Source organism: Xanthomonas sp. LMG 12462 (assembly GCF_009192885.1).
Classification (GTDB): Bacteria; Pseudomonadota; Gammaproteobacteria; order Xanthomonadales; family Xanthomonadaceae; genus Xanthomonas_A; species Xanthomonas_A sontii.
Map to the genome: position 1 here is coordinate 1 of NZ_NMPP01000019.1, position 46906 is coordinate 46906.

Genomic DNA, 46906 nt, shown 5'->3' on the forward strand with positions numbered 1-46906 from the left:
TCCGTACCCTCACCCCAACCCCTCTCCCGATGGGAGAGGGGCAATAACGCCTTAGCTCGCTGCAGCTGGCGCCGTAGACAACCCTTCTCCCACCGAGACCATGGATCCCCTTCTCCCGTCGGGAGAAGGTGCCCCGAAGGGGCGGATGAGGGGACGGGCGAAGCCTCGTGCAGCGTCTGGTCGCGCAAGTTGGATCGCGAGGGCTTCGCTCCGTACCCTCACCCCAACCCCTCTCCCGATGGGAGAGGGGCTTAGCGCGTCAGACCCGCGAGTAGCGCCAGGACTGCATGCGTCCGTCGCGGTATGGCATGACCCCGTGGAAGGGGCGCGGGTCGCCGTCGAACACCAGCGGCAGGAAATGGCGATCGCCCTCCCACAGCGGCAGCGTGTCCATCTGCGCGATCGGCACCCAGGCCAGCGTGCCCTCGGCGTTCTCGGCGAACGGCTCGCCGGCGTAGGCCTCGATCAGGAACACGAAGCCCAGCCAGTCCTCGCCGTGCTTGCCGAACCCCGGCCAGCTGATGGTGCCGCGCAACTGCAGCGCCTCGCAGGTGATGCCGGCCTCTTCCAGGATCTCGCGGCGCATGCCGGCCAGGACGTCCTCGTCCGCCTCCACCTTGCCGCCCAGGCCGTTGTACTTGCCCAGGTGATGGTCGCCGGGCCGGGCATTGCGATGGACCAGCAGCACCTGGCTGCGATCGGGCGAGAGTACGTAGCCCAAGGTGGCGACGATGGGGGTGTAAGGCATGCGACGAAGGCAGAGGACGACGGGCGCGCAGTATGCCGTAACCGCGCCGTCGCCTGGTCCAGCCTGTGGCTAGACGGCGGGCGTCGCGGCGTCCTGCGCCGCGCGCGGCAACGGCGGCGCCGACCGCAACGTGGCCACGCCGTGGCCGCGCTCGGCCAGGTATTCCAGCCATTTGCCGAGGAAGGTGTTCATGCGCATGCGGTGGCTGATCAGTTCCGCCGGCGGCGGGTACAGCCCCATCACGTCCTGCCAGCGGCGGCCGACATAGCAATGCGTGGTCTCGGCCTGGCGCGCGTCCAGGTACAGGCGCACGTAGGCCGACGGGTCCGGCTCGCCGGTCAGCGGGTCGCACAGATCGTAGGTCAGGCGCAGTTCGACGGTGTAGCGATGACGCTCGATCACGTCCAGGCGCAGGTCCAGGCCGTCGCCGATGCTGGACACGTAGCTGCCGGCGGCCAGGTCGGCCGGCACGAACAGGCGGTTCAGGTGCAGATAGTTCTCGGCGTACAACCCCATCAGCCAGCCGAAGCGGCTGAGCCGGGGGATGCGTTCGCTGCGGGTCATGGCGTGCTGCATGGACCGATCCTACACGCTGGATCGCGCCGGCGGCAGCATTGACGGATCGGCGCCAGCGGCCTACCGTGGAAATCCCTGCGAGGACGTGCGGAAATGCCGTCGCCGCCAGGAACGGCCCCGCCCGACCGGCGCGCGCTGGCCAGTCACAGCCTCTCTCAGAACATCTCGCGCTGTAGTCCCAGCGTCGCCAGCACCTTGCTGGAAATCTCCTCGATCGAGGTATGCGTGGTGCTCAGGGTCGGAATCCGCTCCATGCGGAACATGGTTTCGGCCGCCGCCACTTCGCGCCGGCAAGTCTCGGCGTTGGAGTAACGCGAATTCGGCCGCCGCTCCTGGCGGATCTGCTGCAGCCGCTCCGGATCGATGGTCAGCCCGAACAGCTTGTTGCGATAGGCGCGCAGCCGCGGTGGCAGCCGATCGCTCTCCAGGTCCTCGTCGGTCAGCGGATAGTTCGCCGCACGCACGCCGTAATGCAACGCCAGGTAGATGCAGGTCGGGGTCTTGCCCGCGCGCGACACCGCCACCAGGATCACGTCGGCTTCGTCGTAGGTGAGCGCGATGCCGTCGTCGTGCGCGAGCGCGAAGTTCATCGCGTTGATGCGGCGGTGGTAGGTCTCGAAGTCGACCAGACCGTGCGCCTGTCCCACACGCGAGTGCCGCGGCGCGTTCAATTCGCGCTCCAACGGCTCGATGAAGGGCGCGAACACGTCGAGCATCAGCGCCCCGCTCTCGGCCAGCAGCATGCTCAGTTGCGGATCGACGCAGGAGTTGACCACGATCGGCCGAACCTGATAGCGCTCCCCTGCGGCATGGATCCGCTGCGCGGCGTCGCGGGCTTTTTCCGGATCGTCGACGAACGACATGCGGTCGGTGACGAAGCTGAAACCGCTGAACTGGGTGAGCAGGCTATGCCCAATGGTTTCAGCGGTGATACCGGTTCCATCGGACACGTAGAACACCGGTCTGATCGTCGACATTGCCTGCATTCTCCTGGCTGAAACCCAACGGATGCGCCCGCTTCGCTTGTGCCGGCTCGGGTGCGCACTGCATCATATCGGCTTCTTCCCTCACGGACGCGGCCATTCAGCCCGCCTCGGGCGATGGCCTAACGGAGCATCGCGCTTGAACGAGAACATCCTGTGGTTGCATGAGCTGCGCCTGGCCGACCTGGCTCGCGTCGGTGGCAAGAATTCCTCCCTTGGCGAAATGATCGGCAACCTGGCGGGGCTCGGCGTATCGGTGCCCGGCGGCTTCGCCACCACGGCCGAAGCGTTCAAGGCCTTCGTCGCCCACAACGATCTGTACCAGCGCATCTTCGACAAGCTGGCCACGCTGGACGTGGAAGACGTGGGCGCGCTGACCGCCGCCGGCAAGGAAATCCGCGGCTGGGTGATCGACGCGCCGCTGCAGCCGGAGCTGGACCAGGCGATCCGCGACGCCTACGCACAGCTGTGCAACGAGAACGGTGGCGGCGACATCGCGGTCGCGGTACGTTCCTCGGCCACCGCCGAAGACCTGCCCGACGCCAGCTTCGCCGGCCAGCAGGAGACCTTCCTCAACGTGACCGGCGCCGACGACGTGGTGCACAAGGTCAAGGAAGTCTTCGCCAGCCTCTACAACGACCGCGCCATCGCCTACCGCGTGCACCACGGCTTCAAGCACGAGGACGTGTTCCTGTCGGCCGGTGTGCAGCTGATGGTGCGCTCCGGCGTCGGCGCCTCCGGCGTACTGTTCACCCTGGACACCGAGTCCGGTTTCCGCGACGTGGTGTTCGTTACCTCGAGCTTCGGCCTGGGCGAAATGGTCGTGCAGGGCGCGGTCAATCCCGACGAGTTCTACGTCTACAAGCCCACCCTGAAGGCCGGCAAGCCGGCGATCCTGCGCCGCTCGCTGGGCAGCAAGCTGATCCGCATGGTGTATTCGGACGTGCCGGGCGAGCGCGTGCGCATCGAGGACACCCCGGCGCAGTTGCGCAACACCTTCTCGATCAACGACGAAGACGTGCAGGAACTGGCCAAGCAGGCGCTGGTGATCGAGCAGCACTACCAGCGGCCGATGGACATCGAGTGGGCGAAGGACGGCGTCAGCGGCAAGCTGTTCATCGTGCAGGCGCGCCCGGAGACGGTGAAGTCGCGCGGCCACGCCACCCAGATCGAACGCTTCGCGCTGCAGCAGCGCGGCGAGGTGATCGCCGAAGGCCGTGCCATCGGCCAGAAGATCGGCGCCGGCGTCGCCCGCGTGGTGCGCAGCCTGGAGGACATGAACCGGGTGCAGCCCGGCGACGTGCTGGTCGCGGACATGACCGATCCCGATTGGGAGCCGGTGATGAAGCGCGCTTCGGCGATCGTCACCAACCGCGGCGGCCGCACCTGCCACGCGGCGATCATCGCCCGCGAACTGGGCGTGCCGGCGGTGGTCGGCACCGGCAATGCGATGGAGCTGGTCGAGGACGGCAAGGAAGTCACGGTCAGCTGCGCCGAAGGCGATACCGGCTACATCTATGGCGAGCGTCTGCCGTTCGAGCGCACCACCACGGACCTGGGCAACATGCCGCCGGCGCCGCTGAAGATCATGATGAACGTGGCCAATCCGGAGCGCGCGTTCGACTTCGGCCAGTTGCCCAACGCCGGCATCGGCCTGGCGCGCCTGGAGATGATCATCGCCGCGCACATCGGCATCCATCCCAACGCGCTGCTGGAATACGCCAAGCAGGACGCGGCGACCAAGAAGAAGATCGACGAGAAGATCGCCGGCTACGCCGACCCGGTGAGCTTCTACGTCAATCGCCTGGCCGAAGGCATCGCCACGCTGACCGCGTCGGTGGCGCCGCACCCGGTGATCGTGCGCCTGTCGGACTTCAAGTCCAACGAGTACGCCAACCTGATCGGCGGCAGCAACTACGAACCGCACGAAGAAAACCCGATGATCGGCTTCCGCGGCGCCAGCCGCTACGTCGATCCGAGCTTCGCCGCCGCGTTCGCGCTGGAATGCAAGGCGGTGCTCAAGGTCCGCAACGAGATGGGCCTGGACAACATGTGGGTCATGATCCCGTTCGTGCGCACCCTCGAGGAAGGCCGCAAGGTCGTCGAGGTGTTGGCCAGCAACGGCCTGCGCCAGGGTGAGAACGGCCTGAAGATCATCATGATGTGCGAAGTGCCGTCGAACGCGCTGCTGGCCGAGGAATTCCTGGAGATCTTCGACGGCTTCTCGATCGGCTCCAACGATCTCACCCAGCTCACCCTGGGCCTGGACCGCGACTCCTCGATCGTGGCGCACCTGTTCGACGAGCGCAATCCGGCGGTCAAGAAGATGCTGTCGATGGCGATCAAGGCCGCGCGCGCCAAGGGCAAGTACGTGGGCATCTGCGGCCAGGGTCCGTCGGATCACCCGGACCTGGCCGAGTGGCTGATGCAGGAAGGCATCGAATCGGTCTCGTTGAACCCCGACACCGTGGTCGACACCTGGCTGCGCCTGGCCAAGCTGAAGAGCAAGGGGTGATGCCGATGCAGTCGTGGCTGACGGCACTGACGGCGGCCACGACCGCTGCGCCGGCGACGCGGGCGGCGCGCCCGTTCGACTGGCGGACGTTGGACTGGGCGCAATACGCGCTCAACTGGGGCGTGGCGATCCTGATCCTGGTGGTCGGGATGTGGATCGCCAAGCGCCTGAGCGAATGGCTGCGCAGCGCCCTGCTGCGCGCACGGGTGGAAGCCACGCTCAGCAATTTCCTGCGCAACGTCGCCTATGCGTTGATGCTGGTGCTGGTGCTGGTCACCGCGCTGCAGAAGATCGGCGTGCCGCCGACCTCGCTGTTCGCCGTGCTCGGCGCCGCCGGCCTGGCGGTGGGCCTGGCGCTGAAGGATTCGCTGTCCAACATCGCCTCCGGGGTCATGCTGATCGTGCTGCGGCCGATGCGCGACGGCGACCACGTGGTGGTGGCCGGCCAGGAAGGCGTGGTCGACGAGATCCGGATCTTCCAGACCCGCATCCGCACCTTCGACGAGCGCATGGTGACCCTGCCCAACAGCACCATTACCACTGCGCCGATCGTCAACTACAGCACCCTGCCCAACCGTCGCCTGGAGATCACCGTCGGCGTCGGCTACGGCGACGACCTGAAGAAGGCGCAGGAGCTGTTGCTGAAGATCGCCCAGGACAATCCAAACATCCTGAAGACGCCCGCCCCGTTCGTGCAGGTGACCAACCTGGGCGAGAGCACGGTGGACCTGATGCTGTTCGGCTACGCCAAGAACAGCGATTTCGGCGCGGCCAAGAGCAGCACGCTGGAGCAGATCCGCAACCAGTTGCTGGAGAACGGGCTGAGCATTCCGTATCCGCAGCGCGACCTGCACGTGTACCACCACGATGCCGACGGCCGCCCGATCGCCGAGCTGCTGACCAAGGGCGTCACCGACGACGGCGAAACCAAGCCGGGACCGCCGCTGGCGCGCTGAGCGGCGGCGTCAGCGCCTGCATTCCCTGCGCGACTGGTATCCGCCCGACGATCGTCTGGCGGTGCGCCGCATGCTCTCTAACAGCATCAGGATCGCGGATCAGCCCTCGCCCTGCCCGCCCAACGTGCCCATGAACGGACGGTAGTAACGCAGTTCGTCGATGGAATCGTGCACGTCGCTGAGCGCGGTGTGCGAGGAGGTCTTGGTCAGGCCGGCCGACACCGTCGGCGCCCAGCGCCGCGCCAGTTCCTTCAGCGTCGACACGTCCAGGTTGCGATAGTGGAAGAACCGCTCCAGCCGCGGCATCTGCCGGTGCAGGAAACGCCGGTCCTGGCAGATCGAGTTGCCGCACATCGGCGAAGTGCCGGGCTTGCACCACTGGGTCAGGAACGCCATGGTCTCGGCCTCGGCCTGGGCCAGCGTGACCTGGCTGTCGAGCACGCGCTGCCACAGGCCGGAGTGGCGGTGCTGGTTGCGGTTCCACTCGTCCATCGCCTCCAGCGTCTGCAGCGGATGGGCGATGGCGAACTCCGGGCCCTCGGCGAGCACGTTGAGTTGCGCGTCGGTCACCACCGTGGCGATTTCGATGATCGAATCGCGATCGGTATCCAAGCCGGTCATTTCCAGATCGATCCAGATCAGCCGATCGTTCGCCACGTGCGCTTGCGCCATATCACCGTCCTGTCGTTCGCGGCGGCGAGGCCGGCGCGGAAGTGTCGTATCAGGCTTCAATGATACCGCGCGGCCTGCGCGACCGGCAGGGGCTGGCCGCTCACGTGCCCAGCGGCGGCTTGCCGCGCTTGGCGCGGAAATAGTTGGTCAGGCGCGTGCTCGCCTCTCCCGCCAGGACCCCGCCGCGGACCTGCACGCGGTGGTTGTGGCGCGGATCGGCGAGCAGGTCGAACACGCTGCCGCAGGCCCCGGTCTTGGGATCGGTGGCGGCATAGACCAGTTCCGCCACCCGCGCATGCACCACCGCCATCGCGCACATCGCGCACGGCTCCAGGGTGACGTACAGGCGGCTGCCGACCAGGCGGTGATTGCCGAGCCGGCGGCCGGCCTGGCGCAGCGCGACGATCTCGGCATGCGCGCTGGGATCGTGTTCGGCGATGTTGAGGTTCCAGCCCTCGCCCAGCACCTCGTCCTCGGCCGAGACCAGCACCGCGCCGACCGGAATCTCGTCGAACTCGCGCTCGGCACGCTCGGCCAGGGCCAGCGCATGGCGCATCCAATGTACGTCGCGCGCCAGTTGCGCGTCGTCACCGACGCTCATCGCGACGCGCCGTGCTTGCGCACGAACTCGGCGAAGACCGCCAGCGTCGCTTCGCTGACGTGATGCTCGATGCCCTCGGCATCGCGGCGCGCGGTGTCGGCATCGATGCCCAGGGCCAGCAGGAATTGCTCCACGGTCTGGTGGCGCTGCCGGCTGGCCGCGGCCAGCGCCTCGCCCTCGGCGGTCAGGAACACGCCGCGATACGGACGCTGTACCACCCAGCCGCCCTTGACCAGGCGTTTGAGCATCTTGGCCACGGTGGGCTGGGCCACGCCCAGGCGCGCGGCGATATCCACCTGCCGCGCTTCGCCACCGTCGGCGAGCAGGTCGGAAATCAACTCCACGTAGTCCTCGATTAGCTCCAGGCGGTGTGCCTCGCGCACCTGGCGGAAGCTTTCGACCTGCACTTCGGCGTCGAGCAGCACCGCCGGCGGCGCCATCGACTTCCCGCTTTTCTGCATCGCAACGCCCTTGTCCTGTGCCGGCGCCCGCCGGCCACCCGCCTATTCTGGCCGAATCCGGGCTATCGCAGCGATCTGAATTGCCAATGCTAATCCATATAGCACCTGCTATATACTCGTTCGCACCCCGCCCCACGTGTCATTGCCATGGCCGCCCCCCTGCCCCTGCCGAGTTCCGCTGCCACGCACGCCAGCCGTGGCGAGGCGCGTCCCAGCCTGGGCGCGATGCATGCCAGCGTGGCCGTGCCGCGCAGCGGCCTGGGCTGGCGCCGCTTCCTGGCCTTCCTCGGGCCCGGCTACATGGTCTCGGTCGGCTACATGGATCCGGGCAACTGGGCGACCGACATCGCCGGTGGCTCGCACTTCGGCTACCTGCTGCTGTCGGTGATCCTGCTGTCCAACCTGATGGCGATCGTGCTGCAGGGCCTGGCCGCGCGCCTGGGCATCGCCACCGGTCTGGACCTCGCCCAGGCCTGCCGTGCGCACTACTCCAAGCCGGTGAACTTCCTGTTGTGGCTGGCCTGCGAAACGGCCATCGTCGCCTGCGACCTGGCCGAAGTGATCGGCACGGCGATCGCGCTGAAGCTGCTGTTCGGCATCCCGCTCACCGCTGGCGCGATCATCACCTCGATCGACGCGCTGCTGGTGCTGTTCCTGATGCGCCGCGGCTTCCGCGCGCTGGAGGCGTTCGTGATCGCCCTGCTGACGGTGATCTTCGCCTGCTTCCTGGTGCAGATCGTGCTGGCCGCGCCGCCGCTGCGCGAGGTGCTGTCAGGCTTCATCCCGCGTGCGCAGGTGGTGACCGATCCGGCCGCGCTGTACCTGGCGATCGGCATCATCGGCGCGACGGTGATGCCGCACAACCTGTACCTGCATTCCTCGATCGTGCAGACCCGCGCCTACGAGCGCACCGACCAGGGCCGCCGCTCGGCGCTGCGCTGGGCGCTGGCCGACAGCACCATCGCGCTGAGCCTGGCGCTGTTCGTCAACGCCGCGATCCTGATCCTGGCCGCCGCGGTGTTCCATGCGCACGGCCGCACCGACGTGCAGGAGATCGAACAGGCCCACGAATTGCTCGCGCCGATGCTCGGCGTCGGCCTGGCCTCGACCCTGTTCGCGGTCGCGCTTCTGGCCTCCGGCATCAATTCCACCGTCACCGCCACCCTGGCCGGGCAGATCGTGATGGAAGGCTTTTTGCACCTGCGGCTGCCGCCGTGGGCGCGGCGCCTGCTGACCCGTGGCCTGGCGATCGTGCCGGTGGTCGCGGTGACCTCGCTGTACGGCGAACAGGGCACCGCCAAGCTGCTGGTGCTGAGCCAGGTGGTGCTGTCGATGCAGTTGCCGTTTGCGGTGATCCCGCTGGTGCGCTTCGTCACCGACAAGCAGCGGATGGGACCACTGGTGGTGCGCCGCGGGCTGGCCTGGCTGGCCTGGACGATCGCCGCGCTGATCGTGGTGCTCAATCTGAAGCTGCTGGCAGATACGTTGTTGCACTGAGCGATCCCGCCGCCGACGCCGTGCGCAGACGCGGACAGGATGGCCGCGCTGCGAACGGACGTCCGAGCACATGCGCGTCGCTACCTGTCCTGGGCTGCTGCCAGCGGCACCACGTACGCCTCCAGTTCCGCCATCCGCCCATCGCGAAACCGCCAGACGTCGCAGTAGGAGAACCGCGACGTCCCGGCGTCGCCAGTCTCGAGCGTGATCTGGCCGAGGGCCACGACGTGGCCGTCGCCGATGATGTACTTGCGAACGTCGAACTGCGGCGGCTGCCGGTAGGCCTCGGCCATCCACTCCCTGACCGCCTGCTTGCCCCGCAATGTGCGCTCGCCGATGAAGTGCCAGGTCGTATCTTCGGTGCAATGGGCGAGGAAGCCTTCGTAATCGCCGGCGGCGATGGCGGCGTTCGCGGCCTGCAGGACGTGCTGGTTCGCCTCGGTCATCGGATGGCCTCCTCTGGCTGGGAACGGTCGAGATGGCGCCAACCTAGCGTCGCCTGTGTCACACCTGCGTACACGCCTCAGCGGCTCGCCGCGCGAGCGACCGGCGACGCACGCAAGCGTTGCAACGACCCGGCACAGAAGTCTCGTGCGTCGGCAGTGACGGCGAAACCGGGGTTCCTGCCGGCACGCACCGGCATGCACGGGCGCTGACGATCTCGCGCCCCCTCAGATTTTCGGTGCTTTCGCGAACAGCGCCGTATAACGCCGCTGCATCTCCTCCGGCGTCACCGACTCGATCGCATGGCCGATCAGCCAGCGGTGGCCGAAGGGATCGCGCACGGTGCCGGAGCGTTCGCCGTAGAAGTGGTCCTGCATGCCGCGCTCGAGCGTGCCGCCCGCCGCGACCGCGCGGGCGACCAACGCGTCGGCATCGTCCACATGCAGGTGCAGCGTGACCGGCGTGGCGTCAAGGTGTTCGGGGCTGCGTACGCCCATGTCCGGATACTCCTCCGACAGCATCAGGATGTGGCCATCGAGATCCACCTCGGCATGACCGATACGTCCATCGGGCTCGGTAAGGCGGAACAGTTCGCGCGCACCAAACGCGCGCGCGTAGAACGCCATCGCGGCGGCGGCGTCGCGCACGCACAGATAGGCATACAGTTCGTGGATCGCCATGGCATGTCCTCGTGTGGGCCAGGTGCCCATTGTGGAATCCTGGGTGCGCCGCGTCTTGCAGGAAATTGACCTGCGCCGCGATCAGCGCGGCACATGCCGGGGGGCGGCGGGATCGGCCGCCCGCCGCCAGGCGGACGGGGTGACACCGGCCACGCTGCGGAAGGTGTTGGCCAAGTGCGCCTGGTCGGCGAAGCCGCTGGCGGCGGCAATGTCGGCCCAGCCCAGCGAGCGGTCGCACGCCAGGTCCAGCGCGTGCGAGAAGCGTTGCAGCCGCAGCCAGGCGTTCGGTGCCAGACCGGTCGCCTGCCGGAACAGGGCGATGCAATGCCGATGGCTGAGTCCGCTGGCGCGCACCAGGGTCTCCACGCGCACGTCCGGGTGCCAGCCACCGGAACGCAGCACGCGCAGCGCCGGATGCCGCACGGGCGGGCGGCCGCCGGCGCGGTCGACCAGCCACCGTTCGAAGGCAGCCAGGCGCGCCGGCGCCTCGGCGCATGCGTGCAACCGCTCCAGCAGCGCATCGACCTCGCCGGCAGGCAGCAGCAGCTCCAGCGGCGTGTGGTGCCCGGCCAACGCGGATTCGGGCACGCCGAGCAGCACGCTGGTGGCGCCTGGACGCAACATCGCACCGACCGAGACCGCAGGCTGCGTGACATCGCGCACGTGATACGCCGTGCGTACCCCACCCACCACCGCGTGGCCGAGGCAATGGCCGCGCAGGTCGGCCGCGTGGTCGAACACCCGCAACGGTGCACCGCCGATCCGCACGGCGAGATGCGTGGCACCGGTCGGCAGCACGTGCTCGCGCGCAGGCAGCCGCACGGCCGCCGACACCGGTGCGGACTCGTGCGCCCATACCGCTGTCACCAGACCGCGCAATGCGGAAACGGGAGGTCGATGCATGGACGCCATGGCGCGATGCTACGCCTGTCACCGGCCCCGTCGGTAGTCCGCCCGACGACGCGCCTCCGCCGCCACTCCCGACGCGATGATCGAGCGCTGTCGCACAGGCTCGGTGCACGTCGCCGGCATCGCCCCGATTCGGTCACGCAGGAATATCGGACGCCCTCGGAATGCCTCCGCGACGCACCTGCAGTGATCATGCCGCATCCGTTTTGGCAGGTCGTTTCAGGTTTGCTGGCGCACATCCTTGCTCCGCTGTCGCAGTCACTTTCGAGGAGCACGTGGCCATGCATCATCGCACCTAGCCATGCTCGCGTGGCTCGACATCGAAGCGGTCGAAGACGTGCTGCCACCTGCACGAGCGACGCGCAGCATCACGCAGACGAAACAGCGGCACGACTGCAAGCGCCCCCTTGCCGGCTCGCGAATCCGGGCGAAAGAACACCCGACATTCGCCTGCATGCGCCGCGCACCTGCGACGCATCTCACACTGTCGTCGACACCGCCAACTGTCTACCCTCGCCGCCGATCCGGCTTATACAGTAGCCGCGACATACCACGGATGGCGGGAATGGCCGCGGCAAGAGATATCGCCAAAGGCGTTCTACTGAGCGCCACTTACTGCGCCGCCTTCCTGCTGGCCTGGCGGTGTTCCGTGGACCAGTGGTATCTGCCGGCCGGCGTGCGCGTCGCGAGCCTGCTGTTCCTACCCGCACGGCGCTGGCCGTGGTTGCTGGCCGGCGATGCCGCCGCGCTGCTGACATTGCGCATTCCCATGAGCGAGACCTGGGGCGCGAGTGCCACCTGGGCATACCTGAGTCCGTTCCTGCTGATGCCCGCCGTGTCGCTGCTGCCGGTCCTGGCGCGTCAGCGGGTGCCTGACCTGGCACGCAACGATCACTGGCTGCTGCCGCTGACGCTGGCGACCGCGCTGTGGAGCACGCTCTGCAACATCGCGATCAACACCGCGCTGGGCGGCCCCGCCGGGCCGGCGCCGCTCGATGTGCTGCTGCGCTACTGGCTTGGCGACTACCTGGGCACCTTGATGTTCGTGCTGCCGGCGTTGCTGTGGCTGCGCCGGGACGAACCCACGCGACTGCGGGCCTCGCTGTTGCGCGAGGGGCTGGCGTCGATCGCCGTGGTCGTCGTGCTGTCGGCGTCGATCGCCGTGGCCGGCGACGCGCTGCTGCGACAGTTGCTGATGGTCCTGCTGGTGGTCCCGGCGATCGTACTGACGCTGCGCCATGGCTGGCGGGGCGCGGCGCTCGGCGTGGTCATGGCGAACGTTGCGGTGGCCCTGTCCATGCCCAAGGTCGTCGCACCGGGCATGCACGATGCCGATGCGTTCGTGGTGCAGATCCTGCTCGCCGCCACCGCCACGGTGATGTTCGCGTTCGGATCACGGATTTCCGCCGCCTATCGGCACATGCGCGACGACGGACGCCTGCGCGAACAGGCGCTGGCCTTCGCACAGGCCGGCTACCTCTCCGCCGAACGCACGCTGCGCCGACGGGTGGTCGACTACACCGACCTCAGCACCCAGATCAACAAGCTGCGCCGCGATGTGGTGGAAGATCTGCGCGCACGCGGCCATTACGCCGCCGCCATGCAGATGACCCGCACCGGCGTGATCCAGGCGCAGTTGCTGGACGAGTACGTCACCGCGCTCTACCCCCTCGGTATCGAGACGCATGGGCTGTACCACACGCTGCACTCGCCGACCTTCGCCAACCTGTGCGCCACGGAGTTCCGCTGCCGCCTGCATGGCGATCCGCGGCGCCTCTCGCTGGGTCTGCAACTGGTGGCCTATCGCTGCATCCTCGACGCCATCGAGACGCTGCCCGTGGCCCACACGCATCTGCTGCAGGCAAGGGTATGGCGTGCGAAAGGACGACAGGGCATCGCCATCCGCATCACCGCCGATGCGGCGATGCTGAGTGCGTTGCGGCGCCGTCCGGAAGCGCCAGACCGGGAACTGGCGGTCCGCCTGCAGGCGCATGGCGGCACCTGCCGGCGCCGCCATGCGTTGAGCTTCAGCTTTCTGGTGTCCGAAAGCCCGACCTCCGGCAGCCTCACTCCACCGCCGTGACCTCCCACGCGTCACCGCGTGCATCCGAGCGCAGGCGAACCACCACATCGGCCGTCCGGTAGATCACGCGCGACGGCATCGCAGGCGATGCCGTCAGCGAGACCCGCGCCACGTCACTGCCCATCGGCAGCACCCACAGGGTCTTGCCGATGCGGCCGACCGCGGCACGCACCACACCGCTGGCGTCGTTGATCTGCAGGTAGTTCACGCCATCGCGCGAGAACGCGTAGACGCGCCAGGCCGAATCCGTGGCCAGATTCAGCGCCTTGGGCACGCTTTCGCCGAGTCCCTTGCCCACCACCCCGTGCCCGCCAGAGGGACAGCAGGACTGTGCCTGCGCCTGAAAGGACAACGCCAGCCCCGCCGCCGCCATGATCGCCAAGCCCTTCGCCTTCGTCTTCATTCCATGTTCCTTTCCCATCCGGGGAATTCCGCCTGCATCTCAGGCTGGATCAAGGTACGTGGTCCGGGGCGTGAAGCGGTCGACAAACAGCGCCGCGGCCATGGCGCCCGACCAGGTCGTTACCTGTCCACGATGAACAAGCGCCCTGCCACCGACCCCAGCGCACCCGCAATCGCGGCGGATCCGGTTGCACGCGATCGACCACGCCGGAACGCAGGTCGTGCTTGACCCGCCACGCATTTCGAAACATCATTAGTTACATGAAGCGCGACAGCCGCCTGTCCTCCGTCCTGCATGCCCTGCTGCACATGGCCGAGCACGAGGGCCCCATGACCTCCGACGCCCTGGCCCAGTGCCTGGGCACCAACCCCGTCGTGGTCCGGCGCACGATGGGTTACCTGCGCGAAGCCGGCATCGTGACCTCGGACCGCGGGCACGCCGGCGGGTGGCGCATCCATGCCGACCTGGCCACGGTCACCCTGCGCCAGTTGCACGAGGCACTGGGCGAACCGGCCCTGTTCGCCATCGGCAATCGCCACGAATCCCCGGAGTGCCTGGTTGAGCAAGCGGTGAATGCCGCACTCGAGGGAACGTTCGCAGAGGCAGAGGCGTTGCTGTTGAAGCGGCTTTCGGACATCACCCTTGCCGACCTGGCCGCCGACTTCGCGCGCCGGCATGCGGCGGCACGACGGACGAGGAGTTAGGCATGCACCACGACATCATCGTCATCGGCGGCAGCTATGCGGGCATGGCCGCCGCCCTGCAACTGCTGCGAGCGCGGCGTTCCGTGCTGGTGATCGATGCGGGCCAGCGCCGCAATCGCACGGCCCGCCATGCACATGGCTTCCTCGGCCAGGACGGCGTGCCGCCGGACGCCATCGCGGCGACCGCGCGCCAGCAGCTCGACGCCTATCCGACGCTGGCCTGGCTCGACGCCCATGCCCTGACCGCCACCGGCTCCCTGGACGCCTTCAGCGTGACCACCTCCGATGGCGGCACGCACCAAGGCAGTCGCATCCTGCTGGCCACCGGCGTCGCCGACCGGCTTCCGGCCGTCGACGGTCTTGCCGAACGCTGGGGCACTGCGGTCTTCCACTGCCCGTACTGCCACGGCTACGAGCTGGACCAGGGCCGCATCGGCATCGTCGGCGCCGGCCCGCTGTCCGCGCACCAGGCCGAACTGCTCACCGAATGGGGCAACGTGACCTTGCTCGTCAACGATGCGCTGCAACTGGACGACGCGGCCAGGGCCCGCCTGATCGACCGCAGCGTGGCGATCGAGGAGGCGCCCATCGACAGGATCGAGGGGCATGCCGACGTGGTCCTGGCCGACGGCCGGCGGCTGACCTTCGCCGGCCTGTTCACGGCCCCGCGCACCGTCCCGTCCGGCTCCCTCGCCGAAGCCATGGGCTGCCAGCTGGAAGAGACGCCGATGGGCCTCCAGGTCCGCATCGACGCCGAGCACAGGACCTCGGTGGCCGGCGTCTTCGCCTGCGGCGACCTGGCGAAAGCGCCGCATTCGCTGTCACTGGCCGTCGCCAGCGGCGCCATGGCAGGCTCGCAGGTTCACCGCTCGCTGGTATGGCCGGAGACCTTCGCCGCGCCGCCAGCATAAGCCTGCACGGGATGATGTCCTGCTCAGATCTGGTGGCCATGTCGGGCCACGCCAAGCGAACCACGTAGATACGGTCATGCCACGTGTAGCGGTTCAGCCGCGCTGCACATCACCCGTAGGCTCCACACACTGGACGCTGCAGACGCCGAACCTGACCAGGTCAGTCCAGCCCGGCAAACAGGCCATGCAACTCGGCAAATCCCACCGGTTTGACCAGGTGCGCGTCGAACCCGGCCCGCGCCGAATCCTGGCGATCGCCGTCCTGCCCCCAGCCGGTCAGCGCGACGATGGTGATGTCCCTGCCCCAATCGCAGTCGCGGATGCGGCGGCACGCTTCGTGCCCGTCCATGCCGGGCATGCCGATGTCCATCAGGATCACCTCGGGGCGCACGCGTGCGCCCAACGCCAGCGCTTCCTCTCCGCCTCCCGCGGTGCGCACGTCATGTCCGTCCAGTTCCAGCAGCGCGGCCAGCGCCAGCGCGATGTCCGCATTGTCGTCGACCACCAGGATCCGGCGCACGGTTGGTGCCGGCCTGACATCTCCCGTGCCCGACACTGCGGCAGGCGCGGCGTCGGAGGGGAGCCGCACGACGAACGTGCTGCCCTTCCCTGCCCCCTCGCTGCGTGCCTCGACAGTGCCACCATGCATCTCGACCAGTTGCCTGACCAGCATCAGGCCGATGCCAAGCCCGCCTTGCGCACGCTCCAGCGTGCGGTCCACCTGGGTGAACAGTTCGAAGATGGCGTCGATCTTGTCCGGTGGGATGCCGGAACCGTTGTCCTGCACCACGACTTCGGCGCTGCCCTCGATCGCGTCGACCCGAACCTCGATGTCTCCCCCGGGAGGCGTGTACTTGCACGCATTGGTGAGCAGGTTTCCGAACACCTGGGTCAGACGAATCGGATCGCCCTGCAGCGGCAGCGGCGCCTCCGGCAACACCACACGCAACCGATGCCGCTGCTGGTCCAGCGCAGGACGGCAGACCTCGACCGCCTGCTGGATCACCTCTGCCAGCAGCAGCGGCTCGCGCCGCAGCTCCAGCTTGCCCTGCTTGATGCGGTTGACGTCGAGCAGATCGTCCACCAGCCGCATCAGATGCCGCACCTGCCGCTCCATGACCTCCTGCGCCTTCCGCGACAGCGCTTCGTTGCCATGCGAGCGCTTGAGCACTTCCAGCATGTTGCGCAACGGCGCCAGCGGGTTGCGCAGTTCGTGCGCAAGCATGGCCAGGAACTCGTCCTTGCGTCGCCGCTCCTGCGCCAGCTCCGCCTCGATCTGATGGCGCTCCACCAGTTCGGCGGCCTGCCGGGCGAGCAGGTCGATGTAGCGCAGCGCGTCCGGGTCGGGGCCGCCCGGCCAGCGGTAATGGTTGTTGAGCATGCCCAGCAGCCGACCATCGCGGCTGAGCAATGGCGTGCACTGGATGGAACGGATCTGGTCCTCCATTACGATCTCCAGACCCAACGTCCCCTGCAGACCTTCCAGCTTCTCCACGTCGGCCACGACCAGGCGCTGCACCTGCTTTGCCGCTTTCCCGCAACTGGCGTCCCATCCATCCTCGCGGAAATGCTCGACCAGCCGCGCCCCCAGGCCCTGATGCACGACGATCCGCAGGGTTTTCTTGACCGGATCGAAGATCTGGATATTGCCCTTGTCGGTGCCCGAGATGTCGGCGGCCGCGGCAAGGATCTTCTGCAGCAGCGGCTCGAACTCCCCTGGCCCGACCAGTTCGGCACTCAATTCCTGCAGCCGGGCGAGCGCGGCCATTTCCTTGCGCAGATGCGCGGCTGCCCGTTCCCGCTCCACCACGATGCTGGTCGCCAGTGCGCCGAATTCGGCGACCTTGCGCTCCCACGCGTTGGCCTGCCGCGCCTCGGAAAGACACAGGAAGAACGATCCGACCGCCTTGCCGCCCTGCCCGATCGCCGGGTGCGAATAGCACGCCAGAATGCCGTTTTCCAGGCAAAGCGAGCGCCAGGGTGCGGCCCACTGCGACGCATGTTCCACGTCCTCGCACTCGACCGGATGCCCCTCGTGGATGGCGGTGCCGCAGGTGCCGATGAGCGCCTCCCCGATCGGCAGGCCGCGGATGGCCGCGGCGAATGCAGGAGGAAAGTGCGACGAGTAACCATCGCCCATCGTGCGGCGGTCCCGGCTCGCCAGCAGCACACAGGCGCGGGCGTCGGGAACAAGCCGGCCGACGGCATCGGTGAGCGCATCCAGGCACTCGGCCATGGGCGCCCCAGACGCGATCATCAGCAACGCCTTACGCTGCTCCGCATCCAGTTGCGCATCACGCTGGGCCTGAGCCAGTTCTCGGTACACGTGCACCTATCTACGATCGCCGCAGCGGTGTTAATGGATAACACTGGAGACGATTCGTCATGAATGACACCGAGATCCGCCGAAAGCACGGCCGCCACGGTCCGTCGGAAGGCCATGTTGGCATAGGTGCCGCGTGAAGCGTGTGCGACGTGCATCAAGGTCTGCAGCCGAAGCTGCGTTTGGAATGTCTTGGGACGCAGCCCTCGGCGCCAGCGCTCCGCGCCGGCACCGATCCCGATCCTACTCACGCGAGGTCCAGCCCCTGCACTATCCGGCGCCATGCGATCTGCAGATCTCAGGACACGCGGCGCACCTGCTCCACGTCAGCGCGAGCCGCCGCCTTGGACGGCACCCACGCAACACGGTCATGCGCAAGAGGATCGTGACGAGGCACGTCAACGAACAGAATCATCAGGCTGTCGGCTTCTACGAAAGGATGGGCTTCAGGCGCACAGGCCGGTCCCCGCGCGACCACCAGGGCAAGCCCTATCCACTCATCCACCTTGAATACGCGCCTTAGGCGCACTGTGGCATAGCGCTCGCGGCCTACGCACGGGGCGACAGATACGGAGAGCGTAGGTGCTCGCGCTACTCTCCAAAGATCCTGGCGCAGTACGCGCGCAGCCGTTGCGGCGCGTCTAGCGGGCCGCGGAAGGCGATATGACCGTCGGGCCGCACCAGCACCATCGCGGGATCGCCTTCGATGCCGTAGGCGCCATGTGCCACCCCATCCAGGTCGAACAGCGCCGTGGCGTCGCCGGCCTGCGGTACCGTCTTGCCGAGGATCAACCGGGGCCGGATCCACTCCCACGCCTGGAGCTGCGCCAACGCATCACGCATCGCCATCAAGGCGTCCTGCTGCCGGGCATCGAACAGCAGCAAGGCCCAGCCCCACGTCACGCCATCGGGGTTGTAGAGATGCGCGAACAGCGTCGTGGACGCACCGTCCTGGGCGATGACGGCCGCATCCGGTGCGCGGTCGCCAGGATGCGGAACGCGTCGGTGCACGATCTCCCGCAATCCCTTGAGGTGGTCTTCGTTCAAGGGGCTGTCGGGATAGGCGACGGACAGTTGCTGGAGATCGTCGGTGCCCTGAATCAGGGCACCGATGTTGGGCAGGAAACTGGCGGCGATCCCCATGGCCGTATCCTTGATAACGCCGCGATACACGCTGTTGCGGAAGCCCTTTTCCTGCTGCGCATCCAGCCGGCGGTGTTCGCCGCCGCGCTCCAGCCCGTAGGATTCCAGCAGCACCGGTGCGGCCTTGCCGTCGAGCGCCATCGCCAGCCGCCATGCCAGGCCGACCGCATCCTGCAGCCCGGCGTTCATGCCCTGGCCGCCCGCGGGCAAGGTGAGATGACCAGCATCGCCGACCAGGAACACGCGTCCATCGGCGTAGCGCGAGGTCACGCCATGCTGGAAGCGGCTGTGGGTGATCCAGATCGGATCGCTGAGCTCCAGCGTCTCGTCCTCGGTGACCTCGCGCGCGATGGCCTGCAGTTCTTCCAGGGTCGGATCGCGATCGGGGATGCCCGCGTCGTCGGACAGGAAGAACAGCCGGTGGTAGCCCTCCCACACCGGCAGCACGCCGCAGAAGCCCTTGGGGTAATAGAAGAACCAGAGGTGATCGAAATCGGTGGAGCGGCGCCAGCGCAGTTTCGCGTCGAGCTGGCGGTTCATGCAGTGGGGCAGCTTTTCCGTCGCGAAGTCCGCGCCGATCTGCTTGCGCACGAAGCCTTCGGCGCCGTCTGCGCCCACCAGGTAGCGGCAGCGCAGGCGCTCGACCGGGCGCCCTTCGACCGGCTCACCGTCGTCGTTCACCGTCGCGATCGTCACGCTGACCCCGTCCGCATCCTGCTCGAAGCCGACCACCTTGCGGCCTCGTTCGAGCGCTGCGCCGCCGGTCTCGATCCGCCGGGCAAGCACGTTCTCGATGACGTCCTGGCCGCTGTACAGCACCTCCGGATACGGACTGGCGACCTGCGCGATGTCGATCGGATCCACTGTCTTGCCGTTCAACAGGGTGTTGATCCGGGTGATCCGGTACGCCCGCTCGGCCAGGGCATCGCGGATGCCGATGCTCGCCAGCAGCTCCTGCGGGCGCGCCCAGAGATTGTTGGCGCGCGAATGCGGCTTGGGCTGCGTACGTTGCTCGAAGATGCGGAATCGCACCCCGTGGTGCGCCAACGCGCAGGCGGTGGTCAGGCCGACTGGCCCGCCACCGATGATGATGACGTCCGTATCGAAGCCGTCGGGATGCGGGGCAAGCGCCATGGTCTCTCCTTGGGTTGAATCCTGCCGCGCGCAGGCTTGCGCGCTTCATTCGGCCAGCGACTGGTCGAGGGCGTCGCGCATGTCCAGGAGCACCGCGATGGCGGTCCTGACGCGCTCGGCACCCAGTCGGTCGATCAGGTGCTGGTCGAGCGACGCGACAGCGGCTTCGGCGGCGCCCAGGGCTGCGCGTCCTGCCTGCGTCAACACCACCAGCTTGGCGCGCGCATGGTGCGGATTGGTCTCGAATACGACGCACCCGTGTTCGGCCAGCAACTCGACCACACGCTGCACCGCCTGCCGGGTCAGGCCCATGTTGCGGGCGATATGCGCGACCGGCAGCGGCACCGGCGAGTAGCCCAGCGCACCGAGCACCTGCCACCAGGCGGTGGTCAGCCCGATCGGGCGCACCAACCGGTTGCCCATGTCGACCAGGCGGCCGTTGGTGGCGAACACCGCCAGCACCAGCTCGCGAACCAGCAAGGGAAGGTTTTCCGCAGCCATGCATCATCCTGTCTATTTGACAGCATGTTGTCAAATAGCCCGCGCCACGTCGTGTCCCTCGACCTGCCCCCCAAGGCTCCGCACGACGTGACTGCTGAACTTCGGCATGTGCTGTCGCGGTGCCTTGGGCGGGTCGGCCGCCACCCAGCGACCGCCGGCGACGGATCGGCGGCGGCATTGCCACGTCCGTCGCTGGCGCTAGGAATCTGCTGGCGCAGCGGTGGGCTGCAGCAGGAGCCGCACCAACGGATTGGGAAACCGCCGCGCCATGGTCACGGCGTGGAAGGTCTCCACGATGTCCGGCAATTGATCGCCCTCCACCAGCACGCCGGCGGCGATCTCGTCCTTGACCACGATCGGCGGGAGCACGGCCAGGCCGATGTCCTCGCGCGCCAGCAGGCGCATCATCGCCATGTCCTCCACTTCCGCCACGATCTGCGGGCGCACGCCCAGGCGATCGGCCAGGGCGTCGAATCCCGCGCGCACGCTGTTGTCCACCGTCGGCAGGATGATGGGATGCTGGCGAAGCCGATCGGCGATGCTGGCGGCATGACCCAACCGGTCCGGCGTGCCCACCAAACTGACCGGGCGCTCGGCGAGCCGATGGGTCACGAACGGGGTCAGCGCGTCGGTGGCCGGCGCCTGGTTGAGCAGGACCACGTCGAGATTGAGCGCCTCCAGCGCCCGCAGCAGTTCGCCGGCGCTGCCCGAGCGCAGGATCAGGTCGATATCGGTTCGGCCGAGCAGCGGCCGCAGGAACTCCAGCTGGAAGTTGCGCGACAGCGTGGCCAGCGAGCCGACCCGCAGCGCCTGCCGCGCGGCGCCGGTCTGCCGCAGCGTGCCCAGCAGTTCGTCGCCGGTGGCGAAGATCGCATCGGCGTGGTCCAGCGCGATCTGCCCCGCCTCGGTCAGGTGCAATTGCCGCCCGCGCCGCTCGAACAGTGCATGGCCCAGACGCTCCTCCAGCTTGCGGATCTGCACCGACAAGGCGGACTGGGTGAGGTTGAGCCGCTCGGCGGTGCGGGTCAGGTTGCCGTCGTGGGCCACGGCCCAGAAGTAACGCAGGTGGTTGTAGTTCAAAGCGGCCATTGTTCGATAATAACGAACGATATCGTGAAAACAATGAATTTTTGTTCGACCCCGCCGATCGCTATCGTGGCGCCGCCCGCCACTGCGCTCGATCCAAGGGGATTGCCTTGTCGCTCTATCTGCTGCCGCTCTCTGCCCCACTCCTGTTGCTGGTCGCGGCCGTGTTCGGCTTTGTCCGCAGCGGCCGACGCCCCCGCTTCCTCCCCGCCTTCGCCGAACGTGCCGCGCTCGGCGCACTGCTCGTCGCCATCGCCTCGCTGGCGCTGCTGATCGCCCGCGGCGCCGGCGGCAGCGCATCGATCGGATGGAGCGGCATCGGCCTGTCGGTCCGGCTCGATGCGGTGAGCACCACGATGCTGCTGCTGGTCGCCTTCGTCGGCTGGATCGTGGTGCGCTATACCCGCACCTATCTGGATGGCGAAGCGCGGCAGGGCTATTTCACCGGCTGGCTGTGCGTCGCGCTCGCCGCGGTGCTGCTGCTCGTGCAGGCCGGCAACCTGGTCCAGGTCGTGGTGGCCTGGATCGCCACCAGCATCGCGCTCAATCGTTTGCTGCTGTTCTATCCCCAGCGTGTGGCCGCGCAACGCGCCGCGCGCAAGAAGCGCCTGTTCTCCAGCATCGGCGCCATCGCCCTGATCTGCGCGGCGCTGCTTGTCTGGAAGAGCCTGGGCACCACCGACATCGCCACCATCAACACGCTGGCGCGGAACGGCCAGCATGGCGGGGCCCTTACCGCGGCGGCCGCCTTGATGGCGCTGGCCGCGGTGCTGAAATCGGCGCAGTTCCCCACCCACGGCTGGCTCACCGAGATGATGGAGGCGCCTACGCCGGTGTCGGCGCTGCTGCATGCCGGCGTGGTCAACGGCGGCGGCTTCCTGCTGATCCGCTTCGCCGACCTGATGCTGGCGGCCCCCGGCGTGCTCGCCGTGCTGGCCATGCTGGGCGGGTTCACCGCGCTGTTCGGCGCGCTGGTGATGCTGACCCAGCCCGCGGTCAAGACCTCGCTGGCCTGGTCCACGGTCGCGCAGATGGGCTTCATGATTCTGCAGTGCGGGCTGGCGCTGTTCCCGCTGGCGCTGCTGCACATCGTCGCGCACTCCCTCTACAAGGCCCATGCCTTCCTGGCCTCCGGCGGCGCCGTCGAGCAGGTGGCGTCCATTCGCCGGCCCGGGCCGGTCGCCGTGCCCAATGGGGCGGCGGTGTGCCGCGCCTTCCTGATCGCGCTGGCGATCTATGTCGGGATCGGCGCCGCCTTCGGGTTCGCCTTCGGATTCGAGCACAAGTCGCCGCAGGCGCTGGCCCTGGGCGCCATCCTGATCTTCGGTGTCGCCTATCTGCTGGCCCAGGGTCTGGCCGATGCCGCGCCGCGTCCGCTCACTCGAAAGACCGCGCTCTACGCCAGCGCCGCCGCGGTCGGCTACTTCGCGCTGCAGACCGCCGCCGAATGGCTGACTGCGGGCGTGCTGCCGGCAACGCCGGCGCCGGGTCGGCTGGAGTGGACGCTGATGGCGCTGGCGGTGCTGAGCTTCGGCCTGGTGGCGGTGGCGCAGGCGCTGTTCCCGCTGTGGGCGACGCACCCGGCCGCCGCCGGACTGCGCGTGCATCTCGCCAATGGCCTGTATGCCAACGCCACGCTCGATCGCCTGCTCGGCGGCTGGTCCGTCCGCAAGACCTCGTGACCCTTCACCGCCAGGACACCCCCCATGCTGATGACCACCACCGACGCACCGTCCTTGTCTCACGAGCTGATCATCGCCGCCGCCGCGCGTGCGGCTCGGGCCATTCCCCCGCTTTGGCCGCTCGCCTCGAGCGTGGCGGTCAACCCCTTCCTCGGCCAGACCGGCGAACCGCTGCCGATCGCGGCGGCGCGGCTGCGGCGCGCCGCCGGCATCGCCGCGACCATGCCGCGCGCCTGGTATGCGCAGCGACTGCAGTCCGGCGAGATCGCCGAAGAGGATCTGCAGGCGGCCTGGCACAACGCGCCGGCGGCGCTGCGTCCGCCGAGCGTGTCCGCACTGAAGCTCGTCATCGAAGCCACGCGCCCTGCCCCGCAGGCGATCCCGACCGTCGCCGATCTGGCACGCGATGCGTCGCTGGTCGACTGGCCGGGTATCGTCGAAGAGCGCATCGGACACTGGGCCGCCAGCTACTTCGACCAGGGCCAGGCGCTGTGGGTCGCCGGGCAGTCCGGCGGCGCCTACAACGCGTGGCGGCTGGTCGCGACCCACGATCTGACGCCGGAAATCGCCGGACTCACCCGATTCGCCCAGCAGGTGGCAGACGCGCCAGCGACTGCCGAAGAGGCGATCGTCGAGGGCGTCGCCCGCCTCGGCCTCGCGCCCGACGCGCTGGACGGCTACTTCCACCGCCTGCTGACCACGCTGGGCGGCTGGAGCCAGGTCGCCCGCTATCGGCTCTGGCAAGCGGAGTTGAGCGGCGGAACCGATGCCTGCGTGACCGATCTGCTCGCCATCCGCATCAGCTGGGAAGCCGCCCTGCTGGGCAAATTCGGTGCGGAGATCGCGCCGCAGTGGCGGAGCGCCGTCGCCGCTTACGCCACGCCGGTGGCGGCGACTTCGGACGACGTCGTCGACAGCATCCTGCAGGAAGCGGCCGAACGAGCCGCACAGCGGCGGCTCGGCAGCGTGCTTGCAGCGCCCGCCTCGGCCCCGGTCGCCCCCGACCGGATGACGTTGCAGATGGCCTTCTGCATCGACGTACGCTCGGAAGTGTTCCGCCGCGCGCTGGAAAGCCTCGATGCGGGCATCCAGACCCTCGGATTCGCCGGCTTCTTCGGGCTGGGCATCGGCCATCGGCGCTTCGCTTCGGACGTGGTCGAAGCGCGCCTTCCGGTGCTGCTGACACCAGCGGTGCACACCTGCGCGGGAGCGGCGACGTCATCGATGTCCGAGGCGGACCTCGCCGCGCGGATCGCGGCCCGCGCGAAGCGTGCCTGGGGGCGCTTCAAGCTGGCCGCCATTTCCTCGTTCGCCTTCGTCGAGGCCACCGGCCCGATCTACGTCGCCAAGCTGCTGCGCGATGGCTTGGGACTGACGCGGCACTCGGCGCCGAACGATCCCGCGCCGCGCCCGGCCGAGGCGCTCGACCTCGACACGCGACTGGCCATGGCCACGCGCATCCTCACCGCGATGTCGCTCACCACTGGGTTCGCCCGACTTGTCGTGATCGCCGGCCACGGGGCAAACGTGGTCAACAATCCGCACGCCAGCGCCCTGCACTGCGGCGCCTGCGGCGGCTACTCGGGCGAAGTGAACGCGCGGCTGCTCGCCGCGCTGCTCAACGACCCCGAGGTGCGCGCCGGGCTTGCCGAGCGCGGCATCGCCATTCCCGCCGACACGCTGTTCGTCGGCGCCCTGCACGACACCACGACCGATGCGGTCACGCTCTACAGCTCCGACCATGCTTCGCCCGCGCATACCGCCGACCTCGACCAGGCGACGCGTTGGCTGCACGCCGCCGGCACGCTGGCGCGCGGCGAGCGGGCACTGCGCCTACCGCGCGCGCAGCGCAGCCAGGACATCGCGCATCGCGCCCGCGACTGGGCCGAGCTGCGCCCGGAATGGGCCCTGGCCAGCTGCCAGGCTTTCATCGCCGCGCCGCGTGCGCGCACGACCGGACGCGACCTGGCGGGACGCGCCTTCCTGCACGACTACGATTGGCGGCGCGACAAAGGTTTCGGCGTGCTGGAATTGATCCTGACCGCCCCGGTGGTGGTCGCCAGCTGGATCAGCCTGCAGTACTACGGCTCGACCGTCGCGCCCGAGGTCTTCGGCGCCGGCAACAAGCTGCTGCACAACGTCACCGGCGGCATCGGCGTGGTCGAGGGCAACGGCGGCCTGCTGCGCGGCGGACTCCCCTGGCAGTCGGTCCACGACGGCGAACGGCTGATCCACGAACCGCTGCGGCTGTCGGTGCTGATCGAAGCACCGACCGAGGCGATCACCGACATCCTCGAACGCCATCCGCAGGTTCGCGCGCTGTTCGACAATCGCTGGCTGCATCTGTTCGCGCTGGACGACGACGGGCACATGGCTTGGTGCTACACTGGCGAGTTGCGCTGGGAGGCGTGTCCTGGCGATGCGCGATTCAAGCGCAGCGCCGTGCCGGCACACGCGTGACCGGATGTCACCTGGTCACATCGACCCAGCTGTCGACGTTCCTGCACCTGATGCGGGTGGCTGCCTGGGGACGCGTCAGATCATGGATCGCATCGGCGACAAGTGGAGTCTATACATCGTCGCCACGCTGGCGAACGGCCCGCAGCGCTTCAACGCATTGAAGCGTGGCATCGACGGCATTTCCCAGCGCATGCTGACGCTGACCCTGCGCGGACTGGAACGCGACGGATTGGTCACGCCCACGCTGTATCCGACGATTCCTCCGCGCGTCGATTACGCACTGACCGACCTTGGACGCACGCTATTGAAGCCGGTCATGGCGCTGGTCCATTGGGCGAACGAGAATCAACGCGCCATTGCCGAAGCGCATCGACGTTTCGACGAGGCGCCGGAGCAAGATCAGGTCTTGGTTCAGGGCGACGTCTACCAGCGGCGTTAGTCAGACTCCGTTTTCGTGGGGCGCGACTGGAAGAAGCAACTGCCAGTAAGCGACATCCACCCAACGGCCGAGCTTGTAACCGACCTGCTCGAAGTGCGCGACCTTCTTGAACCCCAGCGCCTCGTGCAGCCGGGCACTTGCATCGTTCGGTTGAGCGACACCGCCGATGACTGCGTGCAACTCCAGCCGTCGCAGTGTTTCCAGCAGCGCGCCATACAGGACAGCGCCCAGCCCTCGCCCGCGATGCCCATCAGCCAGGTAGATCGTGGATTCCACCGAACGCTGGTACGCCTTTCTCGCTCTCCATTGTGTGGCGTAGGCATACCCGGCAACCTCGTCGCCCACCAGCGCCACCAGCCACGGAAGGCCGACGCTCTGGACGTCTTCAATGCGCCTGGCCATGTCGGCCGACGTCACGGCATCCAGTTCGAACGTGACGCACGTGTTGGCGATGTAGTGGTTGTAGATGTCCGCGATGCGCTGGGCATGCACGGGACTGGCCGAAACGATGGTCGCTGTCACGGTCACCGGCTTCCTTTGTTGATGAGAGGCAGCGCCTGGACCACAGGCGCTTCGACATGCAGACGGCGCTGGACGGACAGAGGCGTTCGAACTGGCTCGACGCCACGACCAGCGGCGGCACCTGCCGTCGGTCGCACTGTACGTAGCCCATGGCGGCGAACACATCCTGCGCTGTCGTGGTCAGCAGATACAAGGCAAGCACCTCACGCTGCACAGCCAGGCGCTCTGCCTCCCGAACCAGCCGACGCCCAAGGCCATCACCGCGATGCCCGTCCGCGACGCACAACGAACGCAGCACGCCATGTTCGCCATGGAATTCGACAGCCACCGTACCGACTAGCCCATCCCGACGCGCGGCAAGGAACTGTCGCGACGCGTGATCGGCGATCAGGTCGGAGGTCGGCAACCCCGAGGACTGCAGCAGTTCTTCCGTCTGCGGATCGAACTGCGACAGGCTGATCACGACGTCCATGACATCACCTCGATATGTGCAGAAGAACGACACGGCGGTTGGCGGCAGCCTGGCGATGCGCCGTCGGCGCCGCATGAGCCGTGCCCACGCTCATGTCGCAGCCATCCCGCATCGAATCGTCAAGCGTCAGCAAATCCGTCGCTCTCCACAACCTGCGTCGCCGCCGCAGCAGTTCTCGGTCAGGTAATCGAGCAGGCGCGTCATCGTGTCGAACTCGGCGCGATAGCAGACCGTCCTGCCCCGTTGCTCGGCGCGGATCATTCCGACAGCAGCCAACTCCTTCAGGTGGAAGGACAGGGTCGGCCCCGGCAGGGTCAGCGCGCTGGCGATCTCGCCCGCCAGCTTGCCCGCCGGTCCGGCCTGGACGAGCAGCCGGAAGATGGCCAGACGGGTCTCGTGGCCCAATGCCGACAAGGCCTTGGTTGCGGTCAAATGTTCCATTATTTTAGAATAATTGAATTAATCAACCCAGGCAATCGATCATGGACCTTCCCAATCTGGATGCAACGCTTGCGCCCGCAGCGGATCGCGCGCGCCTGGCCGCCGGCGATGCCGAGCACAAGCCGCGCATCCTGATCCTGTATGGATCACTGCGTCCAGAGTCCTACAGCCGAAAGCTGGCACTGGAAGCGCAACGGCTGCTCGACTACTTCGGCGCCGAGACCCGCGTCTTCGATCCGCACGACCTGCCCATGGTCGATGCCGTCGGCCCGGACCATCCGAAGGTGCAGGAACTGCGTGCCGCTTCGCTGTGGTCGGAAGGCCAGGTCTGGGTGAGCCCCGAACGTCATGGCGCGGTGTCGTCGGTCTTCAAGAACCAGATCGACTGGCTGCCCCTGCAGGAAGGCAGCGTCCGCCCGACGCAGGGACGCACGCTCGCGGTGATGCAGGTCTGCGGTGGTTCGCAATCCTTCAACGTGGTCAACGCGCTGCGCCTGCTTGGGCGCTGGATGCGGATGGTGACCATCCCGAATCAGTCGTCGGTGCCGAAGGCCTGGCAGGAGTTCGACGCCAATGGCCGCATGAAACCATCGGCGTACTACGACCGCGTGGTGGACGTCATGGAGGAACTGGTGAAGTTCACCTATCTGGTGCGCGGCCGCAGCGACTACCTGGTCGACCGCTACAGCGAGCGCAAGGATACGCAGGCCGCCGCTGCACTGGCGGCGGCCGCAGGCGCGGTCGAAGCCACCCAGGCGGCAAAGACCGCGCCATGATGGCCGTGATCTGCCACAACCCGGAATGCGGCACCTTTCGCAACACCTCGCTCTGATCCGCCACGCGGGAGCACACCCACAGGTCGTCGAATACCTCAAGACACCTCCAAGCCGGAAGCGACTTGTGGAGCCGATCGCCGCATCCGGGCTGACGGTGCGGGAGGTTCTTCGAAGAAAGACACGCCGTATCAGGCGCTGGAGCTACGCAGTACCGAGCTGACGGACAGCGCCCTGCTGGACGCGATGCTGGAAGGCGAGCGGGAACACTACCGAAATGCCAAGCCTGCTTCAGGGCGCGCCGATCAGCCAGCGGCGCCCACGAAGGAGGTCACCTCACTCCCACTCGATCATCAACGACGCTCGCAAGTCCGCGTGGTTAAAGAATTTTGCAGTGATCGACATAGGCCATTACCGTCGTGCTTACCGTCACCCAACAAGAGCTTTGACTGGTGCGGAAGAAGGAGGACCTCAGGGTGCGACGGCGCTGGAAACCAATAGTCAACCAACCTCTAGAATAGCGCAGACAATCGTACCTCGACCAGCGCTTGGCACTCGCCTCACAGGAGCTGAAGCCGCCAACAATGGTGACGACGCGCGGCACACCTGCACCAGATCGCCCTGGTCGGCATCGCCGTGAACGACTTCCAGTGCGGCGGCCTGCATCGCGAGATGCGCACTTAGGGCCGGCTGGCGAGCCGCCTCGCCACGACGGCACAGGTCCATGCACCGCCACCTGGATGTGCCCAGACCTGTCTGCATAAGCGCTGCTCGCTGACCAAGCCTACAACGCCAGCGCCCGGGTCACTGAACCGATGCAGCAGGGGACGGCTGCGAAAAACTCAAAGCGCTTCGTCTTGTTGAGTGCGAGTCAGGTTGCGGATCAGAAGCTCGCCACGCTCTTCATCTCATCATCGGGCTTTACTGGCACCAGCAGCCGCGTTAGCGGCAACCTGCTTTTCGGGCGGCGATGTACGGTACATGTATACAGATGTAAGCGATTCGACTTCATCGAGGAATCGCACTTCAAAACCGTTCATCGGTTCAGACGTACGATCAAGATAGTCGTGGACAGCATCAGAAAGTACCCGAAGCTTTGTCCAGATCACGGCCAACTCCTTCAGATCGTCAACCACACCAAGACTCTGGAATTCGATGTCGGCTTGACGTACATGGTTGTCCATTCGTGCCATCCAGGCCGTGCACACCATGTACGCCTCACCGGGTCGCGTGGCCATCGAGGCGCAATAGATAGCGTCCTGGACATCGCGGATGAAAAATGCACTTCGCGCACCGGCCGAGATCTCATCTTCAACCATTTCCTGAAGAATGTTGATCTGGACTGCGGCCTGCTGCAGATCTTCTCGCATTTCAGAAATATCTTGGCGTCTGACGGGCCGGTTATCCATGTAGACTTTGCGCACGGCAGCCCGTAAGTATCCCGGAATGTAAGGAAAATGCTCTCGACAGCGAGCGAACATGTGATATTCCGTCGACGAAATGGGCAATTTTTCTAACTGCCCAGCTGCCAAGGCGATCTGAGACTCATGTTTATCGTAAAAATCCTGCGCGGCATCGATATAGCCAGCACACTGCCGAACCAGTTCAAGCGGACTCATTTCCCCTTCCTGCAACACTTGCCCGCAAAGATGATCAATCTTCATGTAGGCGTTGCGAAACTTCACAATAGCCTGCTGAAAAATCTCCTCCGGCTTGATTGCCACGGGCTTGAATTTGATCACGATGGGCAATGTTCGGTGGGATGACATATATGCCACAACAGTTCCAAGGTATTCACCCAAACTGAAGCCAGCAGCTCTTGCCACGTCTTCAGCGACCTCTTTATCTGCATCTGCAATACGAATGTTTAGTTGTGCCACAAATCCTCCTAAAGCTTGCAGATAGCTTTATTGCTATCAATGTAGCAAAACTCTATCACAGCACTGTAAGGCTACGCAAGCGAGGATGGGGCTACAGGCGACGCACTCCAGCGATGCCTGGAGCAGGTAAGCGCCACCCTACGCAGCCGGACGCTTGCACAGTCCGACTGCGCGAGCGCATCCACGCCGTGGCCGTGCAGCGGCGGCGCTTCGGGTATCGCCGTGTGCATGACATGCTGCGCAGCGAGTTTCCAGGCACCAACCACAAGAAGGTGTATCGCCTCTACCGGGGGCGGGGCCTGGCGGTACGCCGGCGCAACAAGGCTAGGAACTACCGCGGTGAGCGGACACCGCTGGTTGCCGCCATGCGGGCCAACCAGACCTGGAGCCTGGACTTCGTCAGCGACGCACTGGCCAATGGCTGGCGAATCAAATGCCTGACCATCACCGATGGCTTCACCCGCGAGTGCATCGATATCGCAGTGGATCTGTCGATGCCCGGAGCCTACGTCGCGCGGGTGCTGGAGCGGGCGGCATGCTTCAGAGGGTTACCCGCAGGCCACCCGGACCGACAACGGCCCCGAATTCACCTGCCGGGCCTTCATGGCCTGGCTGCAGGCGCGAGGTATCGAGCACATCCTGATTCAGCCGGGAAAGCCCACCCAGAACGCCTATATCGAGAGCTTCAACGGCCGGTTCAGGGACGAATGCCTCAACGAGAACCGGTTCGAGACTTAGCCCAAGCCAGGAGGTCATTGCCTGTGGCGCCGGGATTACAACGAAGCGCGGCCGCACGGATGCAGGAACAGTTAACCTACAAAACCCTGAGCCTCGCAATGACTGGTATGGATACAGGGGGCCGCGCGCCAGGCGCATGAGCAATTCTGCCCGGACGTATTGGACGGACAGGTCGGCGGAGATGCCCAGCGCTGCCAAATCCTCCGAGATCAGCGGCGTCCCCGGCGCCAACCGGGTGTAGAGCGCATCTAGCTTCCTTGAAGCAGTCGCAGCCATACTACGACTTTTATAATTTCCCCAAGAAGAAGCAACTTGATATGAAATCACCAATCATATTTTGAATACGATAATTAAAACTTATCCAAACTATCTTGGCGTGAACGCGTGGCTAGAGCGTGTTATGAACTTCCCGCCGCAGCCAGCACCCGTGCGGCTGCAGGCAACATGAGCACGGCAAAGACCAGGAAATGCAGCCCGCCGAGCACTTCGGGTAGGCGCTCGTAGTCCCGCGTGAGTCTGCGGAATCTCGCCAGCCAGCCGAAGCTGCGCTCCACCACCCAGCGCCGGGGCAGCAGCACGAAGCCCTTTTTCGCTTCGGGCAGCTTCACGATCTGCAGATCGATGCCGTTGTCCCTTGCAGCCTCTGCTGCCACCTCGCCCGTATAGCCCTGGTCCGCCCAGCCCAGCTTCACCGAGTGGCCCGTGGCCTGCTGTACGTCTTCGCACAGACGCTGCACTTGCGCTCTTTCCTGCTCATTGGCCGGCGTGACATGCACCGCCAGCAGATGCCCCAGGGTGTCCACGGCCATGTGAACCTTGCTGCCCCGCTTGCGCTTGTAGCCGTCGTAACCCGCACGCGGTCCGCTCTCGCAGCTCGACTGCAATGTCCGCCCATCCATCACCATGGCACTGGGTTGTCCCTGGCGCCCTTGCGCCACGCGGATGATGGAGCGCAGGTCCGACACCATCGCCTCGAAGCAGCCCGCTTCCAGCCAGCGTCGGGTTTGCTGGTAGACCGCCTCCCAAGGAGGTAGATCGTTGGGCAGCATTCGCCAAGGCGCGCCCGCGCGCACCAGCCAGCGCAGCGCGTTGAAGACTTCGCGCAGATCGTGCTCGCGCTGGGGCGCGCGCTGGTCCATCAGGCTCAAGTAGGGCGCAGCGAAGCTCCATTCTTCATCGCTGACATCCGTCGGGTAGGGTTTGCGAGGCATCCGCAGACTCTACTTTGACTTCCACTCCGAGGAGCAAAGTTCATAACACGCTCTAGACGATCGAGTGTTGCTCCCCGTGCCCCGCTTGAATCCCAGATCACCTGCGATGAACGCCTCTAGCATGTGCGGGATCAACACCAGGATATCGACTACCTCGCCGTATGTCTGCGCGTGCATCACCGCGTAGCGGCGAGGATCAGCCTTGAGTGTGGCTGAGCACGCGAAGGCCAACTGCAGCATGACTCACTTGGGCAACGCAAGCGGAGCCTGTGTTGCAGTCTGCATGACCTTCGCCGACAGGTCTGCGCCTGACACGTCTTCGTACCGCGCCGGAATCCGTTCCTTTAGCCGAAATAGCCTCTGATGGGCAGTTCGTGTGAGCTGACCATAGGTGGCCGCGACCACGCGACCTCGGAGTACCCCTTCTTCACGGAGTTCCTTCTCCTTTGTGGTCTTTGGTGCGATCTCATGCCCAACAACGAATGCCCGGAACATCGGCGTACCATCCAATGCCCCACTGGACAGGAAGTCCTGTACGTAGCCATCGGCCTGGGTCATCTCGTCACGGCCGATCACCGATTTTCCCTTCTTAAGCTCGATGATTAAGACGCTCTGGATCTTCGCAAGGTTAGAGTCGGCAGGATCAAAGCCTTCCGTTCCAACAATCGAACAGGTTGCGTCAGCCAACATCATGATGTCTGGCCGCTGCTTATGGTTGACGAAAGCCTCCGCGGACACTCGCTTTTTAAACACCTTCTCCGCCGCCGTGCGCAGGCTCACATTCGAGGCGTATTCGCTGCTATCGAACTCTGTGCCAAAGAGCCATCTAGCTTGAGTAACTAATGGATGAAGGGTGTGAAGCTCATCGGCCGTCTCGTCCCCGCAGAGCTTTTCGATTGCGACAAGCACTGCCAGCCGATGGTCGATCTCGTCAAGAACCGAAAGTGCGTCACGCACTGTCCATTGACCCAATAACCGATCGAGACCTTCGATGTCTGACTCATCCAGCTTTGTAAGCTTTTCGAGCAATGCAGCCCCGCCCCTAGCCTTCTCCAAGTTGATCAGTGCTTGCACCGCAGCAGACAAGACATCTTGTGAAACCATGGGTGTCGACTTCACGAGTTCGCGGGTGAAAGTTGCCACCTCTGCCCTGCCTAGTTGGGAGAGTTCCTTGAATTGCTCTCTATTGCGGACCAGCGCCTCTTCTGAACTTTCCTCAACCAAAGTTGATGAGAGGGATGCGAAGACGCGTTGTGCATAGTGACGTACCGCCCCAAACAAGGTGTCTGCCTTTGGTCCAGCTTTAAAACGAGACCAATCCGGCTCGATTTCTCCCATCCAGCCATCGTCGGTCTTGATGACGATTGAGTAGCGCTTGGCAAAGCGCGCACGTCCGTCGATCACAGCTTCGGCCCCCACGACCCAACCAGGAGTCCCAACAAGCCGGCCGTTCACCCAAAAAGCAATGCCCTGGTAAAGAGTCGACTTGGCCGCACGAGTTGAGTCGACAACATAAGCCTCAGCTGGAGGGAGGCCCTTGATGTCCAAGTCTGCCCTCTCGACCAGACCAGTCTGATCGGCCAGCGATACCGATTGACCGTTGACACGAACTACGAATTGCGGGTCGTGTAGAAATCGCGCAGAGAGGACCTCACGAATCTTGTCAGGATCTGGCAAGTGGTGCTCCACCACTACAGAGAGCTTCGTACCATGCCCGTCCCGTAAGAACGATGTTTCCTTTTCGATGCGAAAAGGGCTCTCTTGGCTTTGTGTTCCGATCTCAAAGCCTGCACCTTTTCCATCACGCCAGGTTTCCACCGAGTACTGACTAGCAAAGCACAGCAGTCCATGGCGACCAACCCCGTTGCGGCCATAGGCCTTACGCCGCCAGCCCTTGCGCTCCGCGGGGAACTCAACATTCGAGCCTTGGTGCTTGATACGGTCATAGCCGAGCCTCATCCAGCGCCCCTTGAATTGAAGAGCGCTCATACCGTGACCGTCATCTACGACAGTCAAAGCTAGTTCGCGCGTCGGCGGAATGGTCAGATCCACCAGCGATGCACCGGCATCCCAGGCATTGGCCACAAGTTCGGTGAGCGCAATCTCCGGATCGTGTGCGATGCGTCCAAGAGTGCGCACCAGATAGTCGTCTTCAAAGATAGACGCCGTGGCTGTGTCTATTTTTCTTCTCGGCTTTGCCATGTTTACTTCCCTGAATAAACCATCTACAGCAGCATCCGGAAGTTACGCTTGTCTGCGTCTGAGGACTTCAGAAGCCTGTACTCCATGCCGCTGGCCACGGCGATCTGCTGCGCGAAGTCCTTCTTGGCCTGCACCACCGCGTCTTCGATTTGAGAGTCATTTTTGACCTCGACGATCACGTACTTCAAGCTACCGTCCGCTTCCTCTCGCTGGAAGATGAAGTCCGGATAGTAGCTGCGCACGGTACGTGAGTCCGGATCAATGTACTGGATGAAGAAGTCGGACTGCCCGTGGGTAAGCATGCCGGTGAAGTAGATTTTTTTCACGCGCTGCTCGCGCAGCAGGTCCCAAAACAGCCAGTTCTCCGAGCCCGAGTCGAAGCAGTAAGTGTCGAGATGAAAGCTCTTTGCACGCTCGTGATCCTTGATCTGCGTGTCGCCCATCCGGACAATTTTGTCCTTCACAGCCGACACCTCGTAGTAGCCGTTCGGTGGCAGCTTGATGAGATCGACCTCATGCTCCTCGGTTTGCTGCGACTCGTCGAGGTCGTAAAGCTGGCGGAACAGGCGCGGGATGATCTCGTCATACAGCAGCTCGTTGAACTCGTTGGTGATCGCGACCAGCTCCGCAGTGCCCTCCTTCGTGGCATCAAGCAGTTCCTCAATCTCCAACGGGGTGCGATTTAAGTAGCGCGACACTTCAGCAACCAGCGTCAGCGGCGAGAACTTGCGCTTCACGCGCCGGTCGGTCAAGTCGAAGGTGCGGCTGCCCGAGGCCCGGGCCGCGTCGGCGGAGGTCAGCCCATCCTGCTGCGTTTCGATCAGTCGGTACTTCTCGACCAGCGGTCCCCACATTTCCTTACTGACGCGGTCGAGGCCCAAGGCCTGGCCTGGCACCAGCTGCTTCTCCCGCATCTGGTACTGCTTGCGTACACGCACCAGCTTGATCTTGACGGGTGGCTCGACCACGCGCACTTTCACGCGCTCTTTGTCTTTGCCGATCGTCTGCAGTTCATCGGCGCTAATGCGGAAGTTCTGCTGCAACTCGTCGTTCAGGGTGTTGAGGTTGCCGTCCGAGAGGAAGACGTGGCCGGTGTGCTGGGCTTCGCCGATCGCGCGCAGGCACCGCATGGCGGCTTGCAGCACAAACACCTTGGACTTCGGCTCGCGGAACAGGCCTACGCCGAACAGCGAGCGGCAGTTCCAGCCCTCACGCCCTTTGTTGACAAGCAGGATGAACTGCTTTTCCGATCCTTCGGTGTCGAGGCGGTTGAACTCGCGGATGTCGTCGTTGGTCGTGATCTTGCTGTCACCCACGTTCACCAGGATGCGCGAGGTGGGGATGCCGTGTTTGAGAAGCGCCCGTTCTACGGCGGGCTTCAGCTCTTCGGTCAGTTCTTCCACGGTGGCCGCGAAAAACGCGATCTTGGGCAGCATTCCTTCCGGGCGCAGCTCGCCCGATCCTTTCAGGAAGCTCTCGATAGCGATGTCCACAAACTCGTCGGTGCGGGTGTTGGCGTAGCCGTGCAGCGTCACCTTTTTGAGAAAGCCCTTGTCGATGGCATCCTTCAGGCCGTAGGCGTACACCACCTCCGGCAGCACCTCGCGCCCAACGTAGGGTGTGCCCGTGTAGTTGTAGCAGGCTACCACGCGCGTACCCGCCGCGTTCAGGCTGGCGGCAAGGATGTCGATGGTCGTGCGCAGGCTGGTGTCGGTTTCCTTCGCGCCGACCCCCATGTCTTTGGCCAGCGCCTTGCCGAAGGCATGGTGCGCCTCGTCTACGTAGATGCCCAGCTGCTCCAAGCGGCGCAGCTTCTCAAACCGCTGGTTGGTGGTCAGTTCGCCTTCTTCTTCCGGCTGGTCGAAGTTGTAGAGGTCGGCGGCGTCGGCATAGACCCCGGTAGTCAAGAGGGTTTCACCGGTCGCGCCGAACAGCTTGTCAACGGAAGTCTTTTCCTTGTGCTGGCGCTTGAGAATGATCTTTTGCGTGTTCGACACGATGATGTTGAACCGCGAACGATCCAGCGTATCCAGCGAGGTGCCCGCTTCTTCGAGGTAATGAAAGCGCAGGTGCGTAGTCAGGAAGTTGACGTACTCCGGCGGGACTACGCGGGTCAGGTCGAACGCCTCGATCTCCTTCAGCGATTGCAGCACCGTCTTGTCCGGCGCGAACACCAGCGCGTTGTGGCAGTAGCGCGCGTCTTTCTCGAATTTGTTGCCCAGCAGGAACTCGTAGAAGATGCAGGTCGCCATCAGGATGGTTTTGCCCGTGCCCATCGTCAATGCGAAGATGTAGTTTGGGTAGGCGCGCGAGTTCTTGCGCATCGCCGCGAACACGGCCTCGTACTGATCCTGAGTGATCTTGTCGAACAGTCCAACTTGCCCCGCACTGCCCGACACCACACCACCCTCCCCACGGTCGGCGAAACGGCCTTGCTTCTCGAACCACTGCTGGAAGATTTCCTCGACCTTGGCGTTGCCGAGGAACTCCTTCAGGAAGACGTAGGTTTCCAGCGCCTCGAACTGCGGCTGGCGCAGGAAAGCCTTCGGGTTGTGCTCCGGGTTGTTAAAGTCGAGGAACTTGCGCGTCAGCTCTTTGTAGTGCTGGCGGATCGTGCCCCGGTTGGCCTGATAGAACTGCCAGAGGAATTGGAAGAAGGCGAAGTCGAGCGACGCGCTCACCGCTTTGGCTGCGCGTTTAGTCGCCATTGGCCACGCTCCCTTCCCAAGACTCCGACAGCAGGTCGGTGATCTTCACGCGGATGGTGCCTGCATCCTCCGGCACCTTGTACGCGCCCTTGACCATCTCGTTCTTGCCGGGGATGTCCACCACCGCCGGTTGCAGCACCGCGCCGTCGTAGTTCCAGTCGATCAACACCGACTCGACAAGCTCCTTCCAGTCCTCGACCGCTTCTTTCTGCAGCGAGAGCTTTTGCAGCAGGTTCATCGGGTAGAACTTTTCGATGACCAGCTCGCCCTTCTTGATGGACACCTTGGCCTGCGAGTCGCGCTTGAACTCCAGATCGGACTTGTCGCGCAGAATGTCCACCACTTCCACGTCGATCTTGAAGGGCTTGGCAGCCAGTTCCAGTTCGGCGCGCAAGGTGGGCTCGTGGCCCATGCAGACGAGGGTGATCTTCTCGACCGGACGGTTCGGGCTTTCGTGCTTCTTGCGCTCCCACGCCTTGTAGTCGAAGCCTGCGATCAGCTCGTTCAGATCGGCGCGCGTGGCGATGCGATTGACGGGCATGATCTTGACCATGCGCCCGTCCTTTTCGCCGTCGAACACGGTGCTGAATTCGAGTTTCTGAACTTCCAGCGCCTCAATCAGCAGTTCCTTTGCCTGAACAGGATTGCGGAACACGTCGTAGTGGTTGACGTTGAAAACATCGAATCCGGTGAAGTACCTCGTGTTCTGGTCGAGTGACTTCTGGCGCAACTGATCCGCAGCACCGATCAGTCGCTTGGTGGTCGTCTGGATCGCACCGAGGTTGATGTCCGCACCAATGAAGCGGCGACCAAGCTTCAAGGCAACTGTTTGCGTCGTGCCAGAACCCATAAAGCAGTCAAAAACAAGTGAGTTTGTGTTTGAGGACGACTTGACTATGCGTTCAATTAATTCCTCAGGCTTCTGGGTCGGATAGTCTTCGGATTCCAATGAGTTACTGGACAATGCGACAAAGTCAGTCCAGATCGACTGCAACTCAACACCAGGCATGTCATCAATGTATTGGATAGCATTTGGGCGACCTTCGCCGTCTCTTGCCCAGCGGATTCGCCCTTTAGCTTCAAGTTCATCGAGCGCCTTCAGGGGGCTCCTCTTGGCTTCATCAGTCAGAAGGTGCTCAAGGAACGATGGCACGGCCCAGTGCCTGCCCTTGCCAATGGCACTGGGGTTTAGACCCTTCCACGTTGCGCCTGACTCACCACTACGCAAGCCCGGCGCAGTAATAGGACTTTCACGGTACAACCTTCCCGCCTCATCCGGCTTGAAGTTGGACTCAAGATATTCCTTGCTGTAAGCGGTGTATTGCTGGTTCCAGACGTACTTTGGCGTCTTTGTGTAGAAAAGAATTGAATCGTGAATGTGGTTATATGCCCCACTGCCAGAGCGTGCAGTTGTTCTACGCCAGACTATCTCGTTCTGGAAATTTGATGCACCAAAAATCTCATCCAGTGTCATTTTCAAGGCGTGGGAGCGCCGATAGTCGCAATGGACGTAGATCGATCCATTCTCAGCAAGAAGCTCACGAAGAATCGCAAATCTTTCGTACATGAACTGCAAATACTCATCGTTAGTCCATATGTCGCCATATTGCTTCTCCTCAAAGGAATTTTGGTCGTTTTCGACCATCTGCCCCTTGAGTTTGATTTTCTTCTTGTAGTCAGCCTTCGAGTCAAACGGCGGGTCGATGTAGATCAGATCAACTTTGCCCCGGAACTCCTTTAGCAAGTGGCTCATCACCTGAAGGTTGTCGCCCCAGAAAATCTTGTTGCGCCAGCCATCCACTTCCTCACCGTGGACTTCCTTCAACTGCGCCGGGTAATACTGCGTCGAGGTGAACGGACGCTTGCCGCGCCAGTTCAGCATCGGGTAGCCCTTGATCGGCTCGAACTCGTACTTCTCGACGTTGGTGGTGCCGCCATCGGGCGTGGCCAGTTGCAGGCTTTCCTGCGCGGTGGTGTTCTTGCTCATCAGTTGCTGTTCCTGAATTTCCAATTCTTGTTGTCGCAGTAGGCGCGCATGTCGCAGCTCAGGCACAGCTTGGCCGGACGCGCCGCGATGCCATAGTCCTGCCGCTCGATGCGCGCCACGATGTCGTCGAAGCGCGCGATGGTCTTGCCGATGGCGCGGTCGTCCTTGCTGAAGGAGACGTAGGGGTTCCCGCCGTCCTCGCCGGTGTAGTACAGGTGCATCCGGCTGACCTTCTGACCGGTGCGCTCCTCGACCAGATGGGCGTACACCTCCAATTGGCTCTGGTACTGGCGCAGCCGCTCCCGATCCTTCTCCATGTCGGGCTTCTTCTCCGACTTGAAGTCGATGATCTCGACCGTGCCGTGTTCGCCGCGAATCAGGTCAACGCTGCCCTTGAGGATGTACTGATCCTTGACCAGCGAAATCTCGACCTCAGCCTCTTTGATGCGATCCCAATTGCCGTTCTCGCGCTCGAAGTAGCGCAGCACATGCAGCAGCGCCGCCTGTTGCGAGCTGGGCGCGAGGTACACGCGCTCCTTCTTCGACAACAGGGCGTAGTTGGCCGCGAACCAGCTCTTGATGCCGTCGAAGGTGATAGTGCTTTCCTCGCCGCGCAACACTGTCTTGTGGATGTCCTCGATGGTTTGATGCACCAAGGTACCGAAGAGCATCGGGCTTTCTCGGATGGCGGCGAACTCCAGCTCCTTGAAGAAACGGTATTGCTCGGCGCAGTTCTCGAACACGCTGATGTCAGAGGTGAACGAGTATTCGCGCTTGAGGTTGATCTGCTTGACCGCCTCATAGGTCAGCGCCGACAGATCGACATCGCGCCAGCTCGGCACCTCGTGGAACAGGCGCTCGAAATACTTCGACGGCGACTTTCCCCGGCCTTGCTTTTCCTGCGCCGCCAGCACCAGCAGGTTCTGCGCACGCGAGAAGGCCGTGTAGAACAGCCGCCAGAAGTCGAAGTTCTTGATGTGGTCGAGCGGCTCGAAGCGTTCCTTCGAGAGGTAGCCGCCATCCTCCAGCAGCACGTCGAGTGCGCCGTACTGCTTGCGGGGCACCGCCTCCAGCGAGCCGCAGACGACGACCGGGAACTCCAGCCCCTTGGACTGGTGGACGGTGAGAAACGACACGCAGCCCTTGGGCGCATACTCGGATTCGTCCTCGTACTCGCCGATGCCGCCGTCCTGAAGGAAGCGCAGGAACTGGTTGAACAGGTCGCGGATATTCTTTTCCAGCCATTCCGGGTTCAACACGCTGACAAAGTGCAGGTACTCGAACTTGGTGAGCAGCTTGGAGAAGGTGCCGAGGTTGCGTGCCGCGCGACCCTTGTCCACGCTTTGCGCCGCTTGTTCTGTGAGAAAGCGCGAGAACAGCGGAAACTGGAGCAGTTGGTAGAACAGTCCGGAGAAGGCGTAGTCGGTGTTCTGCGTGAGCACGGCGTGGCGCTTGGCCAGCGGGCGCGCCCAATCCAGCAGCGGCTTGTTCTCCGGCTTGCGCAGCTCGTCGGTGAAGGGCTTGAAGCAGAGCTGGTCGTAGTAGTCCCAGATGTCCAGATGCACGCCTTCCGCCCACGCGCGAACCTTCGGAAACTGCGGGAACAGGAAGATCAGCGCTCCGACCATCAGACGGATTTCCTTGCGCTCGAAGAACATGTTCGAGCGGGGCGAGAATACGGGCACGCCCTCGTTTTCGAGGAAGCGCGCCAGCGCCACCACCTTGTCGTTCTTCACCGAACGGAACAAGAAGGCCACCTGATTCCAGTCCGCCAGCTTACCGGACGCCTTCAGGCCGTTGAGGAAGGCCAGCACCTCGGCGTGCCAGTTGGTGGTGTCGCCCTTGTCGTCGCTGGCGGCCAACCGCACCGCCGTGGGCACGTCGGGGAAGTCGCCCTCGCGCGGCAGGATCTGCTTGTCGAAACGGAAGGATCGAGTGCCGTCGTCCCATACCTGCTCCTTCATCCACTCGTTGTAGAAGCGGATGATGTCCGGGTGCGAGCGGTAGTTGACGGTCAGCTTGACCTGCTTGCACTTGCCGTTGTCGAACAGTGCGGGGAACTCCAGAATGTTGCGAATGGTTGCGCCGCGAAAGCGGTACAAGCCCTGATCGTCGTCGCCGACGACGCAGAGATTCTTCTTCTCGCCTGCCAACAGCAGGAGGATGCGCTCCTGAATGGTGTTGGTGTCCTGGTACTCGTCCACCATCAAATAAGACAGCTTCTCGCGCACCTGCGCCAGCACCTCGGGGTGCTTCTCCAGCAGTTGCAGTGCCTCGTATTGGATGCCGGAAAAGTCGAGCGAATTGTTCTCGTGGAGCAGCTCCTGATACTTGGCGAAGCACGCGGCCAGCGCGCGGATCTCTGGCTCCGGGGCCGCTGCCAGCGTGGCGGCGTCAAGGACTTCTTCGCTGACCTTGTTAAGCCACTTGAGCAGGTTTTCCGACTGCGCCCAGCGGCCCGTCTGGTCATCGCCCATGACGAGCTGAGCCTCGGGCAGTTCGCGGAAGTCCTTCACGCGCTGGTAAAGAAAGTATTGCTGGTCGAACTGGTCGAACAGCGTGAAGCTGCGCTTGAGTCGGGTGAACTCGCGGAACTCCTCCAGCAGCCGCAGGCAGATGGAGTGGAAGGTACCGAGGTACATCTCGTTCAGGTTGAACTTGATGCCCAGATCGGTCAGCCGGTTGGAGATGCGCGTGGTCAACTCGCGCGCCGCCTTGTCGGTAAAGGTGACGACAAACAGCGACTCCGGCACGACGCCTTTCTGCGTGATGAGGTAGACGATGCGCTCCACCAGCGTGAACGTCTTGCCCGACCCCGGCCCGGCGATGATGAGCACCGGGCCCTCGGTAGCGAGGATAGCCTCAAGCTGCTGCGGGTTAGCCTTGGATTGAAGAGCAGCGCTGGTCATTCCGCCCCTTCACCACCATCGGCCACCGCCTCGCAGATGCGGTTAGCGATCCACTTGTCCAACTCGCCGCGCCGAAATCGCCACGTGCCGCCGAGCTTGAAAGCCGGCAGCTGGCCGTTCGCCGCTAGGCGATACACCGTACGCTTGCTGGCCTTCAAATAGGCGGCAACCTCATCGATCGTGAGGATTTCGTCCAGTTGGTCACTCATCCGCTTTCCATGTTATCTACACCTCTCGGGTTGCTGCTGTATCTTGTCACAATAGGTCATCAATGTGCAGACTTGAGCAAGCATGGCATCAGAAATCGGAATCGGTGCCTAGCCCTTAAAGGGAGCGACCATGGCATCGAATTACGAGGCAATTTGCGAGCAGAACCGAGAGAGCTATGGCACCAAAGGTGCCCAGAAGTCCGGCAGGTTAGCCGCTGGCCTATACGACGACCGCACACATTTCATTTTCGAGTTGCTGCAGAACGCCGAGGACGCTCTCGGTCGGCGTGGCGAGTGGCACGGGTCCCGTAAAGTTGAGTTCACGCTGAACCAAGACCGCTTGACGCTTTCACATTTCGGCAAGCCGTTCGACGAGGCAGATGTCCGAAGCGTCTGCGACATTGCCGAGAGCACCAAGAACGAGGCGTCCATCGGACGCTTTGGCCTCGGCTTCAAATCCGTCTACACCGTTACCGATCTACCGGAGATTCACTCTGGCGACGAGGATTTCGCCATCGAGAACTACGTCTTCCCGAAGCGGATGGTGCGCTCCGCGCGCGCGGCGGACGAAACGCAGATCATCCTGCCTCTGAAACCTGAGGACACAAGTGCAGCGCAGGACATCACGGCTGGCTTCCGCCAGTTAGGGCCTGGCGCACTGCTGTTCTTGCGGAACATCGAAGAGATCAACTGGAGTGTCGCAGGCGGCGCAGCAGGGTTCTACCTCCGCAACAGGCCCGAGAGGCTTGGCGACAACGTTCATCGCATAACGCTGATCGGCCAAGAAACCGGCAAGTCCGAGGTCGATCAGAACTGGTTGGTGTTCCACCGCGATGTACTTTCTGCCGAGGGGTTGAAGATTGGGAGGGTGGAAATTGCCTTCTCGTTGGTTGCGGTGAAAGATGCCGCTCATCCCTGGGCGGTTCAATCACTGGCCAAGTCACCGTTGGTGGTCTTCTTTCCGACGGTGGTTGAGACCCACCTTGGTTTTCTCGTGCAGGGGCCGTATCGCACCACGCCAAGCCGCGACAACATCCCGATTGGCGAGCCGTGGAACCAGCGTCTTGTCAAGGAAACATCGACCCTGCTTGTGGATACGATGTGCTGGATGCGAGACGAGGCAATGCTGGATGTCGCGGCGCTGCGCTGCCTGCCTCTTGAGCGGGAAAAGTTCCCGAAGGATTCGCGGTTCGCGCCAATGTTTGATTCGGTGCAGAAAGCGTTTCGGGACGAGGAGCTACTTCCAACCTTCGATGCCGGGTATGCCACTGCCCAACAGGCCAAGCTGGCGCGAACGCAAGAGTTGCGCGAGCTTTTTAGCCCCGAACAGGTGGCGTCACTGTTCGGTTCGGAGGTCGCGGCGTGGCTTTCTGCTGACATCACTCAGGACAAGGCACCTGAGATTCGCCAGTACCTAATGCGCGAACTCGACATCGACGAGATCACGCCGACAAAGCTCGTGCCAAACCTAACCAAGCCATTCCTGGAGGCGCAGTCCGACGAGTGGGTGCTGCGACTGTACGAATTCCTCAGCGGCCAAGAGAAGGCGCTGCGTCGTCACCTGGACAGTGTTCCGCTCATCCGTCTCGATGACGGTACGCACGTCGTCGCTCGCGAGAATGGAAAGGCCAAAGCCTTCCTGCCCAGCACCATCGCCACCAGCTTCCCGACGATGTGCCGGGCGGTATGCGCGACACCCGAAGTGCGCTTGTTCCTGATCTCGCTGGGCATCACCGAACCCGACCCGGTGGATGATGTCATCTGGAACCTCCTGCCGAAGTACCAGCAGCAAGATGTGACTGTGGACGACGACACCTACTCTGCCGACATAGAACGCATCCGGGCAGCCTTCAGCACCGACTCATCGGCGCAGAAGGAAAAGCTCCGCTCAGCCCTGCGCGATACCAGCTTCGTGATGGTGGTCGACACCGGCGATGGCAAAGCCGACGTTGCCAAGCCTAGCGAAATCTACATCGCCACTGACCGCTTGCAGCAACTCTTCGCTGGCGTGCCCGGCATCTTGATCGTCGACAACGAATACGACTGCCTGCGCGGTGAAGACATTCGTGATCTGTTGGTGTCGTGTGGGGCAAGTCGCTACCTCATGCCGGAAGCAACGTCGTCGGGGCTGAGGCAGTCGGAGACGGCGCAGATTCGCAGAGAGGCAGGTCTTGAGCGTGCGAGTTGGGAAAACCAACCGGAGGACTTCAACCTTAGGGGGCTGGCACAGTTGCTTGAGTTCTTGCCTTCGCTAAAGCCCGAGGAGATCGCAGCCAGAGTGAAGGTGCTGTGGGAAGCGTTGGCTGACCTGGAGGCGCGCGGTACTGCCGCGTTCTACGGAACCTACAAATGGGGCTACTCCCACGAGACAAAGACTGCCCGGTTCGATGCCACCTTCATCCGCACGCTCAATCAGGTCGCCTGGGTGCCGAACGCCGGAGGCGAGCTTGCGCCACCTCGGCTCGTTGTGTTCGACACCCTTGGCTGGAAGCCCAACGCGTTCCTGCTGACAAAGATCGCCTTCAAGCCGCCGATCATCGACCAGCTCGCCAAAGAGGCAGGCATCGATCCTGCTGCGCTCGATCTGCTGCGCAAACTTGGTATCACCAACGTGGCTGACCTGACTTTCCGACTGGGCATCACTAATCCCCCATCTGCGCCCGAGCCATCGCCCTCATCTGAATCGGATATCGACGAGCCATTCGATGGCGACGTGTACGACAGCGCGAAGGATCTGTACGACGATGACATGCCGAATATTCCTTCAGGCACTCCTGAACCAAGCGACGATGATGGAGTGGGCATGGGCGCGAGCTCTGCTGGACAAGGACGCACTGGCTCGGGGATTTCACCCGGCGGTGGCCAGGGCAATGCAGGCATGTACGGCGGTTCAGCCAGCCACGGCACCTCCACTCACAAGGTAGGCGGCAAAGGCAGCGGTCAAGGAAAAAGAACATCCGGCCACACAGGCGGTCGACCATTTATTTCCTACGTCGGCACGCACCCCGATGATGGCGGCCCCGATCCTGACGGTCTCGATCACGCTACACGTATGCAAATCGAGGGGTTTGCAATCGACCTGATTGTTGGTCTTGAGCCAGTACTGCGCCGCACCCCAGACGGCAACCCGGGGTTTGACCTCTTCGAAGCCGACAGTGGTGGCAAGCAGATTCGATGGGTCGAAGTGAAGTCGATGACGGGTACCTTGGCAGACCGCCCCGTGGGACTGTCACACACGCAATTCGACTGCGCACGCGAAAAGGGGGAGTCGTACTGGCTGTACGTGGTCGAGCACGCAACCGATCCGACACAAGCTCGCGTGCTTAGAATCCAGAACCCTGTCGGCAACGCCCGGACGTTCACATTCGACCATGGCTGGAGCAAGATCGCTCGGACCACGCCACCGCCGTAGAAACTTGCCGTCCCTACTCCGCTCGAATGCTCGATCATTGCTGATGAACGATTCAAGGCCAGCGTTCGTTCAGCCGCTGCGTCAGCGTCCGACAGCGTGCTCAGCTCATGAGTGCCGCTTCGGTGGTTCTGCGAAATGATGACCGCCACCACGTTGATGTTGCCCCCGTATTCCCGGCCCCGTCCTATTCGCAATAAAGCGTCTGGTCCACCGATGGCTCCAGCCGCACCCGGGCGGCCTGCTGCCGCCTGAACTCACGAGGCGAACACATTTTCAGCGACGAGTGTGGGTGCACCTCGTTGAAGTGCTCGAAGGCAGCCGGCAGTTGGGCCAGCACCGTCCTTGCATCACACAGGTCCATGCGGGCCACGTAGTCCCGTTTGAAGGTGTTGACGAAGCTCTCGGCAATCCCGTTGCTCTGCGGGCTGCACACGGGCGTGTGGATGGGTTTCAGGCCCAACGTGCGTGCCAGCGCCCTCGTCTCGGCGGCGATGTAGGCCCCGCCGTTGTCGCTCAGGAACTCCAACTCCTGGCCTGCCGGCACCGCCTCTACTGCACCGAAGCGACGCTCGACCGCTTCGATGAGCATCTCGCGTACCGGCTCGCCGGGCAGCCCCTTGCCCTCCCAGGCCCTCCAGGCCATGACCTCGCGGTCGCAGCAGTCCTTGGTGAAGGTAGCCGTCACAGTCTGACCCGAGTCGCACTTGATTTCCAGGCCATCAGAACACCAGCGCAGGTCGCTGCGCGAGACCGCCACCCTGCCCTCATGAGTGCGGGCGGACTGGCGTCGGCGTGGCGCCTTGGGCAGCAGCAGGCCGGCCCCGGCCATCACGCGATAGACGCGCTTGGCATTGACTCTGGGAGCACCCTTCGCAGCGCGCTGGCGGTTGACCAAGGCACAGGCACGCCGGTAGCCGTAGCTGGGAAGCTCTGCAATTTCCTGCCGCAGCTCAGCGAGCAGTTCGGCATCACCACAGGGCGTACGGTGCCTGCGGCCATCGGTCCATGCTTCATCGCGCGCCAGCAGCTCGCGCACGTGTGAGCGCGCCATCCCCATCGTCCGGCAGACCGTCTTCACTGCTCGTCCCCGGGCAACAAGGGTGAGCGCGCAATCCACTTTTTTTCGGCGGCGTACTCCACGGCTTCCTTGAGGATTTCGTTCTCCAGGGTCTTCTTGCCGAGCACGCGCTGTAGCTTGGCGATCTCTGCCCGGGCCGCTGCCAGCTCCGAGGCCGGCACCACTGCTTCACCTGCGGACACGGCGGTCAGAGCGCCCTGACGTTCCAGCTTGCGCCATTGGAACAGCAACCCCGCCGAGACACCTTCCTGGCGCGCCACCAGCGACACGCTCATGCCCGGCTCGTAGGTGCGCCGCACCAGGGCCGCTTTCTCGGCCAGGGACCAGCGCCTGCGGCGCTGGTCCTTCACCACTACCTCTACTGACTCCGTATGCCTAGTCATATGCACAGTCCTGTTCCTATCTCCAAAGATAAGCGACAGGACGGGGCCGGGGAATCAGGGGGCTATCTCA

At 64.3% G+C, this 46906-nt stretch carries 37 protein-coding genes and 4 pseudogenes; 14 read left to right on the plus strand and 27 right to left on the minus strand.

The genetic code is table 11. The features are described from left to right. Nucleotides 1-259: 259 nt before the first annotated feature. From CEK69_RS06265 to CEK69_RS06275, 3 genes are all read right to left on the minus strand, one after another. Nucleotides 260-748: an 8-oxo-dGTP diphosphatase gene (locus CEK69_RS06265; RefSeq protein WP_148828211.1), complete on the minus strand. Its 489-nt coding sequence runs from the start codon at nt 746-748 to the stop codon at nt 260-262. A gap of 69 nt (nt 749-817) precedes the next feature. Then, nucleotides 818-1324 carry a DUF1249 domain-containing protein gene (locus CEK69_RS06270; RefSeq protein WP_017909496.1) on the minus strand — a complete coding sequence of 169 codons (507 nt, stop codon included), beginning with the start codon at nt 1322-1324 and terminating at the stop codon, nt 818-820. Between the two features lie 155 nt (nt 1325-1479). Beyond that, a complete protein-coding gene (locus CEK69_RS06275; RefSeq protein WP_010342958.1) occupies nt 1480-2301 on the minus strand; it encodes a pyruvate, water dikinase regulatory protein in 822 nt (273 codons plus the stop codon). A 145-nt stretch (nt 2302-2446) separates the two neighbouring features. Here CEK69_RS06275 and ppsA point away from each other — a divergent pair, with 145 nt between their 5' ends. Both ppsA and CEK69_RS06285 read left to right on the plus strand, forming a co-directional pair. After that, the gene (gene ppsA, locus CEK69_RS06280; protein ID WP_017909495.1) at nt 2447-4822 is read left to right on the plus strand and encodes a phosphoenolpyruvate synthase; all 2376 of its coding nucleotides are present in this window, start codon (nt 2447-2449) and stop codon (nt 4820-4822) included. Between the two features lie 5 nt (nt 4823-4827). After that, the gene (locus tag CEK69_RS06285; RefSeq protein WP_017909494.1) at nt 4828-5778 is read left to right on the plus strand and encodes a mechanosensitive ion channel family protein; all 951 of its coding nucleotides are present in this window, start codon (nt 4828-4830) and stop codon (nt 5776-5778) included. A gap of 99 nt (nt 5779-5877) precedes the next feature. On the opposite strand, the gene orn is transcribed toward CEK69_RS06285, so the two are convergent. The 3 genes from orn to mntR form a co-directional block, all read right to left on the minus strand. Continuing rightward, the gene (gene orn / locus CEK69_RS06290; protein ID WP_017909493.1) at nt 5878-6450 is read right to left on the minus strand and encodes an oligoribonuclease; all 573 of its coding nucleotides are present in this window, start codon (nt 6448-6450) and stop codon (nt 5878-5880) included. A 100-nt stretch (nt 6451-6550) separates the two neighbouring features. Then, on the minus strand, nt 6551-7051 hold the full coding sequence (gene tadA, locus CEK69_RS06295) for a tRNA adenosine(34) deaminase TadA (protein ID WP_152244479.1): 501 nt from the start codon (nt 7049-7051) through the stop codon (nt 6551-6553). Continuing rightward, entirely contained in the window at nt 7048-7512 is a 465-nt protein-coding gene (gene mntR, locus CEK69_RS06300; RefSeq protein ID WP_026143893.1) for a manganese-binding transcriptional regulator MntR, read from the minus strand. Before mntR ends, tadA begins: the two co-directional genes overlap by 4 nt. Nucleotides 7513-7737: 225 nt before the next feature. On the opposite strand from mntR, the gene CEK69_RS06305 reads away from it, so the two are divergent. Next, complete coding sequence (locus CEK69_RS06305; RefSeq protein ID WP_255424810.1) at nt 7738-9009, plus strand: Nramp family divalent metal transporter; 1272 nt, start codon at nt 7738-7740, stop codon at nt 9007-9009. Nucleotides 9010-9089: 80 nt separating this feature from the next. Here the strand turns inward: CEK69_RS06305 and CEK69_RS06310 are convergent, their stop codons facing one another. The 3 genes from CEK69_RS06310 to CEK69_RS06320 form a co-directional block, all read right to left on the minus strand. Then, nucleotides 9090-9455: a nuclear transport factor 2 family protein gene (locus CEK69_RS06310; RefSeq protein WP_152244483.1), complete on the minus strand. Its 366-nt coding sequence runs from the start codon at nt 9453-9455 to the stop codon at nt 9090-9092. Between the two features lie 225 nt (nt 9456-9680). Further along, entirely contained in the window at nt 9681-10133 is a 453-nt protein-coding gene (locus CEK69_RS06315; RefSeq protein WP_152244485.1) for a VOC family protein, read from the minus strand. 81 nt (nt 10134-10214) lie between these two features. Further along, nucleotides 10215-11045 carry an AraC family transcriptional regulator gene (locus CEK69_RS06320; protein WP_152244502.1) on the minus strand — a complete coding sequence of 277 codons (831 nt, stop codon included), beginning with the start codon at nt 11043-11045 and terminating at the stop codon, nt 10215-10217. A 562-nt stretch (nt 11046-11607) separates the two neighbouring features. Between CEK69_RS06320 and CEK69_RS06325 the strand changes: the two genes are divergently transcribed. After that, nucleotides 11608-13125 (plus strand): MASE1 domain-containing protein, encoded by a 1518-nt coding sequence (locus CEK69_RS06325; protein ID WP_193313917.1) that lies wholly within the window; start codon nt 11608-11610, stop codon nt 13123-13125. On the opposite strand, the gene CEK69_RS06330 is transcribed toward CEK69_RS06325, so the two are convergent. Continuing rightward, nucleotides 13109-13528, minus strand: coding sequence for a hypothetical protein (locus CEK69_RS06330; protein ID WP_152238740.1), 420 nt, complete (start codon nt 13526-13528; stop codon nt 13109-13111). The two genes, CEK69_RS06325 and CEK69_RS06330, sit on opposite strands and share 17 nt — an antisense overlap. Before the next feature lie 260 nt (nt 13529-13788). Between CEK69_RS06330 and CEK69_RS06335 the strand changes: the two genes are divergently transcribed. Both CEK69_RS06335 and CEK69_RS06340 read left to right on the plus strand, forming a co-directional pair. After that, on the plus strand, nt 13789-14232 hold the full coding sequence (locus tag CEK69_RS06335; RefSeq protein WP_152244504.1) for an Rrf2 family transcriptional regulator: 444 nt from the start codon (nt 13789-13791) through the stop codon (nt 14230-14232). Between the two features lie 2 nt (nt 14233-14234). Next, nucleotides 14235-15143 (plus strand): NAD(P)/FAD-dependent oxidoreductase, encoded by a 909-nt coding sequence (locus tag CEK69_RS06340; protein WP_152244506.1) that lies wholly within the window; start codon nt 14235-14237, stop codon nt 15141-15143. 160 nt (nt 15144-15303) lie between these two features. Here CEK69_RS06340 and CEK69_RS06345 read toward each other — a convergent pair whose 3' ends face one another. Then, a complete protein-coding gene (locus CEK69_RS06345; protein ID WP_148828998.1) occupies nt 15304-17469 on the minus strand; it encodes an ATP-binding protein in 2166 nt (721 codons plus the stop codon). 382 nt (nt 17470-17851) lie between these two features. Here CEK69_RS06345 and CEK69_RS21215 point away from each other — a divergent pair. Next, nucleotides 17852-17989: pseudogene (locus tag CEK69_RS21215) on the plus strand (GNAT family N-acetyltransferase); the annotation flags it as partial. 68 nt (nt 17990-18057) lie between these two features. Here CEK69_RS21215 and CEK69_RS06355 read toward each other — a convergent pair. The 3 genes from CEK69_RS06355 to CEK69_RS06365 all read right to left on the minus strand — a co-directional run bounded on the left by CEK69_RS06355 (nt 18058) and on the right by CEK69_RS06365 (nt 21333). Beyond that, the gene (locus tag CEK69_RS06355) at nt 18058-19743 is read right to left on the minus strand and encodes an FAD-dependent monooxygenase (protein ID WP_148828997.1); all 1686 of its coding nucleotides are present in this window, start codon (nt 19741-19743) and stop codon (nt 18058-18060) included. Between the two features lie 45 nt (nt 19744-19788). Then, a complete protein-coding gene (locus CEK69_RS06360; RefSeq protein WP_193313918.1) occupies nt 19789-20244 on the minus strand; it encodes a helix-turn-helix domain-containing protein in 456 nt (151 codons plus the stop codon). A gap of 198 nt (nt 20245-20442) precedes the next feature. After that, nucleotides 20443-21333: a LysR family transcriptional regulator gene (locus tag CEK69_RS06365; protein WP_017913843.1), complete on the minus strand. Its 891-nt coding sequence runs from the start codon at nt 21331-21333 to the stop codon at nt 20443-20445. A 107-nt stretch (nt 21334-21440) separates the two neighbouring features. Here CEK69_RS06365 and CEK69_RS06370 point away from each other — a divergent pair, with 107 nt between their 5' ends. The 3 genes from CEK69_RS06370 (at nt 21441) to CEK69_RS06380 (ending at nt 25911) form a co-directional block, all read left to right on the plus strand. Beyond that, nucleotides 21441-23012: a proton-conducting transporter membrane subunit gene (locus tag CEK69_RS06370; protein ID WP_152244508.1), complete on the plus strand. Its 1572-nt coding sequence runs from the start codon at nt 21441-21443 to the stop codon at nt 23010-23012. A gap of 24 nt (nt 23013-23036) precedes the next feature. Then, nucleotides 23037-25472, plus strand: a complete 2436-nt coding sequence (locus CEK69_RS06375) for a DUF2309 domain-containing protein (RefSeq protein WP_152244510.1) — start codon at nt 23037-23039, stop codon at nt 25470-25472. Between the two features lie 82 nt (nt 25473-25554). Then, nucleotides 25555-25911, plus strand: coding sequence for a helix-turn-helix domain-containing protein (locus CEK69_RS06380; RefSeq protein ID WP_017914547.1), 357 nt, complete (start codon nt 25555-25557; stop codon nt 25909-25911). Here the strand turns inward: CEK69_RS06380 and CEK69_RS06385 are convergent, their stop codons facing one another. The 3 genes from CEK69_RS06385 to CEK69_RS06395 all read right to left on the minus strand — a co-directional run bounded on the left by CEK69_RS06385 (nt 25912) and on the right by CEK69_RS06395 (nt 27346). Next, nucleotides 25912-26403: an arsinothricin resistance N-acetyltransferase ArsN1 family B gene (locus CEK69_RS06385; RefSeq protein ID WP_226975061.1), complete on the minus strand. Its 492-nt coding sequence runs from the start codon at nt 26401-26403 to the stop codon at nt 25912-25914. Beyond that, nucleotides 26297-26905 (minus strand): arsenic resistance N-acetyltransferase ArsN2, encoded by a 609-nt coding sequence (arsN2, locus tag CEK69_RS06390; RefSeq protein ID WP_226975062.1) that lies wholly within the window; start codon nt 26903-26905, stop codon nt 26297-26299. The genes CEK69_RS06385 and arsN2 overlap by 107 nt, the downstream gene beginning before the upstream one ends. A gap of 126 nt (nt 26906-27031) precedes the next feature. Then, nucleotides 27032-27346, minus strand: a complete 315-nt coding sequence (locus CEK69_RS06395; RefSeq protein ID WP_017914549.1) for a metalloregulator ArsR/SmtB family transcription factor — start codon at nt 27344-27346, stop codon at nt 27032-27034. Nucleotides 27347-27387: 41 nt separating this feature from the next. Here CEK69_RS06395 and arsH point away from each other — a divergent pair, with 41 nt between their 5' ends. Together arsH and CEK69_RS21220 are read left to right on the plus strand one after the other, a co-directional pair. Then, nucleotides 27388-28122 carry an arsenical resistance protein ArsH gene (arsH, locus tag CEK69_RS06400; RefSeq protein ID WP_152244512.1) on the plus strand — a complete coding sequence of 245 codons (735 nt, stop codon included), beginning with the start codon at nt 27388-27390 and terminating at the stop codon, nt 28120-28122. Continuing rightward, nucleotides 28119-28371: pseudogene (locus CEK69_RS21220) on the plus strand (ArsC/Spx/MgsR family protein); the annotation flags it as partial. The gene arsH and the pseudogene CEK69_RS21220, both read left to right, overlap by 4 nt. Before the next feature lie 659 nt (nt 28372-29030). On the opposite strand, the gene CEK69_RS06405 reads toward CEK69_RS21220, so the two are convergent. Next, entirely contained in the window at nt 29031-29999 is a 969-nt protein-coding gene (locus CEK69_RS06405) for a hypothetical protein (protein WP_152244513.1), read from the minus strand. A gap of 176 nt (nt 30000-30175) precedes the next feature. On the opposite strand from CEK69_RS06405, the pseudogene CEK69_RS21225 reads away from it, so the two are divergent. Continuing rightward, a pseudogene (locus tag CEK69_RS21225) lies at nt 30176-30734 on the plus strand (IS3 family transposase); the annotation flags it as partial. 174 nt (nt 30735-30908) lie between these two features. Here CEK69_RS21225 and CEK69_RS21405 read toward each other — a convergent pair. The 8 genes and pseudogenes from CEK69_RS21405 to CEK69_RS06455 form a co-directional block, all read right to left on the minus strand. Continuing rightward, nucleotides 30909-31013: pseudogene (locus CEK69_RS21405) on the minus strand (hypothetical protein); the annotation flags it as partial. A 122-nt stretch (nt 31014-31135) separates the two neighbouring features. Further along, on the minus strand, nt 31136-31948 hold the full coding sequence (locus tag CEK69_RS06425) for an IS5 family transposase (RefSeq protein ID WP_152244515.1): 813 nt from the start codon (nt 31946-31948) through the stop codon (nt 31136-31138). A gap of 9 nt (nt 31949-31957) precedes the next feature. Continuing rightward, nucleotides 31958-32188, minus strand: coding sequence for a DUF2274 domain-containing protein (locus tag CEK69_RS06430; protein WP_152244516.1), 231 nt, complete (start codon nt 32186-32188; stop codon nt 31958-31960). A gap of 3 nt (nt 32189-32191) precedes the next feature. Next, the gene (locus CEK69_RS06435) at nt 32192-34150 is read right to left on the minus strand and encodes an ATP-binding protein (protein ID WP_152244517.1); all 1959 of its coding nucleotides are present in this window, start codon (nt 34148-34150) and stop codon (nt 32192-32194) included. Between the two features lie 23 nt (nt 34151-34173). Further along, nucleotides 34174-36858 (minus strand): TnsA endonuclease N-terminal domain-containing protein, encoded by a 2685-nt coding sequence (locus CEK69_RS06440; RefSeq protein WP_152244518.1) that lies wholly within the window; start codon nt 36856-36858, stop codon nt 34174-34176. Next, nucleotides 36848-38845, minus strand: coding sequence for a site-specific DNA-methyltransferase (locus CEK69_RS06445; protein WP_152244519.1), 1998 nt, complete (start codon nt 38843-38845; stop codon nt 36848-36850). The genes CEK69_RS06440 and CEK69_RS06445 overlap by 11 nt, the downstream gene beginning before the upstream one ends. Beyond that, nucleotides 38845-41754, minus strand: a complete 2910-nt coding sequence (locus CEK69_RS06450) for an ATP-dependent DNA helicase (protein WP_152244520.1) — start codon at nt 41752-41754, stop codon at nt 38845-38847. Before CEK69_RS06450 ends, CEK69_RS06445 begins: the two co-directional genes overlap by 1 nt. Beyond that, nucleotides 41751-41963: a helix-turn-helix domain-containing protein gene (locus CEK69_RS06455; RefSeq protein WP_152244521.1), complete on the minus strand. Its 213-nt coding sequence runs from the start codon at nt 41961-41963 to the stop codon at nt 41751-41753. The genes CEK69_RS06450 and CEK69_RS06455 overlap by 4 nt, the downstream gene beginning before the upstream one ends. A gap of 130 nt (nt 41964-42093) precedes the next feature. Between CEK69_RS06455 and CEK69_RS06460 the strand changes: the two genes are divergently transcribed. After that, nucleotides 42094-45375: a DUF3883 domain-containing protein gene (locus CEK69_RS06460; RefSeq protein WP_152244522.1), complete on the plus strand. Its 3282-nt coding sequence runs from the start codon at nt 42094-42096 to the stop codon at nt 45373-45375. Nucleotides 45376-45559: 184 nt separating this feature from the next. Here the strand turns inward: CEK69_RS06460 and CEK69_RS06465 are convergent. Next, nucleotides 45560-46836 (minus strand): IS3 family transposase gene (locus tag CEK69_RS06465; RefSeq protein WP_226975063.1). Its coding sequence is split into 2 segments (ribosomal slippage): nt 45560-46506 and nt 46506-46836, totalling 1278 coding nucleotides; the frame shifts between segments, so codons are not numbered across the junction. Between the last annotated feature and the right edge of the window lie 70 nt (nt 46837-46906).

Coding starts and splice junctions, on each gene's coding strand:
- CEK69_RS06265 (WP_148828211.1), bottom strand. CDS start 748: ATGCCTTACACCCCCATCGTCGCCACCTTGGGCTACGTACTCTCGCCC.
- CEK69_RS06270 (WP_017909496.1), bottom strand. CDS start 1,324: ATGCAGCACGCCATGACCCGCAGCGAACGCATCCCCCGGCTCAGCCGC.
- CEK69_RS06275 (WP_010342958.1), bottom strand. CDS start 2,301: ATGTCGACGATCAGACCGGTGTTCTACGTGTCCGATGGAACCGGTATC.
- CEK69_RS06285 (WP_017909494.1), top strand. CDS start 4,828: ATGCAGTCGTGGCTGACGGCACTGACGGCGGCCACGACCGCTGCGCCG.
- orn (WP_017909493.1), bottom strand. CDS start 6,450: ATGGCGCAAGCGCACGTGGCGAACGATCGGCTGATCTGGATCGATCTG.
- tadA (WP_152244479.1), bottom strand. CDS start 7,051: ATGAGCGTCGGTGACGACGCGCAACTGGCGCGCGACGTACATTGGATG.
- mntR (WP_026143893.1), bottom strand. CDS start 7,512: ATGCAGAAAAGCGGGAAGTCGATGGCGCCGCCGGCGGTGCTGCTCGAC.
- CEK69_RS06305 (WP_255424810.1), top strand. CDS start 7,738: ATGCATGCCAGCGTGGCCGTGCCGCGCAGCGGCCTGGGCTGGCGCCGC.
- CEK69_RS06310 (WP_152244483.1), bottom strand. CDS start 9,455: ATGACCGAGGCGAACCAGCACGTCCTGCAGGCCGCGAACGCCGCCATC.
- CEK69_RS06315 (WP_152244485.1), bottom strand. CDS start 10,133: ATGGCGATCCACGAACTGTATGCCTATCTGTGCGTGCGCGACGCCGCC.
- CEK69_RS06320 (WP_152244502.1), bottom strand. CDS start 11,045: ATGGCGTCCATGCATCGACCTCCCGTTTCCGCATTGCGCGGTCTGGTG.
- CEK69_RS06325 (WP_193313917.1), top strand. CDS start 11,608: ATGGCCGCGGCAAGAGATATCGCCAAAGGCGTTCTACTGAGCGCCACT.
- CEK69_RS06330 (WP_152238740.1), bottom strand. CDS start 13,528: ATGAAGACGAAGGCGAAGGGCTTGGCGATCATGGCGGCGGCGGGGCTG.
- CEK69_RS06335 (WP_152244504.1), top strand. CDS start 13,789: ATGAAGCGCGACAGCCGCCTGTCCTCCGTCCTGCATGCCCTGCTGCAC.
- CEK69_RS06340 (WP_152244506.1), top strand. CDS start 14,235: ATGCACCACGACATCATCGTCATCGGCGGCAGCTATGCGGGCATGGCC.
- CEK69_RS06355 (WP_148828997.1), bottom strand. CDS start 19,743: ATGGCGCTTGCCCCGCATCCCGACGGCTTCGATACGGACGTCATCATC.
- CEK69_RS06360 (WP_193313918.1), bottom strand. CDS start 20,244: ATGGCTGCGGAAAACCTTCCCTTGCTGGTTCGCGAGCTGGTGCTGGCG.
- CEK69_RS06365 (WP_017913843.1), bottom strand. CDS start 21,333: ATGGCCGCTTTGAACTACAACCACCTGCGTTACTTCTGGGCCGTGGCC.
- CEK69_RS06375 (WP_152244510.1), top strand. CDS start 23,037: ATGCTGATGACCACCACCGACGCACCGTCCTTGTCTCACGAGCTGATC.
- CEK69_RS06380 (WP_017914547.1), top strand. CDS start 25,555: ATGGATCGCATCGGCGACAAGTGGAGTCTATACATCGTCGCCACGCTG.
- arsN2 (WP_226975062.1), bottom strand. CDS start 26,905: ATGGACGTCGTGATCAGCCTGTCGCAGTTCGATCCGCAGACGGAAGAA.
- CEK69_RS06395 (WP_017914549.1), bottom strand. CDS start 27,346: ATGGAACATTTGACCGCAACCAAGGCCTTGTCGGCATTGGGCCACGAG.
- arsH (WP_152244512.1), top strand. CDS start 27,388: ATGGACCTTCCCAATCTGGATGCAACGCTTGCGCCCGCAGCGGATCGC.
- CEK69_RS06425 (WP_152244515.1), bottom strand. CDS start 31,948: ATGCCTCGCAAACCCTACCCGACGGATGTCAGCGATGAAGAATGGAGC.
- CEK69_RS06430 (WP_152244516.1), bottom strand. CDS start 32,188: ATGCTGCAGTTGGCCTTCGCGTGCTCAGCCACACTCAAGGCTGATCCT.
- CEK69_RS06435 (WP_152244517.1), bottom strand. CDS start 34,150: ATGGCAAAGCCGAGAAGAAAAATAGACACAGCCACGGCGTCTATCTTT.
- CEK69_RS06440 (WP_152244518.1), bottom strand. CDS start 36,858: ATGGCGACTAAACGCGCAGCCAAAGCGGTGAGCGCGTCGCTCGACTTC.
- CEK69_RS06445 (WP_152244519.1), bottom strand. CDS start 38,845: ATGAGCAAGAACACCACCGCGCAGGAAAGCCTGCAACTGGCCACGCCC.
- CEK69_RS06450 (WP_152244520.1), bottom strand. CDS start 41,754: ATGACCAGCGCTGCTCTTCAATCCAAGGCTAACCCGCAGCAGCTTGAG.
- CEK69_RS06455 (WP_152244521.1), bottom strand. CDS start 41,963: ATGAGTGACCAACTGGACGAAATCCTCACGATCGATGAGGTTGCCGCC.
- CEK69_RS06460 (WP_152244522.1), top strand. CDS start 42,094: ATGGCATCGAATTACGAGGCAATTTGCGAGCAGAACCGAGAGAGCTAT.